Origin of the sequence: Phaeobacter sp. 11ANDIMAR09 (genome assembly GCF_001294455.1) — a bacterium.
Taxonomy (GTDB): Bacteria; Pseudomonadota; Alphaproteobacteria; order Rhodobacterales; family Rhodobacteraceae; genus Pseudophaeobacter.
Map to the genome: position 1 here is coordinate 1 of NZ_LIKT01000011.1, position 57281 is coordinate 57281.

At 58.7% G+C, this 57281-nt stretch carries 52 protein-coding genes (1 of these 52 running past the window's edge); 18 read left to right on the forward strand and 34 right to left on the reverse strand.

Translation table 11 applies throughout. The annotated features are described in order from the left end of the window. Positions 1-216 precede the first annotated feature (216 nt). Complete coding sequence (gene hemN, locus AN476_RS11075; protein WP_054461649.1) at positions 217-1572, forward strand: oxygen-independent coproporphyrinogen III oxidase; 1356 nt, start codon at positions 217-219, stop codon at positions 1570-1572. An 88-nt stretch (positions 1573-1660) separates the two neighbouring features. Here hemN and AN476_RS11080 read toward each other — a convergent pair whose 3' ends face one another. The 3 genes from AN476_RS11080 to AN476_RS11090 all read right to left on the reverse strand — a co-directional run bounded on the left by AN476_RS11080 (position 1661) and on the right by AN476_RS11090 (position 6165). Then, on the reverse strand, positions 1661-2620 hold the full coding sequence (locus AN476_RS11080) for an ABC transporter substrate-binding protein (protein ID WP_253279886.1): 960 nt from the start codon (positions 2618-2620) through the stop codon (positions 1661-1663). Positions 2621-2916: 296 nt separating this feature from the next. Further along, complete coding sequence (gene proS, locus AN476_RS11085) at positions 2917-4272, reverse strand: proline--tRNA ligase (protein WP_054461650.1); 1356 nt, start codon at positions 4270-4272, stop codon at positions 2917-2919. Positions 4273-4569: 297 nt separating this feature from the next. Beyond that, complete coding sequence (locus tag AN476_RS11090; RefSeq protein ID WP_054461651.1) at positions 4570-6165, reverse strand: ATP-binding protein; 1596 nt, start codon at positions 6163-6165, stop codon at positions 4570-4572. Positions 6166-6386: 221 nt separating this feature from the next. Between AN476_RS11090 and AN476_RS11095 the strand changes: the two genes are divergently transcribed. From AN476_RS11095 to AN476_RS11115, 5 genes are all read left to right on the forward strand, one after another. Beyond that, positions 6387-7751, forward strand: coding sequence for an FAD-dependent oxidoreductase (locus AN476_RS11095; protein WP_054461652.1), 1365 nt, complete (start codon positions 6387-6389; stop codon positions 7749-7751). After that, a complete protein-coding gene (locus AN476_RS11100) occupies positions 7751-8728 on the forward strand; it encodes an isopenicillin N synthase family oxygenase (RefSeq protein ID WP_054461653.1) in 978 nt (325 codons plus the stop codon). Before AN476_RS11095 ends, AN476_RS11100 begins: the two co-directional genes overlap by 1 nt. A gap of 165 nt (positions 8729-8893) precedes the next feature. Beyond that, positions 8894-9976 carry an AI-2E family transporter gene (locus AN476_RS11105; RefSeq protein ID WP_054461654.1) on the forward strand — a complete coding sequence of 361 codons (1083 nt, stop codon included), beginning with the start codon at positions 8894-8896 and terminating at the stop codon, positions 9974-9976. After that, positions 9977-10696, forward strand: coding sequence for a DnaA ATPase domain-containing protein (locus tag AN476_RS11110; protein ID WP_054461655.1), 720 nt, complete (start codon positions 9977-9979; stop codon positions 10694-10696). Positions 10697-10753: 57 nt separating this feature from the next. Then, complete coding sequence (locus AN476_RS11115; protein WP_054461656.1) at positions 10754-12298, forward strand: Ppx/GppA family phosphatase; 1545 nt, start codon at positions 10754-10756, stop codon at positions 12296-12298. 38 nt (positions 12299-12336) lie between these two features. On the opposite strand, the gene AN476_RS11120 is transcribed toward AN476_RS11115, so the two are convergent. The 4 genes from AN476_RS11120 to AN476_RS11135 all read right to left on the reverse strand — a co-directional run bounded on the left by AN476_RS11120 (position 12337) and on the right by AN476_RS11135 (position 15123). Beyond that, positions 12337-12711 carry a hypothetical protein gene (locus AN476_RS11120; protein WP_054461754.1) on the reverse strand — a complete coding sequence of 125 codons (375 nt, stop codon included), beginning with the start codon at positions 12709-12711 and terminating at the stop codon, positions 12337-12339. A 31-nt stretch (positions 12712-12742) separates the two neighbouring features. Beyond that, positions 12743-13738: an endonuclease/exonuclease/phosphatase family protein gene (locus AN476_RS11125; RefSeq protein WP_054461657.1), complete on the reverse strand. Its 996-nt coding sequence runs from the start codon at positions 13736-13738 to the stop codon at positions 12743-12745. Then, complete coding sequence (locus tag AN476_RS11130) at positions 13719-14417, reverse strand: molecular chaperone DjiA (protein WP_054461658.1); 699 nt, start codon at positions 14415-14417, stop codon at positions 13719-13721. Before AN476_RS11130 ends, AN476_RS11125 begins: the two co-directional genes overlap by 20 nt. 103 nt (positions 14418-14520) lie before the next feature. Further along, complete coding sequence (locus AN476_RS11135; protein WP_054461659.1) at positions 14521-15123, reverse strand: VOC family protein; 603 nt, start codon at positions 15121-15123, stop codon at positions 14521-14523. Between the two features lie 272 nt (positions 15124-15395). Between AN476_RS11135 and AN476_RS11140 the strand changes: the two genes are divergently transcribed. Beyond that, a complete protein-coding gene (locus AN476_RS11140; protein WP_054461660.1) occupies positions 15396-15875 on the forward strand; it encodes a hypothetical protein in 480 nt (159 codons plus the stop codon). An 86-nt stretch (positions 15876-15961) separates the two neighbouring features. On the opposite strand, the gene scpA is transcribed toward AN476_RS11140, so the two are convergent. After that, on the reverse strand, positions 15962-18091 hold the full coding sequence (gene scpA / locus AN476_RS11145) for a methylmalonyl-CoA mutase (RefSeq protein WP_054461661.1): 2130 nt from the start codon (positions 18089-18091) through the stop codon (positions 15962-15964). Continuing rightward, positions 18054-18989, reverse strand: a complete 936-nt coding sequence (locus AN476_RS11150) for a hypothetical protein (protein ID WP_054461662.1) — start codon at positions 18987-18989, stop codon at positions 18054-18056. The genes scpA and AN476_RS11150 overlap by 38 nt, the downstream gene beginning before the upstream one ends. Positions 18990-19169: 180 nt before the next feature. Here AN476_RS11150 and AN476_RS11155 point away from each other — a divergent pair, with 180 nt between their 5' ends. Next, positions 19170-19616 carry a DUF4174 domain-containing protein gene (locus AN476_RS11155; RefSeq protein WP_054461663.1) on the forward strand — a complete coding sequence of 149 codons (447 nt, stop codon included), beginning with the start codon at positions 19170-19172 and terminating at the stop codon, positions 19614-19616. A gap of 4 nt (positions 19617-19620) precedes the next feature. Here the strand turns inward: AN476_RS11155 and AN476_RS11160 are convergent, their stop codons facing one another. From AN476_RS11160 to AN476_RS11190, 8 genes are all read right to left on the reverse strand, one after another. Beyond that, on the reverse strand, positions 19621-20121 hold the full coding sequence (locus AN476_RS11160; RefSeq protein WP_054461664.1) for a hypothetical protein: 501 nt from the start codon (positions 20119-20121) through the stop codon (positions 19621-19623). Between the two features lie 186 nt (positions 20122-20307). Beyond that, on the reverse strand, positions 20308-22359 hold the full coding sequence (locus AN476_RS11165) for an acetyl/propionyl/methylcrotonyl-CoA carboxylase subunit alpha (protein ID WP_054461665.1): 2052 nt from the start codon (positions 22357-22359) through the stop codon (positions 20308-20310). A 137-nt stretch (positions 22360-22496) separates the two neighbouring features. Then, positions 22497-22700 (reverse strand): hypothetical protein, encoded by a 204-nt coding sequence (locus AN476_RS11170; protein ID WP_054461666.1) that lies wholly within the window; start codon positions 22698-22700, stop codon positions 22497-22499. A 328-nt stretch (positions 22701-23028) separates the two neighbouring features. Then, positions 23029-23385, reverse strand: coding sequence for a hypothetical protein (locus AN476_RS11175; protein ID WP_054461667.1), 357 nt, complete (start codon positions 23383-23385; stop codon positions 23029-23031). 69 nt (positions 23386-23454) lie between these two features. Continuing rightward, positions 23455-23595: a hypothetical protein gene (locus AN476_RS23080; RefSeq protein WP_172684823.1), complete on the reverse strand. Its 141-nt coding sequence runs from the start codon at positions 23593-23595 to the stop codon at positions 23455-23457. 214 nt (positions 23596-23809) lie between these two features. Then, complete coding sequence (locus AN476_RS11180) at positions 23810-24256, reverse strand: DUF6497 family protein (protein WP_371257346.1); 447 nt, start codon at positions 24254-24256, stop codon at positions 23810-23812. A gap of 119 nt (positions 24257-24375) precedes the next feature. Further along, positions 24376-24798 carry a hypothetical protein gene (locus AN476_RS11185; RefSeq protein WP_054461669.1) on the reverse strand — a complete coding sequence of 141 codons (423 nt, stop codon included), beginning with the start codon at positions 24796-24798 and terminating at the stop codon, positions 24376-24378. 156 nt (positions 24799-24954) lie between these two features. After that, complete coding sequence (locus AN476_RS11190) at positions 24955-26487, reverse strand: acyl-CoA carboxylase subunit beta (protein WP_054461670.1); 1533 nt, start codon at positions 26485-26487, stop codon at positions 24955-24957. 240 nt (positions 26488-26727) lie between these two features. Between AN476_RS11190 and AN476_RS11195 the strand changes: the two genes are divergently transcribed. From AN476_RS11195 to AN476_RS11205, 3 genes are all read left to right on the forward strand, one after another. Continuing rightward, complete coding sequence (locus AN476_RS11195) at positions 26728-28044, forward strand: M10 family metallopeptidase (RefSeq protein WP_054461671.1); 1317 nt, start codon at positions 26728-26730, stop codon at positions 28042-28044. 48 nt (positions 28045-28092) lie between these two features. Continuing rightward, complete coding sequence (locus tag AN476_RS11200) at positions 28093-29304, forward strand: multidrug effflux MFS transporter (RefSeq protein ID WP_054461672.1); 1212 nt, start codon at positions 28093-28095, stop codon at positions 29302-29304. 65 nt (positions 29305-29369) lie between these two features. Continuing rightward, on the forward strand, positions 29370-30758 hold the full coding sequence (locus tag AN476_RS11205; protein WP_054461673.1) for a short-chain fatty acyl-CoA regulator family protein: 1389 nt from the start codon (positions 29370-29372) through the stop codon (positions 30756-30758). A gap of 140 nt (positions 30759-30898) precedes the next feature. On the opposite strand, the gene AN476_RS11210 is transcribed toward AN476_RS11205, so the two are convergent. The 5 genes from AN476_RS11210 to AN476_RS11230 form a co-directional block, all read right to left on the reverse strand. Then, positions 30899-31138: a YdcH family protein gene (locus AN476_RS11210; RefSeq protein ID WP_054461674.1), complete on the reverse strand. Its 240-nt coding sequence runs from the start codon at positions 31136-31138 to the stop codon at positions 30899-30901. A gap of 217 nt (positions 31139-31355) precedes the next feature. Further along, the gene (gene betA / locus AN476_RS11215) at positions 31356-33011 is read right to left on the reverse strand and encodes a choline dehydrogenase (RefSeq protein ID WP_054461675.1); all 1656 of its coding nucleotides are present in this window, start codon (positions 33009-33011) and stop codon (positions 31356-31358) included. 117 nt (positions 33012-33128) lie between these two features. Then, entirely contained in the window at positions 33129-34586 is a 1458-nt protein-coding gene (betB, locus tag AN476_RS11220) for a betaine-aldehyde dehydrogenase (protein WP_054461676.1), read from the reverse strand. A gap of 29 nt (positions 34587-34615) precedes the next feature. Beyond that, entirely contained in the window at positions 34616-36124 is a 1509-nt protein-coding gene (betC, locus tag AN476_RS11225) for a choline-sulfatase (protein ID WP_054461677.1), read from the reverse strand. Positions 36125-36277: 153 nt separating this feature from the next. Continuing rightward, complete coding sequence (locus AN476_RS11230; RefSeq protein ID WP_054461678.1) at positions 36278-37486, reverse strand: choline transporter; 1209 nt, start codon at positions 37484-37486, stop codon at positions 36278-36280. 158 nt (positions 37487-37644) lie between these two features. Here AN476_RS11230 and betI point away from each other — a divergent pair, with 158 nt between their 5' ends. Then, entirely contained in the window at positions 37645-38220 is a 576-nt protein-coding gene (betI, locus tag AN476_RS11235) for a transcriptional regulator BetI (RefSeq protein WP_054461679.1), read from the forward strand. Positions 38221-38312: 92 nt separating this feature from the next. Here betI and AN476_RS11240 read toward each other — a convergent pair whose 3' ends face one another. The 3 genes from AN476_RS11240 to AN476_RS11250 form a co-directional block, all read right to left on the reverse strand. After that, the gene (locus tag AN476_RS11240) at positions 38313-39323 is read right to left on the reverse strand and encodes a DUF1036 domain-containing protein (RefSeq protein ID WP_054461680.1); all 1011 of its coding nucleotides are present in this window, start codon (positions 39321-39323) and stop codon (positions 38313-38315) included. Positions 39324-39403: 80 nt separating this feature from the next. Then, positions 39404-40264, reverse strand: coding sequence for a DMT family transporter (locus tag AN476_RS11245; RefSeq protein WP_157063747.1), 861 nt, complete (start codon positions 40262-40264; stop codon positions 39404-39406). 183 nt (positions 40265-40447) lie between these two features. Continuing rightward, a complete protein-coding gene (locus tag AN476_RS11250; RefSeq protein ID WP_054461682.1) occupies positions 40448-41068 on the reverse strand; it encodes a LysE/ArgO family amino acid transporter in 621 nt (206 codons plus the stop codon). A 135-nt stretch (positions 41069-41203) separates the two neighbouring features. On the opposite strand from AN476_RS11250, the gene AN476_RS11255 reads away from it, so the two are divergent. The 3 genes from AN476_RS11255 to AN476_RS11265 are packed head-to-tail and all read left to right on the forward strand — an operon-like array spanning position 41204 to position 43724. Next, positions 41204-42109: a LysR family transcriptional regulator ArgP gene (locus AN476_RS11255; RefSeq protein ID WP_054461683.1), complete on the forward strand. Its 906-nt coding sequence runs from the start codon at positions 41204-41206 to the stop codon at positions 42107-42109. 40 nt (positions 42110-42149) lie between these two features. Further along, on the forward strand, positions 42150-42842 hold the full coding sequence (locus AN476_RS11260; protein WP_054461684.1) for a nitroreductase family protein: 693 nt from the start codon (positions 42150-42152) through the stop codon (positions 42840-42842). Between the two features lie 33 nt (positions 42843-42875). Beyond that, positions 42876-43724 (forward strand): hypothetical protein, encoded by an 849-nt coding sequence (locus AN476_RS11265; RefSeq protein WP_054461685.1) that lies wholly within the window; start codon positions 42876-42878, stop codon positions 43722-43724. Between the two features lie 80 nt (positions 43725-43804). Here AN476_RS11265 and AN476_RS11270 read toward each other — a convergent pair whose 3' ends face one another. Next, the gene (locus AN476_RS11270; RefSeq protein ID WP_054461686.1) at positions 43805-44545 is read right to left on the reverse strand and encodes a YebC/PmpR family DNA-binding transcriptional regulator; all 741 of its coding nucleotides are present in this window, start codon (positions 44543-44545) and stop codon (positions 43805-43807) included. A 160-nt stretch (positions 44546-44705) separates the two neighbouring features. Between AN476_RS11270 and AN476_RS11275 the strand changes: the two genes are divergently transcribed. Then, on the forward strand, positions 44706-46481 hold the full coding sequence (locus tag AN476_RS11275) for an SLC13 family permease (RefSeq protein WP_054461687.1): 1776 nt from the start codon (positions 44706-44708) through the stop codon (positions 46479-46481). A 472-nt stretch (positions 46482-46953) separates the two neighbouring features. On the opposite strand, the gene AN476_RS11280 is transcribed toward AN476_RS11275, so the two are convergent. From AN476_RS11280 to mgtE, 4 genes are all read right to left on the reverse strand, one after another. Further along, positions 46954-48732, reverse strand: a complete 1779-nt coding sequence (locus tag AN476_RS11280) for an SLC13 family permease (protein ID WP_054461688.1) — start codon at positions 48730-48732, stop codon at positions 46954-46956. Between the two features lie 198 nt (positions 48733-48930). Continuing rightward, positions 48931-49749, reverse strand: coding sequence for a TIGR00282 family metallophosphoesterase (locus tag AN476_RS11285; RefSeq protein WP_054461689.1), 819 nt, complete (start codon positions 49747-49749; stop codon positions 48931-48933). A gap of 144 nt (positions 49750-49893) precedes the next feature. Further along, positions 49894-50451 carry a 5-formyltetrahydrofolate cyclo-ligase gene (locus AN476_RS11290; RefSeq protein WP_054461690.1) on the reverse strand — a complete coding sequence of 186 codons (558 nt, stop codon included), beginning with the start codon at positions 50449-50451 and terminating at the stop codon, positions 49894-49896. 26 nt (positions 50452-50477) lie between these two features. Further along, a complete protein-coding gene (gene mgtE, locus AN476_RS11295; protein WP_054461691.1) occupies positions 50478-51869 on the reverse strand; it encodes a magnesium transporter in 1392 nt (463 codons plus the stop codon). A 137-nt stretch (positions 51870-52006) separates the two neighbouring features. On the opposite strand from mgtE, the gene guaD reads away from it, so the two are divergent. Further along, on the forward strand, positions 52007-53293 hold the full coding sequence (gene guaD / locus AN476_RS11300) for a guanine deaminase (RefSeq protein ID WP_054461692.1): 1287 nt from the start codon (positions 52007-52009) through the stop codon (positions 53291-53293). Between the two features lie 36 nt (positions 53294-53329). On the opposite strand, the gene AN476_RS11305 is transcribed toward guaD, so the two are convergent. The 4 genes from AN476_RS11305 to AN476_RS11320 form a co-directional block, all read right to left on the reverse strand. Further along, entirely contained in the window at positions 53330-53782 is a 453-nt protein-coding gene (locus AN476_RS11305; protein ID WP_253279887.1) for a CAP domain-containing protein, read from the reverse strand. A 1-nt stretch (position 53783) separates the two neighbouring features. After that, complete coding sequence (locus AN476_RS11310) at positions 53784-55124, reverse strand: 8-oxoguanine deaminase (RefSeq protein WP_054461693.1); 1341 nt, start codon at positions 55122-55124, stop codon at positions 53784-53786. A gap of 250 nt (positions 55125-55374) precedes the next feature. Beyond that, positions 55375-56172: a histidinol-phosphatase gene (hisN, locus tag AN476_RS11315; protein WP_054461694.1), complete on the reverse strand. Its 798-nt coding sequence runs from the start codon at positions 56170-56172 to the stop codon at positions 55375-55377. A 245-nt stretch (positions 56173-56417) separates the two neighbouring features. After that, on the reverse strand, positions 56418-56786 hold the full coding sequence (locus tag AN476_RS11320; protein ID WP_054461695.1) for a helix-turn-helix domain-containing protein: 369 nt from the start codon (positions 56784-56786) through the stop codon (positions 56418-56420). Between the two features lie 351 nt (positions 56787-57137). Between AN476_RS11320 and AN476_RS11325 the strand changes: the two genes are divergently transcribed. Further along, on the forward strand, positions 57138-57281 hold the beginning of the coding sequence (locus AN476_RS11325; protein ID WP_054461696.1) for an NADPH:quinone oxidoreductase family protein. 813 nt of this gene lie beyond the right edge of the window; 144 of the gene's 957 nt are visible here — the first part of the coding sequence; it begins with the start codon at positions 57138-57140; its stop codon lies beyond the right edge, outside the window.

A 57281-nucleotide genomic window follows, 5' to 3' on the forward strand; every position in this document is an offset into this window, starting at 1 on the left:
AAGGCGATGTGCTGACCGGGTCAAACGGAAAAATGCGCCAAGGCGGGATTTTTTTCTGCACGGCAGTACAGTGGATTGTTCTTGCCAGGCTCCGTTATTTTTCAAAGCCTTAAATTGCCTATCTCAGGAAAAACCAGACCAAAAACCAGCTCCAGAATTTCCCCCAATTTGATCCTGCGCAAAGCGATACCCCGCGATAAGGGACAAATGGGAGTCATGAAACAGATTGATCGCCTCGCAGCGCTTGGGCTTTTTGACAGCCGCGTGCCCCGCTACACTTCTTACCCGACAGCCCCGGTATTCAGCCCATCTGTTGGGCTGGCCTCACAGGGGCGACAATTGGCAGATCTGGACCCGCAGGTCCCGGTCTCGGTCTATATTCACATCCCCTTTTGTGAACGCCTGTGCTGGTTCTGCGCCTGCCGCACCCAGGGCACCCAATCGCTAAGCCCAGTTGAAAGCTATATCGGCACCCTGGAGGCCGAGCTGGCCCTGCTGGCCAAAACCTTGCCTCAGGGGCTGCAAATGGGACGCCTGCATTGGGGCGGCGGCACGCCAACGATTCTGCCGCCTGCCCTGATCCACAGATTGGCCCACGCGGTCAAACGGGTCTTCCCGCAGACACCGGACTGGGAATTTTCTGTGGAAATCGATCCAACGCTGGTGGACCGGGACAAGATCGCCGCCCTGGCTGCGGAAGGCATGAACCGGGCCAGTATCGGGATTCAGGATTTTGACCCTCTGGTGCAGGAGGCCATCGGCCGCATGCAGCCCTATGAGGCAACTCTGGCCTGTGTCGAAGACCTCCGCGCCGCTGGCATCACCTCTCTCAACGCTGATCTGGTCTATGGGCTGCCGCATCAGACCCCGGCGCGTATGGCCGATACTCTGGAGAAGGTTCTGAGCCTCAAGCCTGACCGCATAGCCCTATTTGGCTATGCCCATGTGCCCTGGGTCGCCAAACGCCAACAACTGATTAACGAGGCCACTCTGCCGGATGATCCGGCGCGCTATGCGCTGGCCGTACAATCCGCCACGGCCTTTGCGGAGGCCGGATTTGACGCCATTGGCATCGACCATTTTGCCCTGCCTCAGGATCGCCTGTCGCAGGCCGCCCGCACCGGCCATCTACGGCGCAATTTCCAGGGCTATACCGATGACACCTACCCTGCCCTGATCGGCATTGGCGCCTCGTCGATCTCGCGCTTTCCTGGTGGCTATGTTCAAAACGCCGCCGCCACTCCTGCCTATGTCAAACAGATCGAGTCCGGGCAACTGGCGGGCTCCCGCGGCCACGAGATGACCGATGAAGATCTGATGCGCGCCCGCGCCATCGAGATGATCATGTGTGATTTCACTTTGGACCGAACCGCCTTGCGCCAGCAATTCGGAGAGCTGACAGCAGGTCTGGACGCCGATCTGGACCGAGTCATGGCACGTTTTGGCGAATTGGTCAGCCTGAGCGTCGACAGGTTGGAGATCCCGCGCGAGGCTCGCCCGCTGACCCGGATCATTGCCAGCCTGTTCGATGCCCATATGCCTGCGGATGCCAAGTTCAGCCGGGCCTCCTAAGGCACAAGACCGCTTCTTAAAACAGGTAAGGCCCGGGTCTACGCCCGGGCCTTTTGCACTGCGTCAGTCGCCTGCGAAGAAAAGCAGGTTAGGAGGTCGCATCATCCACGACAGGCTGCCAGACGAAGTCATTCATGCTCATCCATTCCTTGACCACTTCCTCCACAGGGCGGCCCTCGACGTCGATTGAGCCCATCATGGGTTGCTGATCTTCGATGTGCAGCGTGTAGGTGAACAGGATTTCAAAAGCCGCTGGCCATTTCTCGGCCAACTGCCCCCAGCCAGCCTTCATCACCCGCGCGCTTTCAAAACCGCAGTCATTGACTGCATTGGGGTTGGGCCCCCAGGAGGGATCAGTGAAACAGGCGGGCTCGGCGGCGGGCAGTTGCACAAATTTCAGATCATATTCCATCATCGCCCAATGTGGCTGCCAGAAGGTGGCCAGGATCGGGCTGTTGCTTTCAACCGCCTCGCGCAGGGCGTCCGTCAAAGCGGCTTCATCTGCAGCTGGCGTAGTGGCAAAGGGCAGCCCCAAGCCTTCAACGCGATCCGCGCCAGGGCTGCTCCAGACCTCGGGGTAGCCCAGCAGACGGCCCTGGTCGCCAGTCTCAGCTGTCGCAAAGACCCCGGCACAGTCGCGCAGGGCTTCCCAGTTGGGCAGGCCTGGGCAAAGATCAGCAACATGGGCCGGGTAGACCAGCCCTTCCTGCGCATAGAGCTCCAGATCACCCAAATCGGTGGTGCTGCCGCTGGCCATGTATTCGGCCACTTCTTCGGTCTGGCTGGTGGACCAGATTTCAACATTGGCATGAATTTCGCCTGCCGCCATCGCAGCCCAGACGTCCTGGTTTGTGGCGCCAACATATTCCACCTGATAGCCGGCGGCCTTCAACATTTCCCCGGCCACATAGGTGCTGACCTGATGCCCTGTCCAGTCATTCAACGCGAGGCGGATGGGCGTATCCACATCCCCCAATTCGGCGGCCCCGGCCATACCGGCAACAAAAGTAGAGGCGCCAAGGGCCGTCAGAAAAGTCGATTTCAACACTGTAGTTTCCTTCATTTACTGCCAGGGGCCATACTGAAAGGAAACCAAGCCCGCTTCGCCATCAACCGACGGTGAAACGCCTCCCTCCTAGCCCTGACTGGCTGAGTTACCTGAAAACTATGAGCAGTCAGCGGTTAATCAAATCCAAACTCAAAGGGGGCTTGAGCCGGGCTACAGAGGAAAGTTGGGATGAGTTTTATGTGCTTCTTACGAACTTGTCGCAAAAGTCAAAAAAAGGGACGGATCTTTCAATCCGCCCCTTCATCGAGACAAATGCCCTGGGACAGAGGCAATAATCAGAAACCGCGTGTGGTTCCATGCGGCGCATAGATTGCGGCCACTTTTTTGACCGCTTCTTCCGGGCTCAGTTCTTCGCTGTCGCCAGTGCGGCGGCAGGTCAGCTCGACCACGCCGTTTTTCAAGCCGCGCGGGCCAACGGTGATGCGCCAGGGCAGACCAATCAGATCCATAGTCGCAAACTTGCCGCCCGCGCGCTCTTTGCGGTCATCATAAAGCGGCTCCAGGCCCAGCGCGGTCAGCGCAGCATAAAGCTGGTTGCAAGCCGCATCGGCCTCGTCATCGCCCTGCTTGAGGTTGACGATCCCACAATGGAAGGGGGTGACGCCCTCGGGCCAGATGATGCCCTTGTCGTCGTGGCTGGCCTCGATGATGGCGCCCAACAGACGCGAGACACCAATGCCGTGCGAGCCCATATGGACTGGCGTTGGTTTGCCATCCGGCCCCTGCACGGTTGCGTTCAATGCGTCGGAATATTTGGTGCCAAAATAGAAGATCTGGCCTACCTCGATGCCGCGTGCAACCCGGCGGCGCACTTCGGGCACTTCATTGAACAATGCCTCATCATGGGTCTCATCGGTGCGGGCATATTTCGAGGTGAACTCCTCCAGCACGCCCTGGCACTGTTCGACGCTGTCATAATCGATCTCGCGGTCGCCAAAGGTGAGATCGGTCACCGCGCTATCATAGAAAACCTCGGATTCACCGGTCTCGGCCAGCACCAGGAACTCATGCGTGTAGTCACCACCAATGGGACCACCATCGGCCCGCATTGGAATGGCCTGCAACCCCATGCGCTCGTAGGTGCGCAGATAGGTCACCAGATGGCGGTTATAGGCGTGCAGCGCGTCCTCTTTGGTGAGGTCGAAGTTATAGCCGTCCTTCATGTAGAATTCACGCCCCCGCATCACGCCAAAGCGCGGGCGGATCTCGTCACGGAATTTCCACTGGATCTGATACATGGTCAGCGGCAGATCCTTATAGCTGCTGACATGGGCGCGGAAAATATCGGTGATCAGCTCTTCGGCCGTAGGGGTGAAAAGCATATCGCGGCCGTGGCGGTCCTCGACCCGGAGCATCTCCTGGCCATAGTCGTCATAACGACCGGACTCACGCCACAGATCGGCCGACTGGATGGTAGGCATCAGCATAGGCATATGACCCGCGCGCTGCTGCTCCTCATGCACGATGCCTTCCAGCTTCTTCAACACTTTGAAGCCGAGCGGCAACCAGGAGTAAATCCCAGCGGAGGATTGCTTGATCATGCCGGCGCGCAGCATGTAGCGGTGGCTGACGATCTGGGCCTCAGAGGGGTTCTCTTTCAGAACAGGCAGGAAGTAACGGGACAGGCGCATCGGAGATCCTAGGCTGAAGGGTTCGGGTAGGTCGAATTCCTGCCCGGTTTAGTGGCTGCAAGAGAGCTGAGCAAGGGGAGAGATCCCACCCCCTCTCCAACAAAGGCTGACATTTGCCCTGCGCGCCGCATCATCGGCACTGGCAGAATATGCCAAGACCGCTAAGTGCCTGACAACCCCGATCAGGGATTGTGGCAAGCACAGTGCTTCAGGAACAGTCCTTTGATCAATGGATCAAGAAAGCGAAGCGCCTGATGTCTTCAAACAACAGCCAGCCCCCCGCGCCCAGCGCCACACTCAGGCCCGCAACTGAGAGAGCAGATCAGCTTTTCGGAACGGCTTGGTCAAAAAACCGTTCATGCCAGCGGCAAAGCATTTCTTGGCATCACTGGGTTGAGCATTGGCGGTCAAGGCCACAATCCTGCATTCCGGGTTCTGGCTTTTCTTCTCGTACTCCCGGATCAATCGGGTGGCCTCTAACCCTCCGAGCACCGGCATCGCCAGATCCATGAGGATCAGATCCCAGCCCCCCTGTTTGTAGGTCTCAAGAGCCTGTTGGCCATCGGAGGCAAAATGCAGGGCTGCTCCAGTAGATCCCAGCATCTTTTTCACCACCAGCTGATTGGTTTTATTGTCTTCAGCCACCAGGATCCTCATCCGCTTCAGTGTCTCATAATCCTGTTGTGGTGCGGGCTTTGCCGGTGATGCCGCCTTTGCTTGACCATCTGACCTTGCCCCCCTGCGCAGAGGAACAACCTCGGAAGCCGTTGACCTGGGCAGGTTCAGATGCACCGTGAATGTTGAGCCCACATCAATCTGAGAGGAGACCTCCACCTGTCCCCCCATGCGCTCAACCAGTGCCTGGGTAATCGCCAACCCCAGCCCCGTGCCCTCGACCTCGCGGGTTGCGGTGCTGTCCACCTTAACGAAGGCAGAAAAAACAGACTCCAAACGGCTTTCGTCGATACCCGCTCCGGAATCGGCTACCGCCAGACGAATAGGAAAACCCGGATCATCTGGGTGATACGACAGGCTCAGCTCCACCTGCCCCCGTTCCGTGAACTTGATCGCATTGCCAACAAGGTTGAGCAATATCTGGCGCAGCTTGCCTGCGTCGCCCACAAAGCTATCCGGCACATCCTCCGGGATCTGCGTGTGCAACTCCACGCCTTTGAAAGCGGCATTCGCCCATAAGAGATCCCCAACCCCCTGCACCAGCCCGTGCAAAGAAAACGGGGCCAGGTGCAGATCTATCTTTTCAGCCTGGATGGTCGAGAAATCCAAAATGTCATTGATGATTTTCAACAGGTCTTCTGCCGAGCTGTGAACGGTTGCTGCAAACTGCTGCTGCTGTTCGTCCAGCTCGGTCTCTAGCATCAGTTCACACATTCCCAGAATCCCGTTCATCGGCGTTCTGATCTCGTGGCTCATATTGGCTAGAAACCGCTCCTTGGCACGGTTTGCCTCTTCTGCCTTGTCCCGCGCAATCTTGGCAAGTTCCAGAGCCATATCCAGCTCACGCGCCGAGGTAATATCCGCAATTGTTCCGACAAGATGGGTCAGCGTTCCCGCTGCATCAAAAACAGGCTTCATCGTTGTCCGCAGGTAGCGCGTGTTCTGCACTCTGGGGATGGTGATTTCATATGAGGTTTCTTCTGCGGCTTCGATCACGCCCAATTGCAGCGCCAAGGCCCGATCTCCAATCACCCCACCAAATAGCTCTTTTGGGGTTTTGCCAAGATAGGCTTCTCGCGACAGTCCCGAAATCTCCCGCGCAGCGGAATTGGTCATCACGTAACGCGGCAGGCCGTCTTTGCCGACCTCCATCACTATGATCGCCACATCTATGGCCTCATAGATCTCAAACTGGCTGTGCGTTCCGTCTAGAACCACTGGCTATTCCCATAAAACCTGAGCCACCAAACAACGGTAAACTTGCATTTCCCCATTGTGCATATTGTTTGGCACTTCACAAATCCTAGTTCCGTTTCCCGCTTCCCTGTCCAAAACCGCCAACCCTGTCGCAAAATAACTTGAATGATCATACAAGAATCTGCTTGTTAGCGGAAACGCTCCTGGTACAGGGGGCAAAAATCGTCTTTGGGGAGAAAGACATGACCAAGACCATTCAGGAACCCGCCCGCGACATTCCGGTCATCCATGAAACCGAAGTGCTGGTTGTGGGCTCTGGCCCCGGCGGGCTGGCGGCGGCTCTGGCGGCAGCCCGCGCGGGCGTTGCGGTGACGCTGCTGGATCGCTTTGGCTGTTTTGGCGGCAATATCACCACAGTGGGTGTCGAGGGCTTTGCTTGGTATCGCCACGAGAAAACCGTTGAGGCCGGTGGGATCGGCTGGGAGTTTGAAGAGCGCGCCAAGGCTATGGGTGCTGCGGTGCCGGAAAGCCAGTCCCTGTCCTATGAGCTGGACAGCGAGGGTTTCAAGCTGGTGGCAGACCGATTGGTCGAAGAGGCGGGCATCCATCCGATGCTGCACCGGGTTTTTGTGGCCCCAATCCGCGAGGGCAACCGGATCACTGGTATCATCGTCGAGAGTAAGGCCGGGCGCGAAGCCATTCTGGCCAAACGGGTGATTGACGCCACAGGGGACGCCGATATTGCGCAGATGATGGGGGCCCCAACGATCAAAACACCGGTGGAGGAGATGCAGGCCGCCAGCGTCATGTTCCACATCGCAGGCGTCGACAAACAGAAGTTCATGGAGGGGATCAAGGCAGACCCACAGACCTATGCGGACTGGTCGACTGGCGAATGGCAGGTTGAAACCTCTGGCAAGGAAGACGCGATGTATTCGCCCTTTCTGGCCAAACCCTTTGGCCAGGCGATCCGCGACGGGGTGATCCCGGCACATCTCAACACCATCGGCGGCACCTGGGGCGCTGTGCATGACAGTGGCGAGATGACCTACATGAACCTGGTGCATCTGGCCGGCATCGACGGCACCGACCCCGACAGCATGACGCGCGGTGAAATCGAGGGGCGTGCTCAGGCGATGCAGGCGATCAAGGCGCTGAACGCCTATACGCCCGGCTGCGAGGCGGCGCGGCTGCGCAATTTTGGCATGACCATCGGCATCCGCGACACCCGCAAGATCGACGCCTTTCACAACATCACCGAGGATGAGACCCGCAATCAGGGCCGCTTTGAGGATAGCATCGGCATCTATCCCGAATTCATCGACGGCTATGGCATCCTGATCCTGCCCACCACCGGGCGCTACATGCAGATCCCCTATCGCTGCATGTTGCCCAAGGGCGTCGAAGGCCTGCTGGTCACCGGCCGTGCGATCGGCGGCGACAAGGTCGCCCATGCCGCCACCCGCAACATGGCCTGTTGCGCCGTCGCCGGACAGGGCGCAGGCATCGCGGCGGCGCTCTCGATCAAATCTGCCTGCGCGTTGGATGCGGTCGACATTTCTGCAGTGCAAAGCGAGCTGAAACGCCAGGGCGTGAGGATCCACTGATGCAGAGCATTCCCACCATTGACCTCTCGCCCCTGCGCGACCCGGAGCATGCCGATCACGCCAGCACCATTGCGGCCATTCTGGATGCCTGCACCGATATCGGTTTTCTGTCGATCACCGGCACCGGAATCGCGCCGCAAACCGTTGATCAAGTGCGCCAAACCTGCCGCGAGATTTTTTCCATTGAGGAAAGCTCCAAATGGCAACAGGCCATCACGCGCGACAATTATCGCGGCTATATCCCGATGGGCTTTTTCACCCCCAATGACGGCTCCGGCACAGCTGACAAATACGAAGGCTACAAACTGCATCACGAAGTCACCAGCGAAGATCCGATCCGCCAGGACTGTGCACTCTATGGTCCCAACCTTTGGCCGGTCGAAGTCCCCCAGGCAGGAAAGGTCATTTTGCGGTACTGGCAAGAGCTGGACGGCGTGGCGGATCTCTTGCTTGCCGCCCTGGAACGCGGGCTGGGCCTCACCCCCGACAGCCTGCGCCAGGCGTTTCGCAAGCCGCTGACCAATATGTCTTTGCTGCACTACCCACCGCAGGCCCCGGACGAGCCGGGCTTTGGCATTCATCCGCACAAAGACACCGATGCGCTGACCATCATCGCCCCAGATCCGGTTGGCGGGCTGGAGGTGCAGACTCGCGATGGCAACTGGATCACCCCGAACTGCCCGCCCGGCGGCTTTGTGGTCAACATTGGTGATATGCTCGAGCTCTGGTCCGGTGGGCGCCTGGTGTCCACCCCGCACCGGGTGGTGAACAAAAGCGGCAAGGAGCGCTACTCCTTCCCTTATTTTGCCGTGCCCCGCCATGACGTGGTGGTACAGCCGCTGCTGCCCGCCCTGCCCGGTTTTGAGCGCCCCTCGGTGCATTGTGGCCATTGGTCCGCAGAGATCTGGCGCACCAATTGGCCAGATGAAGAGGCCCGCGACGAGACCCCAGAATTGGGCACCCTACACCCGAGCTAAACCACCACGCCCCCCCAGCGCCAAGCGGGATCAGTGCCCGAATTTCTGTGCAAAAAACGGCTGAGATCCCGAACAGGGGTCGCAGAGCTCTTGCATGGCGCGGAACCTTGGGCGATGACTGAGCCAAGATCGCAGGGATTGATCCTCAGAAAAGGCAGCGCAGTCATGGCCCTTCCGGCAAAAAAGCAGTTCAAGTACTGGGGCATAGCAGCCCTGGTCTTTTCCGTTGTGATGTGGTCGCTGGGGGATGTCTTGCTGCCCTTTGTCTTGGGGGCCGCCATTGCCTATCTGATTGATCCCATCGCTGACCGGCTGGAGACCATGGGGCTAAGCCGCACCGCCGCAACCGGGCTGATTGTGGTGCTTGCTGTTCTGGTGTTCCTGCTGGGGCTGTTGATTGTGCTTCCAACCCTGATCAACCAGTTGATAGATCTCACAGAAACCCTGCCCAAAGCCTTTCGCGATCTGCGGGCCTTTGCGCAGACCCATTTCCCCTCGATCTTTACCGAAGGCAGCCGGGCGCAACAAACCATTGCCTCGATCGCCGGCACCCTTCAGGGCAAAGGGATCGAACTGATCGAAGGCATTGCGGGATCTGCAGCTTCTCTCCTCAATGTTCTGGTATTGCTCGTTATTGTTCCCGTGGTGTCTGTCTATTTCCTGCTGGATTGGGATCGGATGATCGCCCGCGTAGATGAGCTGTTGCCGCGGGACCATGCGCCGGTCATCCGCCGCCTGATGGCACAGATTGATGCGGTTCTGGCCTCGTTTATCCGCGGCATGGGAACCGTCTGCCTGATCTTGGGCAGCTACTATGCGGTCTCTTTGATGATTGTCGGCCTCAACTTTGGCCTGGCCGTGGGCTTTATCGCCGGCTTGGTCACCTTTATCCCCTACCTTGGCGCACTGATCGGCGGCGCTCTGGCCATTGGCCTGGCGCTGTTTCAATTCTGGGGCGACTGGTGGTCCATCGGCATGGTTGGCGCCATCTTTGCCATCGGCCAGATGATCGAGGGCAACTATCTAACGCCCAAGCTGGTGGGCAACTCCGTCGGATTGCACCCCGTTTGGCTGCTGCTGGCGCTGTCGATCTTTGGGGCCCTGTTTGGCTTTGTCGGCATGTTGATTGCGGTTCCCCTTGCGGCCGCCCTCGGAGTGGTTGCGCGTTTCCTCGTAGAACAGTATCTCGACAGCCGATTGTACCGGGGGTTTGAACACCCGGCATCGCAGCAACAAGACGAGCACTAAATGGCCCAGCAACTTAGCTTTGATCTGCCCGCCAAAACGGCCCTGGGGCGGGATGATTTCTTTGTCGCCCCTTCCAATGCCATGGCAGTGGCTCTGCTGGATCCAGCCTTCCACTGGCCCAGCGGCAAGTTGGTGCTGACAGGTCCGGCTGGAGCCGGCAAAACCCATTTGGCCCATGTCTGGGCCAGCCAGTCCGGTGCCCGGATCATCCAGGCCAGCAGCCTTACAGAGGATATGGTTCCAGACCTGGCACAGGGCCCTATCGTGGTCGAAGATGTACCCGCAATCGCGGGCAATGCTGAGGGCCAGAACGCCCTGTTTCATTTGCACAATCTGGTGCTCTCCAATGGTCACGCGCTGATGCTGACAGGGCGGGCAGCCCCCAATCTCTGGCAGCTTTCACTGCCGGATCTGCAAAGCCGGGTGCAGGCCGCAACCCACGCCGAGCTCCAAGCGCCAGATGATGCCCTGCTCGCCGTGGTGCTGGCAAAACTTTTTAACGACCGGCAGGTCACCCCCAAACCTGATGTGATCCCCTATCTTGTGGCGCATATGGACCGCTCCTTTGCGGCTGCGGCCTGCATCGTTGATCAGCTCGACAATCTGGCCCTATCCGAGGGGCGCACCCTGTCGCGCCCTCTGGCGGTCAGACTAATGTCACAAGATCTCCCAACTGATCTGCCAGAAGAAACCAAAAATGTCGCAACTGCTGGCGATTGACCCAGCCGCAGGCATGACCCATCGTGACCCCAGAAACACCGAACGCATGAGGCGCCCATGACCGCAGCCAAAGACAGCCCGGCCCCGGATTGGGGGCCCTTTGGTCGCCCCGTGTTTGACGACCCCAGCGCGCGCGCCCTGTCGCGGGTGGGTGTTGTAGATGTCGGGTCGAACTCGGTTCGGATGGTGATCTTTGACGGCGCGGCGCGCAGCCCAGCCTATTTCTACAACGAAAAGATCATGTGCGCCCTGGGCGCGGGTCTGTCCGAAACCGGCACCCTCAACCCCAAAGGCCGGGAACGGGCACTGTCAGCCCTGCGCCGGTTCCAGCACCTGGCCGAGGGCATGGGCCTGCCGGGCCTGTCGGTGGTGGCCACGGCTGCGGTGCGCGACGCTTCTGATGGGGCAGATTTCTGCGCAGAGGTCCTGCGTGAAACCGGATTGAAGATCTGGGTCATTGATGGGCGCGAAGAAGCACGGCTGTCGGCGCAGGGCGTCCTGCTGGGCTGGCCCGGCTCCTATGGTCTGGTCTGCGATATTGGCGGCTCCTCGATGGAGCTGGCCGAAATCCACGAGGGCGAAGTTGGCAAACGCGTGACCTCCTCGCTTGGTCCCTTAAAGCTGCGCGATATCAAAGGCGGGCGCCGCGGACGCAAGGCACATATTACATCGGTGATGAAAGACCTAAGCGCCAAGATGGGGCAACAGACGGACCGTCTGTTTCTGGTCGGCGGCAGCTGGCGGGCCATTGCTCGGGTGGACATGATGCGCCGGGGCTATCCGCTACGGGTTCTGCATGAATACCGCATGACCGCCAAAGATGTTCGCGAGACGCTGAAATACATCGATGCCACCGATATCGAAGAGCTAAGGCTGGCCTGCGGCATCTCCAGTGCCCGGATGTCACTTGTGCCCTATGCCATCGATGTGTTGTCGCGCCTGGTCAAAACCTTCAAGCCCAAAGACATCGCCGTCTCCAGTTATGGCATTCGCGAAGGCCTGCTCTATGAGCAGATGCCGCAGCGGCTGCGTGATCGGGATCCGCTGATCGAATCCTGCCGCTTTGCTGAAGCCAAAGACGCCCGCCTGCCCGGCTTTGGCAAGACGCTTTATGATTTTGTCATTCCCCTGTTCAAATCCGGCCCTGAGACCAAAAAACGCCTGATCAAGGCCGCCTGCCTGCTGCATGACGTCAGCTGGCGTGCTCATCCTGACTACCGTGCCGAGGTCTGTTTTGACAACGCAACCCGCGCCAATCTGGGCGGGCTCAAACATTCGGAGCGCATTTTCCTGGGCCTTGCCCTGCTGCATCGCTACCGCAACAAGCGGCAAGGCACCGCCTTTGAGTATCTCTATGACCTCTTGGATGAAAAGGGCCAGAAAGAAGCCGAAATCCTGGGCAAGGCCATGCGTTTTGGCGCCATGCTGATGGTCAGCGAACAGGGCGACATCGGGCGGCTGAAATGGCAGCCGCGCAAACGTCACCTCTGCCTGGAATTGCCCCACGCCTCTGAAGATCTGTTTGGCGAAGTGGCCGAGGGGCGGCTGAACTCCCTCGCCGATGCGCTAGAGGCCGAAGTCAGCGTAAAAATCCGCAAATAGCCAGGATGAGGTCCGCATGCCAGGCATCACTGCCCCGATCAGAGATCAGTTGATCCGTCCTCTGTTTCTGGCGCAGTCTCGCTCTCGGGCGCATCAGGTTTTCGGCGGATGATGATATCACCATTGGGCAGGATCTCAGGCGCCTCATAGCGGCTCCAGTCCTCGACCTTCTCGGCGATATCAGCCAGCGCTGGCCCCATCTCGGCAAGGAAGCTCTGCATTGAGGGACCGATCTTCTCCATCAGCCCTTCCAGCTCTTGCAACGACGGCGCCATCTCTTCGCGCAGCCCCTTCCAAAACAGCTCGGCCCCGCGCTCCATCAGACTGGAGCCCCCCTCCTCGCTGTCCTGGGCGGCAAGAGGGGCAGCAATCAATGTACAGGCAACAAGGGCGGGCGCAAAAATATGTTTCATGAGGGTCATATACTCTTTCTGCGTAAGGATTTTAAGTCAGCTGGAGATCCAGCGAGACAGGAAAATGATCCGAAGCCGCAAGCAACGCCTCTCTAAGGGGGATGTCATCATAGCATTCGGCATCTTCGAACGGGTGCCAGATCCGCCAGGACGGCGCATGGGCCTCTAGCCCCTGCGAGATCATGATATAGTCGAGAAGGGCCCGAAAATAGCGTTTGGTTTCCGGATTGTAAAAGCGGGAAGTCGAGGGCAGCACCGGCTCTCGCGGCTTCAGCAAGTTCTGCGCGTGAGGGTCTCGCAGCTCGGTGCCCATGACGATCTCGACCGAGGATTTGCCAAACAGGCGCTCATATTCGTCCAGCCCCGGGCCATCGTTAAGATCACCCATGACAATGATATTGTCGCCGCTCTCCACATGCTCCTTGATCCGCCGATGCAGCCAGATCGCCTGGGCCAGTTGCTTACGTCGGTTAGCGATGGAGACCTGAGCCACTTCCTCGGCCGTTTTCGCCCCATGCGGCGCCTTGGATTTCAGATGTGCCCCGATCAAACGCAGCACGGTTCCCCCCTTAGTGGTTGCATGCAGCTCGAGCGGTGGTTTGGAAAAGCGCACGAGGTCCATACGGTCGTCAACATCCAGATCAATTTGAAAGCTGTCGTCAAACCGTGGGGCGCGTTGGCTGGACTTTGGATCCGCTTCGACGTTCATCACCGCAGGATCATAGAGCAGTGCAATCTCCTGATGGGTGTCCGTGGCAAATCCGGAAACAGCGGTATCTGTGCGCAGGCCAGCCTCGGCGGCGAACCGTTCCAGGGCTCGGGTGCAGCGCTGCTTGCGCCCGGTATTTGGCGCCTCGACCACCATCACCGCATCCGCATCCAGCCGCTGCAGCACTTGAGCAATGGCCTGGCCTTGGGTGTATCGGTCGATGCCATAGCGCCCCGAGGGCTTGTCATCGAGCATCAGATTATCCGCATCATCAAACAGATGCGCGAACCATTCGATATTATAGGTGACCAGGCGCATGCTTTGTACATCCGTTGATCTGATCCCAGGCGCGGTTGATATCAATCATGCGTTTTTCCGCCAGCCGCACCGCCTCTTCCGGCACGCCGCGCCCGATCATGGCATCCGGATGGGTGTCCCGCACCAGCTGGCGCCAATGTTTGCGAATTTTCTCATGTGGCATATCGGGCGACACGCCCAGCACCGTATAGGGGTCTTTGGGCGCATCCGGGACAAACCGCGCCCTTAGCGCCTGAAACTGCTCTGGGGTTTGACCAAAGATCCGGCTCACATCTTCCAGAAACTCGTTTTCGCCGGGATGATAAAACCCATCCGCCATGGCAATATGAAACAGCCCCTCCATCAAATCGCAAAGCGTGGTGGAATCTGTGGCAAACATGCGTTGGATCCGCGCCGCATAGTCCTGATAGCCGGCAATATCTGTTCGAGCCATGTCAAAGACCCGCGCCGCGCCGGCCTCATCGTTCTGGGCAATCTGAAACACCTCGCGAAAGGCGGTGACTTCATCGCGGGTCACCTGCCCGTCGGCCTTGGCCATTTTGGCCCCCAGGGCAATCACCGCAATGGCAAAGGCAACCGAGCGCTCAGGTGGGGCGCGCAGGCGATCAAAGACATCTGAAAGGCTTTCCCCCTGCCCCAGGGCAGCGAGCGCATCGGATATTCTGGACCAAAGAGACATCTCAAAATCCTAGCCGTTAAAACTTCACGTGTCATGGTCCCGCCGATCAGCGGGCCCAGATGATTGCGGCAAGCGGCAGATCCCTGCCGATCATGCCTTTGACCTAGCCTAGGCTGCGGCGCCCGTGCGGCGTGTCAAATTCAGCGGCAAACCCAGCTGGCCCCTGTTCGAAAAGCAGTCGCGCATCGCTCATTGGCACCAGCTGCTGCAGCGCCTCTGCCTGCGGGTGCGAAATCACCAATTGACGCAGCGCGCAGCCCTGTTGCAGCAGCCGGGGCGCGGGATGGGGCGAATGCCATTCAATCAACGCTGGAAACAGATTGTCGTAAGGCAGGATGCCATCTGCAGGCACCGCCATATCCCATTTCAGATCCCCCCGGGTCAGCGGCACCAGCCCGCCTGCCTGAACGGGCAGCCGGGCCAAATGCCCCGGCAGATCCGTACACCGGCAAATCCAATTGCTGATCCGCGGCCCACCGGAAAAGCGGTCCAGATCAAACCAGCGGGGCTGGCGCTGCGGCTCCGCTGCGGGGTCAATGGCAATGGCCTCAAGGTAAAGCCCATCTGCCAAAGCCAAAAGACGGTTATGTGTCGCAAAGACCGCGTGCTGCCCCCCCGGCTGCATAGGCACCCCCAAGGCCTCTTCGACGTGAGCACAGGCCTCTTCCAGCGTCTCTCCCGCCACAGCCAGATGATCCAGTTCCATCGCTTTCTCCCGTTTGCGGCCACCCTAGAGGGTACTTGGCGACATTCAAGGCAAAAGCCCAAGCAGCTGTACCCAGCCACTCAGCCAATCCCATCTTCATCTTTGGGAAACCATGACGGCCGAAACCTGGCGAAATCAGGCGGATTTCATGGGCAATATCAGCAGCATTTTAACCACCCAGACAAACGCTAGGAAGTTGTTAACGACCCTCGAATTTAACGGTTCCCGAAACAAAAACCGCCGATTGCAGCCAACCCCAGGAGGCCGATCTGATGCTGATCCAAGGCGCCATAGCCCAAGGACTGACGTCGAACCTGTACAAACAGTCGACAAAACTAAACGAGGAACAGACCGCAAAGGTTGCCGAATTGTTGTCACATGTTGGCACCGGAAACCTCAAAGACAGCACAGCGCAAACCGTTGTGGCCGAGGCCAAAGAGCTCAGGCTCATTTCCAACTCGGATCTTGCCTCCGCTCTAGCAGATGCCGGTTTCGACACCTCGGAACTCACCAAGCAAACAGGCCAAGGCCTGATGGGGCGTCCCGAAGGTCCGCCCCCACCGCCGCCTCCACCGCAGGAAAGCAAGGGCATCGCCACCGTCGACGACGCGATTGTCGAACTCATCGCCCAGGCGGTTGAAGAGTATGATGTGAGCCAGGAAGAGCAAACCACTTTGGGAGAGGCAGTTTTGGCCACTCTGGAGGAGGCCGGCTATGACAGCTCGCAGCCGTTGATCGATTTTTACTCCTGAGCGAGGAAGATCGCAAATTGGGTGATCCTAACAAAAGGGGGCGCAGAAATCTCTGCGCCCCCTTTGTTGATTGACTTGCATGCCGCTTAACTGCGGGCTTCGCGGATCAGTTTCAGGATATCCTGCGCTGCCTCGGGAATATTGGTGCCAGGACCAAAGATCGCCTTGACGCCATTGTCATAGAGGAACTGATAGTCCTGCTGCGGGATCACCCCGCCGCAAATCACCAGGATATCCTCGGCCCCCTGCTCCTTCAGCTCTTTGACCAGTTGTGGCGCGAGGGTCTTGTGACCCGCCGCCTGGGATGAGATGCCGATGACATGCACATCATTATCAATGGCGTCCTGAGCGGCCTCGGCCGGTGTCTGGAACAGCGGGCCCACGTCTACATCAAAGCCGATATCAGCAAAGGCCGTTGCAATCACCTTGGCGCCACGATCGTGACCGTCCTGGCCCATCTTGACCACTAGTATACGCGGACGACGCCCCTCGGCCTCGGCAAAGTCATCAATCGATTTCTGGATCGCGGCAAAGCCTTCGTCGCCTTCATAGGCCGCGCCATAGACGCCCGCCAGGGTTTTCACTTCGGCGCGGTGACGTCCGAATTCCTTTTCCATTGCCATGCTGATCTCTCCAACAGACGCCCGCATACGGGCCGCTTCGACAGCTGCCTCCAGCAGGTTTCCACCCTCCTTGGCACGCTTGGTCAATTCATCCAAAGCCGCTTGACAGGCCGCCTCATCGCGCTCTGCGCGCATTTTCTCTAGCCGGGCAATCTGGCTTTCGCGCACCGCAACATTGTCCACATCGAGAATATCGATCGGGTCTTCTTTTTCCTTGCGGTACTTGTTGACGCCAACGATCACTTCTTCGCCACGGTCGATCATCGCCTGGCGACGGGCCGCGCTTTCCTCAATGCGCAGCTTCGGCATGCCGGAGGCCACAGCCTTGGTCATGCCGCCCATCTCCTCGACTTCCGCCATCAGCTCCCAGGCCTTGTCGATCAGCTCGTTTGTCAGGCTTTCAACGTAATAGGAGCCCGCCAGAGGATCGACCACCTTGGTCACGCCGGTTTCTTCCTGCAGCACCAACTGAGTATTGCGGGCAATCCGGGCGGAGAAATCGGTAGGCAAAGCAATGGCCTCGTCCAGCGCATTGGTATGCAGCGACTGCGTGCCGCCCAAAACCGCTGACATCGCCTCATAGGCGGTGCGGATCACGTTGTTATAGGGGTCTTGCTCTTGCAGCGACACGCCCGAAGTCTGGCAGTGGGTCCGCAGCATCTTGGACCGGTCGGATTTGGCATCAAACTCGGTCATCACCCGGTGCCACAGGGTGCGCGCGGCGCGCAGTTTGGCGATCTCCATGAAGAAATTGGTGCCGATGGCAAAGAAGAAGCTGAGACGGCCGGCGAATTTATCGACGTCCATGCCCGCATCCAGTGCTGCGCGTACATATTCGCGCCCATCCGCGATGGTATAGGCCAGTTCCTGCACCAGGTTCGCGCCAGCTTCCTGCATGTGGTAGCCGGAAATCGAGATCGAGTTGAACTTGGGCATCTCGTTTGATGTGTATTCAATGATATCCGAGATGATCTTCATTGAGGGTTCTGGCGGATAGACATAGGTGTTGCGCACCATGAATTCCTTCAGAATGTCGTTCTGAATGGTCCCTGCCAGCAGGGACTTGTCATGGCCCTGCTCTTCGCCTGCGACGATGAAATTCGCCAGAATCGGGATCACCGCGCCATTCATGGTCATCGAGACCGAAACCTTGTCGAGCGGGATGCCGTCAAACAACACCTTCATATCCTCTACAGAGTCGATGGCCACGCCAGCCTTGCCGACATCGCCAACCACACGCTCGTGGTCACTGTCATAGCCGCGGTGGGTAGCGAGATCGAAAGCAACGGATACCCCCTGCTGACCAGCAGCCAGGTTGCGACGGTAAAAGGCGTTGCTCTCTTCGGCGGTGGAGAAACCGGCATACTGACGGATGGTCCAGGGACGGCCCGCATACATGGTGGCTTTGACCCCACGGGTAAAGGGACCAAAGCCCGGCAGCGTACCCATATGCGGCAGCTCTGCGGTGTCTTCCGCAGTGTAAAGTGGCTTGACATCAATGCCTTCGAGGGTGTTCCAGGTCAGGTCCTCGAGCGGGCGGCCACGGAGCTCTTTTTCAGCCAGAGCCCGCCAATCGTCTGTCTTGCTTGTCATCGGGTCTTCCTCTTGTCAGTTCTGTTTGGGGCAGGTTCAGTCCCGCCGCCGGGTGTTCTGGATCCTGTACCAGCTGCGCCTGCCCATCGGCACCGGCAGCCAGCCACATCAGATCATCAGCATAGTTTTCGCGCAGCATGGCGCATTGGGCCTCATCAAAGGGACGCCAGCGCCCCTCTCCCTCAGGCAGATCCTGGGCTGCGTTTTCCAGCAAATGAGCCCGCAAATCTTCCAGCCGCAAGGAGGCGTTCAGACGCACCCGCGCATGGGTTCGCGGCGCCTCGCAGTCGCATAGCTGTTCCAGCTGCGCTTCAGGGCGCCCGCCGAAGGTTTCAAAGGGCAGCACCTTGACTTCGACCCCCGGCATGGCACAGGCGATGTCAGAAATCACGTCGCGCCAGCTGCGGCTACTCTCTGCCAAGTTTTGCAATTGCAGATACGGTGGCACGCGATGACCACGGACAACTGCATAGGTCAGCGCCGAGGTCCAATAGGTCTCGAGGCTGCGAATATTCAGCGCCACGGTTGTTACCTGGCCATCAAAGGCCTCGGCGTAGCGCGCCATCCGTTCGCCCACACCGCTGTACAGCGCCCCCAGACGCAGGTTGGTACGGGTGCTGCCAATGAGGTTTTCGTCGCTGACGATGAGCTGCTTGATGCCCCGTTCGCGGCTTTGGGTCAGGTTCATCCTGATCCGCCCCTGCGCGCGTTTTGCCAGAGCACGGGAATTACCGACGGCCGGGGTCGGCAGCACGCCATGCAGCAACCCCTTGCGGGTTCGGCGCGGTCCCCAAAATCCGACCCCTTTGGTTTCCAGCTCTGCCGCATTCTGGCGCAGATATTCCTGAAAAGAGGTGGTGGCACAGCGGTGTGCCCCGAGATGAAGACAGGTTTGCATCGCATTTCCAATTCTTTGGACAGGAGGCACGTTTCGCACCTCTGAAAAGGGAGTCGGCCAGATCATTGCCCACAGACCCTCTCAAAGCGATTAACAGGAGTGTATTTATTTCGGCGCATCGGGCGATTGCCCATCGCATTTACGCGCCATGCGCATATATTGAGGCCAACAGGAGTGATCATGAAACCATCCCTAGCCGTTGTTTTGTCGAGTTTTCTTTCGCTTGCCCTTGTGCTTCCAACCCAGGCGGCAGAGCCCGAAGCCTCTGCGCTGTTCCAATCGGGAGAAGAGGCGGATCTGGCCAGCTTTCTATGGCACAAGCGCCCGATCGTGGTCTTTGCCGACAGCCCGGAAGATCCCAGATTCAAAGAGCAGATGGCGCGATTGACCAGCGAGGCCGACGCGCTGCTGGAACGTGATGTCGTGGTGTTGACCGACACCAGGCCCAAACCAGCCTCGGCACTGCGCAAAGAACTGCGTCCGCGGGGCTTCATGCTGGTTTTACTGGGCAAGGACGGCGGGGTTAAGCTACGTAAACCCCACCCCTGGACGGTGCGCGAACTGTCCCGCAGCATCGACAAATTCCAGGACCGCTTGCAAGAGGTCGAAGACCGGCGCGGAGACTGACGCCTTAGCCGTTGCTGCGCACGTAGATCACCGCCTTGGCCTGCGCGTCCACAATCATGACACCGTGGCCTTCGGGAATAAAGGCCATGCGCGAGGTCGGGTTCATGATGGCCTGGTGGTAGATGGATTTGACCAACTCGCTCATGCAGTTGACCCCGGCCAGACCAGAGTTGAGCACGCTGATCCCATGCGGCAGATCCCGCGACATGATCGACTCGACCAATGCATTGGGGGATTTGTCGCCCACTTTGAAGACCACCGGCTGCCCCTCGGCCAGCATTTTTAGACCCGTGTCTACCGAGCGTGCAGGCGGCAGCAGCGAAGAAATCCGCGGGTTTTCGGTGTGAAACACCGCCGCGGTGCAGGTGCCGTTGCTTTCGAAGAAATAGGTGTCGCCCAGCATCACCCATTCGGACAGCTGAACGCGCAGCTCCTCTTCCTTGTCCAGCGCACAGCCGGACAGGAGAAACAGGGTCGAGATCAAAGTGAGTGCCAGTCGAAACATGAGCTATCCTGCGCGAAACCAATGGGGTTGGTCTCGCACAGAGATCTGAAGATTTGGTGCACGCGGCATGACTGCGCAGCACAGAGGCAGGCTCAGAGCACCCCAAGGGGCGCAACTGACAACCCGGTGTCCCGGTCAGAGCCCTGCGCCCTGTCCGAGACAACCGGCTTATGCCTGCCGCAGTGATCACCCCTCAAATTCCATGATCACTTCGTCAACCGCCAGGCTATCGCCAGCGCTTGCGTTGATCTTGGCAATCACGCCTTTCTTTTCGGCGCGCAGGATGTTTTCCATCTTCATCGCTTCAACGGAACACAGCGCCTGACCTTCCTGCACCTCGTCGCCGACCTCGACATCGATCTTCACGATCAGGCCCGGCATAGGGCACAGCAGCAGTTTGGAGGTATCCGGCGCCACTTTCTCGGGCATCAGCTCAGCCAGCTCGGCCTGTCGCGGCGTGCGCACATGGACCTTGAGGTCTGCACCGCGGGAGCGAATGCGGAAGCCACCCGAGATCTTGCCAACTTTCAGCACCAGCGGGGTGCCATCTACATCCAAAGTGGCCAGCTGGTTGCCAGGGGTCCAATCGCTGGCGATCCGCATCTGCGCTCCGTCATCAAAGGTGATGGTCGAGCCCAATTGATCGGCATCAATCGAAACCGCGAAGCTCTGACCCTGCAGCGAAACAACCCAATCGGTGCCAACGCGGCGCTCGTGATTGTCCATACGGCCCGACACCCGGGTGCGGCGGATTTCGGCAACCCGGTGCATCGCAGCCGCCGAGGCCGCAACACGGCGCAGCGCCGCTTCGGGAAGATCAACACCGACAAATCCCTCAGGGTATTGCTCTTCGATAAAGGCCGTGGTCATGGCCCCTTCGATAAAGATCGGATGATCCATCACCGCCGACAGGAAGGGCAGGTTGTGGCCGATACCTTCGACCTCAAAACCGTCCAGCGCGTTGCGCATCGCTTCAATCGCCTGATCACGGGTTGGCGCCCAGGTGCAGAGCTTGGCAATCATCGGGTCATAATACATCGAGATTTCGCCGCCCTCATAGACGCCGGTATCATTGCGTACCGCGATCCCCTCGCCCGCGGGAGCCTCGCCTTGCCATTTGCCGTTGTCCAGCAGTGGACCACCCGACAACTCGGCTGGGGGGCGATAGCGGGTCAGACGGCCAATCGACGGCAAGAAGCCCCGATAGGGATCTTCGGCATAGAGACGGTTTTCAATCGCCCAGCCGTTCAGCTGAATATCGTCTTGCGAGATGGTCAGCGGCTCACCGTTTGCCACCCGGATCATTTGCTCGACCAGATCGACGCCCGTGATCAGCTCGGTAACGGGGTGTTCCACCTGCAGCCGGGTGTTCATTTCCAGGAAGTAGAAATTCTTGTCACCATCAACGATGAATTCCACGGTGCCAGCCGAAGCATAATCCACCGCCTGCGCCAGAGCGACAGCCTGTTCACCCATCGCTTTACGGGTGGCCTCATCCAGGAAAGGACTCGGCGCCTCTTCGACAACTTTCTGCTGACGACGCTGGATCGAGCATTCGCGCTCGCCCAGGTAAATGCCATTGCCGTGGGCGTCGCAAAGCACCTGAATTTCAATGTGACGTGGCTGGGTCACAAATTTCTCGATAAAGATCCGGTCATCGCCAAAGGAATTCGCCGCTTCGTTTTTGGAAGATTGGAAGCCCTCGCGCGCCTCTTCGTCATTCCAAGCAATCCGCATACCCTTGCCGCCGCCGCCAGCAGAGGCTTTCAGCATGACCGGATAGCCGATCTCCTGCGAGATCTTCACCGCTTCATCTGCGTCCTCGATCAGCCCCATGTGGCCAGGCACAGTAGAAACACCGGCTTCCTTGGCGATCTTTTTAGAGGTAATCTTGTCGCCCATCTTTTCAATGGCGCCCACTGGGGGGCCAACAAAGGCAACGCCTTCAGCCGCGAGGGCCTCGGCAAATTTCGAGTTTTCCGACAGGAAACCATAGCCGGGATGAACCGCCTGAGCACCAGTGGCCCGGATCGCGTCCATCACCTTGTCGATCACAATATAGGACTGGTTCGCCGGGGGCGGGCCGATATGAACCGCCTCATCGGCCATTTGCACGTGCAGGGCCTGTTTATCTGCGTCCGAATAGATGGCGACAGTCTTGATGCCCATCTTGCGGGCGGTCTTGATAACACGGCAGGCGATTTCGCCCCGGTTCGCGATCAGGATCTTTTCAAACATTGGCAGTCCCTTGTTCTTTGGTATGTCGAAACGCAAAACGCCACAGCTGAGCTCTCGACTCAGCTGTGGCGCCAGCATGGATATCTGTTGTCGCCCGGCGGGGCAGACAGATCAGTGAAACGGGTGCAGTCGTCGCCCTAGCAGCTGCCTGGGTTTTCCTTGCAATAGATGAGATTGGCTGCAGTGCCGACCGCAGCACCGGTGAGCAGATGCCCCCCGAGCAGGGCTGAACCAACCGCCCCGGCGCCGGCGCCAAAGGCGACCTGCTCCCCGGTGGTGTCGCCACAGGCTGACAGGGCTGTGCACAGCGCCAATGCTGATGAAAAGAAAATGGCCCGCATGATGTTACTCCTTCTCGTGGGGAGAGCTGCTCTCCCCTCCAGGAAGCAGTTGGCCCGCATCCAGACAACAGGCAAGTCTTGGCGCCAAGAGAATGAGCAGCCGCACGCCCAAAGCTGCGCCGGTTTCGGCGGGGTTTCGCCTTGAACTCAGGACAATCAGCGTCACGCGCCTGTTTGAGCGGATTTTGGCCCACGCCCGTCTGCGCCCTCACGGGGGGCGCCGTCATAGTCTGTGCTGCGCTCGGGGCAAGGTCAGCCAGATGACCAGCGGCAACAGGGGCAAGAGCCCCTTTCCCCCAGTCAGCTGCAGATTGCCTTGCCCCGACCCTCACAGAACCTTCCCCTCAAATGCATCCGGGAAGGAGCGCTGTGCCAGCTCAACATCAAGAACCAAAAGCGCCTCGTATGAGGCCGGATCAAAGGGATCTTCTGCAGGCAAAACCTCGCGACCAAACAACCAGCTCAATCGGCCAGCGTCCAGATTGCCACGTTCAAAGGGTTGATCGCCAAAGTGCTGCAACAGGGCCTGCATAAAAGCGGCATCCGCACGGCGGTCCGCCGGTTTGCGGTCGCGAAACCGCTCACGTCTGGTCAGTGCAGTCACCCCTTTGGGGTTGGGGCGGCGAACGATAAATTGGAAATCGGTTCCCGGCAGACGGCCAGGGAAGCCTCGGTGCTTTAGCATGATGGTGCCTCCGATCCGGCACCCCGAGGGACGGCTGGGGCCGGCCACAGGGCCGGACCCCATGTGTCGTTACTTGTATTTGCCGGTGTAGACAGGCTCGGCCGAGATGGGCTCGGGCTCGACCACAACGAACTCTTCTTCGCGGTTGCCACAGGCGGCAACCAGCGCCAGCAGACCTGCCAGCGTGACAAACTTGATGCTCTTGGACATTTCTGTCTCCTGAATGTGTTTCTGAGACCGCCAGAACATTCTGCCCCGTCCAGCCTCAACCTCAATTTACGAATGATTTTGCAATCATTCGCGCCAAGGATAGCCCGGTTGCGGGCTGAATCACATCGAAAACGACCCCAGGTGGAGCGCTGTGGCTGCAAAGCCGCAAAACACTGCCGATGAGAAGAACCTGCCGCAAGATATTGTAGAGGCATCAAAAAGCCTCCCAAATACAGCGGCCACCCTCTGGGCGATAGGCCTCAAAGAACTGGGTTGCCTCTGGGTCCGGGGTGCCAAATTCCACCGGACGGTCGGAAAAAGAGATCACAACCATGCGCGGCGCTAACTCATGCTGGCGCAGATAATCCAAGGCCAGCGAGTCACACAGGTGCTCCATATCCGCAGCACTGCGGGCAAAATCCATGCCCTCCGAACCACCGTCTGCCCCCGTTCCCGGACGCGAGATGCCCGGCGCAACAAAGCGAAAACGCGCCCATAGCGCTCCGGGGCTGTCATCCATCAACACCTCAGACAGCAGCACCTGCTGCCCCGAGGGCACCGTCACCGGAACAAAGGCTCCCGCCAAATCCGCTCCGTCAGCCCAGACGGCTTCGCCCACCAGAAACCCGCAAGCCGCGGCGGCATATAACGCGCTCTTCACTCCAGGGGAAAACCAATCAACCAATCCGCAACCCCGCCCCCCAATGACTTGGGCTCCTCCGGGCGGGGTTGCTGGCGCTGCGCAAGTGGCGCGCGCTGTCTGGTGTTGGTTGGAGCGGATCATTGTCCAGTCTCAGCCTCTTTGTCAAACCCTGATACAGAATTGTGCGAAATTACTTCTGATTGCATTCTCAGAGATCCCTTCGCGCTCAGGCGGGCGTGGCGCAGCCAACGCCTGCGCTTTTCCCCATCCTCCAGCACGGCCCGGATTTCGCTGGCCAGATTTCCCGGCACCCGCCCGGCAACACGCCCCCCTGCAGTGACTCGCAACGCTTCGCCATGCACTTCGACTGTCACCACCGGTGAAAAGCCACGCACCCGTTGCACCGCGCGCCAGATATCCTGCCGGACCTGCTGCGCCAGCCGCAACGGATCCGCCAGCGGCAGGGCACTACTGACAGCCACATCAAAACGCGGCGGCAGCTGACGTGCGACAGTTAAAGCCCCCCTGCCCTGCAGGATATGCCAATTGCCCCGCTTCATACCGCACCATTCTGCGTCTGCCTGGCCCACGGAGCCGAGAAGCCCGTGAAAACCAGACCCTTCCAGAGCTCAGTCATGACCCAGCGCCTTCCTTTTCATCTTTCCACAAATATTCTCGGGGGTGCGGGGGCAGACAGCCCCCGCCGCAACAGTGGCTTACAGCGGTATGTTGTCGTGTTTTTTCCAAGGGTTCTTCAGCGACTTACCACGCAATGAGGCAAAGGCACGGCTGACCCGGCGGCGAGTGGATTTGGGCTGGATGACCTCATCAATAAAGCCGCGCTCTGCCGCCACAAAGGGATTGGCAAAACGGTCTTCATAGTCGGCCGTGTGGGCCGCGATCTTGTCGGCATCCCCCAGATCGGCGCGGTGGATGATCTCTGTCGCGCCCTTGGCGCCCATCACCGCGATTTCCGCTGTGGGCCAGGCATAGTTGAAATCACCGCGCAGGTGTTTGGAGGCCATCACGTCATAGGCGCCACCATAGGCTTTACGGGTGATCACGGTCACCTTTGGCACCGTGGCTTCGCCATAGGCAAAGAGCAGCTTGGCCCCGTGCTTGATCACGCCGCCATATTCCTGAGATGTCCCTGGCAGGAAACCGGGCACATCGACCAGGGTCAGGATCGGGATTTCAAAACAGTCGCAGAACCGCACAAAGCGCGCCGCCTTGCGTGAACTATCGATGTCCAAACAGCCCGCCAGAACCATCGGCTGGTTGGCCACAACACCCACGGTCTGCCCCTCAAGTCGGATAAAGCCGGTGATGATGTTCTTGGCGTAGTCTTCCTGGATCTCGTAGAAATCACCCTCATCCGCCACTTTGGTGATCAGCTCTTTCATATCGTAGGGCGAGTTGGGGTTCGCCGGGATCAAGGTGTCCAGACTGTCCTCAATGCGGCCAGGCTCATCAAAGAAGGGGCGCACGGGTGGCTTTTCGCGGTTATTGAGCGGCAGGAAGTCCACCAGACGGCGCACTTCTGCCAAGGCCTCAACATCGTTTTCAAAGGCAGCATCAGCCACCGAGGATTTCTTGGTATGGGTGGAGGCGCCGCCCAGCTCCTCGGCGGTGACCACCTCATTGGTGACGGTCTTGACCACATCGGGACCTGTCACAAACATGTAGGAGGTGTCTTTTACCATAAAGATGAAATCGGTCATTGCGGGCGAATAAACCGCGCCACCGGCGCAGGGCCCCATGATCACCGAGATCTGCGGCACGACGCCGCTGGCCATGATATTGCGCTGAAACACCTCGGCATAGCCCGCCAGTGAGTCGACACCCTCTTGAATACGCGCCCCGCCAGAATCGTTCAGACCGATGATTGGCGCGCCGTTCTGAATGGCCATATCCTGGATCTTGCAGATCTTTTGCGCATGGGTTGCCGAGAGCGAGCCACCAAAGACAGTAAAATCCTGGCTGAACAGATAGACCATACGGCCATTGATCGTGCCCCAGCCGGTGATCACACCGTCGCCCGCAGGCTTTTGTTCTTCCATGCCAAAATCGGTACAGCGATGCGACACGAACATGTCGAACTCTTCAAAACTGCCCTCATCCAGCAGCAACTCGATGCGCTCGCGTGCGGTCAGCTTGCCCCGCTTGTGTTGCGCATCGATGCGACGCTGACCGCCGCCCAGTCGCGCGGCATTGCGACGGTCTTCCAGTTCGGACAGAATATCTTTCATGGCTCGGATCCCCATATAGAATTTGCGACAGACTATAGCCCAAACAAGCCAGACCAAAGGTAAAATTGGCAAATTTGCAAACCTTTTGCATACGACTGGTGAAAACTTGAATAATTGCTAACTTTTCTCATTGTTTCCAGAATAGATCCAATCCAACATATTTTCGCCGCAATGCGTTCACTCTCTGTTCAGAGCGCGGATACCAATATCGGCCCGAGTCAATCAAATTCGGGCAGTGCAATGTTAAGTCGTGATGACATCCTCAAGACCATGCAGTACGAGCGTTTCCATATCAGTGAACCGCTGAACACCACCGGGAAGACCCCGCTCAAGATCACCTATCAATATGCCGGAGGCAGCGCGCCAGGAGATCTGCCGTCCTCGGCGGAATATGACGGGTGGCGGCGCATGAAGGAGGCCGAAAAGGCCCGTTTCGAAGAGGCTTTGGCCCATTTTGAAAGCTATCTCAATGTAGACTTCGTGCAGGTCAAACGCGCCAGCGATCCCGATCTGAACGTAGGCGCCATTTCCTTGCCTGGGGCCACCATCGGCAGCGGCGGCTACAGCATTCACTACCAGGGAGATCGGATTACGGAATGGGACGGATTTGTTGCTTTTGACGCGACACTGGACCTGTCACAGGACCGCTACACCGATCTGTTGCTGCATGAGCTGGGCCATGCCATGGGCTTGCAACATCCCTTCGAAGCCGACACCCCGATCCCGGACCAATATGAAAACAATCTCTATTCCCTGATGTCCTATAGCGCCAACCCCCATAATGGGTCACATAGTGATGCGCTCATGTTGTTTGACGTGCTTGCCTTACAGGACATCTGGGGGGCCGCCGTTAGCACTCCAGACGACAGCCGCTACACAGGTTGCCGCACCAAGACCGTCGATACAATCTGGGACAGTGGTGGCATCGACGCGCTGGATGCAACCGGACGCACAAACGCTGTGACGCTAGACCTGCGCCAGGGTGCTTTTTCCTCTTTTGATGCGGAAAAGGATGTGGTTGTGACCTTTGGCACCCAGATCGAAAACGCCTATGGGGCCAAGGCCAATGATCGGGTGATCGGCAATGATCTGGACAACCTGCTGCGTGGCCATGGCGGCCGGGATCTTTTGGCGGGCAAAGCCGGAGACGACCGCCTGGAAGGGGGATCTGGCGGCGACACCCTCTGGGGGGATCATGGCGACGATCTGATGCTGGGCGGTCGCGGCGGCGATCGCATGCGCGGCGGCGCGGGCGATGACCGGCTGAGCGGCAACCGTGGCCAGGACAGGCTGGACGGTCAGAGCGGCGATGACTTCCTGATCGGCGGCCGCGGCAAAGATGTATTCATCTTCAAAAACCAAGGCGGCGCAGATACGGTCGGCGACTTCAAACCCGGCAAAGATATGCTCAACATCATTGGCCACGGCGATAGAGAAGATCTGCTCAGCAGGGCGCATGACACCGACAAGGGCCTGCTGTTCGACTTTGGCGCTGACGACAGCCTGCTCCTAGTGAATGTGACGTTGAGTGGTCTTGGCGATGACTTTCTTGTGTAGGTGGCGCAGCCAATAGACATTCTCACTGCGCTGAACTAAGCCCAAGAGATGCAAAACTCCCAAAACGCGGCTCAGCGCGGATTGAGCAAACCCCATATCACCACCCTGATCCTGCTGGCAGGCCTGTCTGCGTTGGGGATGAACCTGCATTTGCCAGCCCTGCCCAGCATGTCGGAGTATTTCCAGGTCGACTACCGGGTGATGCAACTCTCCGTTGCACTGTATCTGGGCGGCAATGCGGTGGTGCAGATTTTTGTCGGGCCAATATCTGACCAGATGGGGCGCCGCCCGGTGCTGCTGGTTAGCATGGTGCTGTTCTTGCTGGCCACACTGGGCTGCATCTTTTCCCCAACAGCCGAAGTGTTTTTGTTTTTCCGCGTGGCGCAGACCGTCGTCGCAGCCACCATGGTACTGAGCCGCGCCGCCGTGCGGGATATGTATGACACCAATGATGCCGCCAGCATGATCGGCTATGTCACCATGGGCATGGCCGTGGTGCCGATGATCGGCCCGGCCATCGGGGGATTTCTGGATCAATGGTTTGGTTGGACGGCCGTATTCTGGCTGCTGTTTGCTATGGGGGCTATGACCCTTGCCATCACCTATTTCGACTTTGGCGAAACCGCCCACAAAAGCGGCAAGACACTGCGCGCTCAGTTTGGGGAGTATCCCGAGCTGTTGCGCTCGCCACGGTTTTGGGGCTATTCGCTCGCCTCTGGTCTGGCCTCTGGCTCCTTCTTTGCCTATCTGGGCGGAGCGCCCTTTCTCGGCACCGAGATCTACGGCCTGACCAGTGCGGAACTGGGGGTCTACTTCTCGGCGCCTGCCATTGGCTATTTTGCCGGCAATTTCCTTTCTGGCCGCTACTCCACTCGGGTCGGGATCAACCGGATGGTGCTCTGGGGGTGTATGATCAACGGTATGGGCGTGCTGGTCTCGCTTCTCATTGCCCTGGCCGGGGCGGATACTGTTTTCACCTTCTTTGGGCTGATGTGTTTTGTTGGCCTTGGCAATGGCATGGCCATTCCCAATGCCACCACAGGCGCGATCTCTGTGCGCCCGCATCTGGCCGGCACCGCATCGGGCCTCAGCGGGGCCATCATGATTGGTGCTGGCGCCCTGCTCAGCGCCTATGCCGGGTCCCTGCTGAAACCGGATTCAACCGCTGTGCCCCTTTTGTTGCTGATGTTTATCACTGCCGTCGCAGGGCTTTTGTCGATCTTCTATGTGATCCGTCGCGAAAGGCAATTGGGAAGCTGACTTGCTGTCAGTGCAACTTTGCAATTATACTTCTTTAGGATGGTAGATTTGCAAAGGTGCCGCCAATGGCCACACAGAAACTCTATGCAGGCGCCAAACTGCGCGAGATGCGCACCCGGCTTGAGCTGACGCAAAAAGATTTTGCGTCCAAGCTGGGGGTTTCCCTGCCCTATCTGAACCAGATGGAAAACAACAACCGACCGGTATCCACCACGGTTGTATTGGCCCTGGCGCAGGAGTTCGGCCTGGATGTGACCGAGCTGTCGACCGGCGATAGTGAGCGTCTGGTCAGTGACATGCGCGAAGCCATGGCCGATCCGGTCTTTGCTGACGAGGCCCCGCCACTGGCGGATCTGCGCCTCACCGCCTCCAATGCCCCTGCCCTGGCGCGCGCCTTTCTCAGCCTGCATCGCGCCTACCGCCAAACCCACGAGCGGCTTGCCTCGCTGGATGAGGCCCTGGGGCGCGAAGATTCCCGCATCCAGGCCAGCCCCTGGGAAGAGGTGCGCGATTTCTTCCACTATTGCGACAATTACATCGACGCGATGGATCGGGCTGCCGAGCGTTTTGCAGGCTCCGCGGATGTGCGACTAGCCGCAACCAATGCGCTGGAGAATGCCGGCATCACCATCTCCGTGACTGATATGGACGGGCTGCGCGGCTATGATCCCGAGAGCCGCAGCCTGCGGCTCTCCAACCGGTCCAGCCCGCCGACACAGGTGTTTCAACTGCTCTTGCAGGTGGCCCTGCTCAGCCAGGAGAGCCTGTTGGAGGCAACGCTGGATTTTGCCCGCTTCCAAAGCGACGAGGCCCGCGCCATCGCCAAGATCGGTCTCGCCAATTACTTTGCCGGCGCGGCGCTGATGCCCTATGGCCGCTTTCTGGCTGCCGCCCAGGAAGACCGCCACGATCTGGAACGCCTTGCTACCCGGTTCGGTGCCTCGATCGAGCAGGTCGCACATCGCCTGTCGACCCTGCAACGCCCCGGCGCCAAGGGCATTCCCTTTTTCTTTGTTCGGGTTGACCAGGCCGGGACTATCACCAAACGACACTCGGCCACACGGTTGCAATTCGCCCGCTTTGGCGGCGCCTGCCCGCTGTGGAACGTACATCGCGCCTTTGAAACGCCGGGACGTTTCCTGCGGCAGCTGGCCGAAACCCCGGACGGGGTGCGCTATATCTCGCTGGCGCGGGACGTTTCAAAATCCGGCGGCTCCTTTGGCTCACCTGTACGGCGCTACGCCATTGCCCTGGGCTGCGAGGTCCGCCACGCCCCGGCTCTGGTCTATGCGGACAATCTGGAGTTGAGCAATACTTCAGCCTATGAGCCCATCGGCATCTCCTGCCGCATCTGTGAACGCAAGACCTGCCACCAGCGCTCAGTTCCACCGCTGGAGCGCCGCCTCAGCATCAATAATGACCAGCGCGGCGTGCTGCCCTATGAAGTCAGCTAGGCTCCGTTCCAACGCTAGAACGTCAGGCCGGATAGGCTCAGACAAAAAAGGGAGCGCCTCGCGCTCCCGGTTACTCGTGACCATACATGCTAAACCGCCCTGCTAGCATGTGCTAACAGGGCAGCTTTATCGTCGAAGCCTCAGGCCTTGGCCAGAATGCTCCAGATCTCATCCTTCAGTGCACCGCGTTTTTTGCGCAGCTCAACCTCGGTCAGCTCTTCCAGAGGCTCCACATTGGTTTCGGCGCGATGTACCGCGCGGTTCACCTCGTGATACTCATCCGCCAATTTGGCAAAATGCGCGTCTGACTGTTTCAACTGGCTCATGGCATCCACTTTGTCGGGGAATTCTTGGGCCAGCTCATGGGGGGTATTGGACATCTGTTCGCTCCTTATATTTGGGTCAGGAGCAGGCTATTGCGCGCGCAATAGCTCCACCTTGACGCGGATCAAACAAACATCTGAAAAAGGTGTGTCAGTCCGGATTTTTAGGGGAAATCGGATTTCCCCCTCCGGGCTTCTAGCGCGGCACAAAAAAGGTCGCCGCTCCCGAATGGCAGGAGCGGCGACCTTGCAATTAACACAGGTGAGCAGCCGTTTATCGCTGGCTCTCCTGCCAGTTCTTGTTGAACCATGGCTCAGCATTTGACGCCGCAAGACGGCGACCCAGAATATGGTCTGAAGCCTTTTCCCCTGTCATGATCGAGGGGCCGTTGAGATTGCCATTGGTAATGCGCGGGAAGATCGAACTGTCGGCAACCCGCAGGCCATCCACGCCAATGACCCGGCACTCAGGATCGACAACTGCCATCGGATCATCTGCTGCACCCATCTTGCAGGTGCCGCAGGGGTGGTAGGCGCTTTCCGCGTGCTCCCGGATAAAACCGTCCAGCTCCTCATCGCTCTGCAGCGCATCGCCAGGCTGGATCTCATGTTTGACAAAGGGCTTCATTGCCTCCTGGCCAAAGACCTCCCGCGTCAGGCGGATACATTTGCGGAAATCAATCCAGTCCTGTTCCGTCGACATGTAGTTGAAAAAGATCTTGGGCGCGTCCTTGGGATCGGCACTGGCCAGGGTGATCTCGCCGCGCGACTCCGACCGCATCGGCCCAACATGCGCCTGAAAGCCATGGCCTTCGGCTGCGGCCTGACCATCGTAGCGCACGGCAATGGGCAGGAAGTGGTACTGGATATCCGGATAATCAATGCCCTTGTCAGAGCGGATGAAAGCGGCACTTTCAAACTGGTTCGACGCTCCAAGCCCTGTCTTGCGAAACAACCACTGCGCCCCAACCCAGGCCTTGCCAAAGAGGTTCCAGTATTTGAACAGGGTGATGGGCTGCTTGCAGGCGTATTGAAAATAGAATTCCAGATGATCCTGCAGATTCTGACCCACGCCAGGACGATCCGCGACAACCTCAATGCCGTGTTCCGCCAGATGTTCAGCCGGGCCGACGCCAGACAGCATCAGCAATTTCGGCGAGTTGATCGAGCTGGCTGCCAGGATTACCTCAACCTCTGCGTCAATCACCTCAATCTTGCCACCACGCTCAACCTCGACACCGGTTGCGCGACCATCCTGGATCACCACTTTGCGGGCCAGGGCGCGGATCATATCGCAATTGTCGCGTTTCAATGCCGGACGCAGATAGGCATTGGCCGCCGACCAGCGCCGCCCCTTGTAGACGGTCATCTCCATCGGGCCAAAGCCCTCTTGCTGCTCGCCGTTGTAGTCTTCGGTCACCGGATAGCCCGCCTGTTCGCCCGCGGATACAAAGGCGTCATGCAACGGGTTATCGCGCGGGCCTCGGGTGACATGCAGGGGACCATCTTTGCCGCGCCAATCGGCGTCGCCCCCCTGACCGCGATTGTCCCAGGTCTCCATGCGTTTGAAATAGGGCAGCACATCGGCATAGGACCAGCCTGCAGCGCCGCTTTCGGCCCAGTGGTTGTAGTCGCCGGCATGACCACGCACATAGACCATTCCGTTGATCGAAGACGAGCCTCCAATGACCTTGCCGCGTGGGGTCACCAGCTCGCGATTGTCCAGATGCGGCTCGGGCTGGGATTTATACCCCCAGTCATACAGCGACATATTCATCGGATAAGACAGCGCGCCGGGCATCTGGATAAGCGGCCCCACATCGGTGCCGCCATGCTCGATGATCAGCACCGACTTGCCTGCCTCTGACAGACGATAGGCTATGGCACAGCCCGCCGAGCCGGCCCCTACGATCACATAATCCGCTTTCATATTTCGTCTCCGAATACGGCCCGGGCCGCGTCTTTCCCCCATGGGGGTCTTTCTTCAAAGACCCCATTGCCCTTTGGGGCAACGGGGCGGGTGGGTGGGCGTTGGCCCAAAGGGCAATCAGAAGGCCGCTTCAACATCACCCATACGCACATAGACAGATTTCACCTGGCTGAAGTGCTTGATCGCCTCTTTCGAGTTCTCACGCCCCACCCCCGAGGCCTTGACCCCACCAAAGGGCGCTTCAACCGGGGCATCATTGTATGAATTAATAAAGCAGCTGCCTGCTTCCAGATTGCCAATCACCCGATGCGCACGGGTGAAGTCCTTGGTGAAAACCCCGGCAGACAGACCAAACTCGGTATCATTGGCGCGCGCTACCACCTCTTCTTCGGTGTCAAAATCCAGCACTGACATAACAGGGCCAAAGATCTCTTCGCGCGCAATCGTCATATCATCCGTCACATCGGCAAAGACAGTCGGCTCAATAAAGAACCCATCCATATCTGCACGCTTGCCGCCACAGATCAGCCGCGCGCCTTCCGCTTTGCCCTTTTCCACATAGCCCATGACGATATCCATCTGGTTTTGCGTGACCATGGGGCCAAAGCTGGTGGCCTCATCCATCGGATCACCCAACACAGCATTGCCTACCCGCTCGGCCAGACGTGCCAGGAATTTCTCCTTGATGCCTTTTTGCACAAAAACGCGGGTGCCGTTGGAACAGACCTGCCCCGAGGAATAGAAGTTGCCATTGATGGCACCGCCGACCGCATTGTCGATATCCGCGTCATCAAAGACGATCATGGGCGATTTGCCACCCAGCTCCATGGTGACATGTTTCATGTCGGCCGCTGCCGCAGCATAGACCTTCTTGCCGGTGGGAACCGATCCAGTCAGCGAGACCTTGTCGACGCGCGGATCAGTGACCAAAGCGCCGCCCACTTCGCCCATGCCCTGCACCACATTGTAAACACCTGCAGGCAGACCGGCCTCAAACAGGATCTCCGCCACTTTCAACGCGCACAAAGGCGTGGTTTCAGAGGGTTTGAACACCATCGAGTTGCCACAAGCCAGGGCGGGCGCACCTTTCCAGCAGGCGATCTGGGTGGGGTAGTTCCAGGCACCGATACCGACACAGACCCCCAGGGCCTCGCGGATGGTATAGACCCAATCTTCGCCCATGGGGATATGCTCACCGGTCAGGCTACCGGCCAGGCCACCAAAATACTCCAGCGCATCGGCACCTGATGTGGCATCCGCCACCAGGGTTTCCTGCATTGGTTTGCCGGTGTCATAGGTCTCCAGCACCGACAGATCATAGTTGCGCTCACGCATGATATCAGCGGCGCGGCGCAACACGCGTCCACGCTCGGTGCCGCTCATCTTGGCCCAGATTTTCTGGCCGGCCTTGGCGCTTTCCAAAGCGGCATCAACAATTGCCGGGGTCGCCGCATAGACGGTGGCAATCTGTTCGCCACTATAGGCGTAGATCACCGGGATCGGGGTGCCACCCGTGTCTTCTACATATTCACCATTGATGAAATGGCTGGCTTTGGGCTGCGCGGGATGGGTCATTGGATGTTCTTTCAAGTTCAGAAATTAGGTTACTCGCCACGGGGAAAACGTTTGTTTTCCTCCAGATTGTCGAGGTTCATGTGATTGCGCATGTAGCGCTCGGAGGCCTTTTGCAATGGCTGGTAGTCCCAGGGGTAGTAGCCGCCCTGACGCAGCGCCTCGTAGACCACCCAACGACGCGCCTGACTGGCCCGCACATCGGCGTCAAAGCGCGCCAGATCCCAGCGTGCCTCGGACTTGGCCTTGAGCGTCTGAAGCGTGCCCGCATGAGCCGGATCCTCTGCCAGATTGGTCAGCTCCAACGGATCCGCCTCCAGATCAAACAGCTGGTCAGGATCAAGGCTGCAGCGGTTGTATTTCCATTTGCCGTAGCGCAGCGAGACCAGTGGCGCATAAGAGGCCTCGGCGGCATATTCCATCGCCACCGGGCTGGTGCGTTCCACGCCCTTGGCCAACGGCACCAGGTTTTCACCGTCGGTCCAGGGAGCGATTTCTTCCATCGGCAAGCCCGCCAACGCACCCAGGGTCGGGTTCACATCCAGGGTGGAAACCGGAGTTTCGATCAGACCCGCAGGCAAATCCGGGGCAGAGATCATCAGCGGCACACGGGCAGAGCCGTCATAAAAGCTCATCTTGAACCAGAGGCCGCGCTCGCCCAGCATGTCACCGTGGTCAGAGACAAAGAGAATAATCGCCTCCTGCCTTGTGTCTTCCAGCACCTGCAGGATCTCGCCGATCTTGTCATCCAGATAGGAGATATTGGCAAAATAGGCGCGGCGCGAACGCTTGATGTTGTCCTCAGTGATGTCAAAGCTGCGCCAGTCATTGGCGTCGAAAATCCGCTGCACGTGTGGATCGTGGTCCTCATAGGCCAGTGCTGAGGTTTCGGGCAGCAGGTGATCGCAATCCTCGTAGAGATCCCAATATTTCTTGCGCGCCACATAGGGGTCATGCGGATGGGTGAAGCTGACGGTCAGCGCCCAGGGGCGCGCGTCCAGCCCGCGCGACAGTTCATAGAGCTTGGCGGTGGCGTTATAGGCCACCTCATCGTCGTATTCCATCTGGTTGGAAGTTTCGGCCACCCCTGCCCCGGTGACGGAGCCCATATTGTGATACCACCAATCGATGCGCTCGCCTGGTTTGCGATAATCCGGCGTCCAGCCAAAATCGGCCGGGTAGATATCGGTGGTCAAGCGGTCCTCAAACCCGTGCAATTGATCGGGGCCGACAAAATGCATCTTGCCCGACAGGCAGGTGTAATAGCCCGCGCGACGCAGATGATGCGCATAGGTCGGAATGTCACTGCTGAACTCAGCCGCGTTGTCATAGACGCCGGTGCGCGAGGGCAACTGTCCGGACATGAACGCGGCACGCCCCGGCGCGCAGAGCGGCGAGGCGGTATAGGCATTGGCAAAGCGGGTCGAGCGCTCTGCCAGTTTCTTAAGGTTGGGGGCGTGCAACCAATCCGCCGGACCATCCGGAAACAGCGTACCGTTCAACTGATCAACCATCAGGATCAGGATATTCGGCTTGGTCATTGGTGGGGCTCCCCTAGAATTTCGAGCCTCTCGGCCCACTTGAATGTGCTGCCAGCCTACTGGCCTTTTGGGTCTTTTGCAGGTCGGCCTGCGACCTCCTTTTGCTGCAATTCCGCCCCCATCAAACGGTCGATGGGGGCGGATCTGTTTGATTTAGTGGACCGCTTTGATCCGCTCGAAGTCGAGGGTGTTTTCCTCAGGCGAGGCGGTGATGCTCATCACCTCTTTGCGCTTGGCCACAACGATATAGGCCAGGCAAGCAATATAGATGCCTATCACCACGGTGCCGATCCATTGGATCTGCAGCCACTGGCTCTGGAAGGCCAAGGTCAGACCAAAGAGCACCACAGCATTGCCCAAAACATAGGGAATGGTGCCAAAACGCTGCGCCGAGAGGTTCAGGTTATCAGTGTACAGGCGGATCAGTGAGTCAAAGGAGTTGATCACAAAGATGATCCCGACAACCACCATCGACACATTGATCAGCAGTGTCAGCTCGATGCTATTCAGGTGATAGTAGTAAAGAACCGAGAACCAGATCCCCAGCGGAATCGAGGGGAAGATCAGCAGCGAGGCCAGAACCTGCCAGGTCTTGAGCCCACCAACAAAGCGCGAGGTGAACTGACCAATCATGATCGACCAGGCGAACCACCAGAAGAGGTAGAATTCGTGATAGTCGGTCAAGGGCAGCACAAATTTGTGGATATTGGCAAAATATCCACCAATGTTGGAGGCGGTATCAGCAAAGGCGCCCAGCCCCATACCTGCATAGGCCCACATGCCTAGGATCAGTGCCAGAAAAAGCGCGGTAGACCCAATCGACAAAACACGCACGTATTTGATGTCAGTCGAGGAGAAGGCCGCAACCAGGATCACCAGGAAGGTGATGACATAGAAGGCCGGGATCACGGTCTCGCCGTCGCCCATGAAGGTGGCATAGTAAGGCAGATAGACCAGGAACAGCGCGCCAGTGAAGGCACAGGTGCCAATGATAACGATATTGTTGATCAGCTTAACAATGCCAATTTCAAAGAACTTCACCTTCGGCTCAATCACACAGAAATAGAAGGTGGTGAGGAAGTAGAAGCCCCAGATCAGAAAGCCCCAAAAGCCGAACTCCAACGCCAGCGGGTTGGTAAAGCCATACGCAGGCTCGGTTGCGACATCCGCATAAAGCGGGAAGTCCCAGGCCAGCGGGAACATGATCAGGCCCACATCGAGGCCCGAAGTGAACAGAATTGCGATGAAGGTGAACAGATGTACCGGCGTCACGCCGACATTGCTCACGTTCCACCATTTGATGGTGCAGAAGATGACCAATGCAAAGGCCATCAAAATTCCTGCCGAGATGATGAGTGTCATATGTCCCTCCCATGACGGGCTTTTGTCGCCCTAGAACATGGAAGCGGTTTTTAACACGGAAAACCAAATCCCCAAACATATTTTTAAATCTCTATACAAGTTTTCATTTGAAGATAACAGCAGTTGAAACCTGAGCCCAAGTAACGCAAAACTTTGGCATGGGAAGAAAACGTATTAGAGACATTCGCAACGAAGAGCTCATTGAGGCCACCATTGTCGCCGTGCACAAACGCGGTTACTCTGTTGTTACAATGGCAGAAATCGCGCAGGAAGCCGGAGCCTCAGCAGCCTCGATCAACTATTACTTCGGCTCCAAGGAAGGCCTGATGGAGGCCACGATGCGGCACCTGCTGCGGAAGTTACGCACCGCGATGATCGACGGCTACAGCGCCGCCCAGACGCCTAAAGAACGGCTTTATGCGGTAATGGATGCCAATTTTTCAGACACTTTGTTCACCATTCCGCAGTGTAGTATCTGGATGCAGTTCTGGGCAAACGCCCCCTACTCGCCCCGTTTGGCGCGTTTGCATAGAATCAACCGCACCCGGGTGCGCAGCCATGTGAGGGCCGAATTGGCCAATCTCTTGCCCGCTGAGCGGGTTGAGACGGCGCGCAGTGCCCTGCAATGCTATATGGATGGAGTATGGCTGGAGGCCGCGCAGTCCGAACACTGTGTCGACGCCAAGGCAGCCCGTCGCGCAGCACATCGGGTTGTGGATCTGACCCTCTCTTAGGGCAGCTTGGCAAGACAGACCGTTCCTCTATGCCTGCGGTCAGCATCCGGCAATTGGGCGGCAGGCGGACAACACCGGGCAAACCGCCTGGCTCACTCCTGCCTGATGTAGCGCAGCTCTGTTCTTCTGGGCAGGTAGACCAGCTGCAGCTGGCTCTCGGTCACCTCCCTGATTTCATAGCACATCCCGGTCCCACCCTCACGGTCCCAAGCATAAAGATAAAGCTGAGCGCCCTCAAACTCGCCACAATAGGGCATCACCGACAAATACTCTTGCGAGGTGGGCGCGCCGCCATATCTGTTTTGCCGCTCAGCACCGCGAATGGTAAACTGATCCTTGCTGTCGTTTTCGGCGGACCAGCTCCCCTGCAGCCGTCCCAGCACCGCATCCGCTTCGCTCGGCGCCTTGGGAGCAGCCGAACGCAGAACCAACTCGACCGATAGCTCAAACTGACCAGCCCAGTCCCCTTCCAGCTGCACCGGTGTCCCCTGCCTCATCCGTCGCAGGGCGGCCAGGACATCGGGTGGCGTTCTGTTGTCTTCGATCACGGTAAACACCCGCCCGCCGCCGACAAGCCTACAGAACTGAACACCCCCCCGGAACATTTGACTGCATTCCTGAAACACTGCGGCACCGGAGAAAGGCCTGCCCCAGGTTCCCGGCGCCGAGCCGCTCTTGGCATCCCCTTTAGGGTCAACAGGCGTAGAGTGAACACTCAGGTTCTGACGAAAGTGCAGGCTGCCCTGCCCCGTGTCGATCTTTGCAAAATAGGTTTTGTTATAGCGGCGCAATTCGCAATCATGGTCGCCGCCGATCGTGAAGATGCCCGGCTGGGTGCAAAAGGACAGCCGGTCATGCTGAAAGCCGCGCCCCGAACTCCGGGCATGATAGTAGTAAAACCGGTACTGTAGATCGCCCTGGATGGCCTCGACACAGGCCGTAGGCGCCAGGGCCCACCAGCCCTCGGAGACCCAACGGCCATCCTGTTTGTAGCCAACAGCAACATCATGCGGCACCTCTGTATCATTGCAGATCTCCAGCCCCGCCCAAACCGGGCTGGCACCTCCGCAAAGCAGCACCAACGCAATGGGATAGACTAGCATTCGCCTCGCCATGGGGAGAGAGTTCCTGAAATGCAAATAAAAGTCCTTAGTAGCTTGGCTTTGTAACCATTTTGCGACCCCTAGACCTTTGTTGCTGCATCTGGCGGGGTGATGGCCCGCCTTTTCAGCATCGCTTCACGCCAGGTGATAAAACTGATTGCGGCCAGGATCAGGCCACCGCCCAGAACGACCCAGATGTCCACAGGCTCGGAAAACACCAAGGCGCCTAATAGCGTCGCCCAAATCAGTTGAAGAAAGGTAACCGGCTGCGTCACTGTCACCGGGGCAGCGGCAAAGGCCAATGTCATGGTGAAATGCCCCGCAGTGGCAAAGCAGGCCACCGCAAAGAGAATAGCCAGTTCCTGCAAAGTCGGCGTGACCCAGACCGCCAGTGCAAAAGGCGCGAGCCCCAGGGTCACCCAGATCGACAGCATCGCCACAACAATCACCGGGCTGGTGCCATCGACAGTAAATTTGGCCAACAAGTAAGAGGCGCCAAAAGCAAGAGCTGTAAACAGCATCGCTATATGCCCTGGCGAAATCTCGCGAAATCCAGGACGTAGGATGATCACCGCGCCGATCAACGCCACCAACACCGCAGCAATTCGCCGGACTGCCAGTTTTTCACCCAGAAACAAGGCCGCCCCCAGGGTCACATAGACCGGCGACAGATAGTTCATTGCGGTCACCTCGGCCAATGGGATTTGCGTCATGGCAAAGAACCATAGGATAACCCCACCGGAATGCACCACTCCCCGGCCCGCAAACAGCATCCAAAGCTTTGGTGTCAATCTTGCCCGACGCAGGGCGCCAAACATTGGGATGAGAAACACAAGCCCCAGCAGATAGCGCAAAAAAGCTGATTCCGCCGGCGGAATGCGATGGCCGAGGTATTTCACCAAAGCGGTCACCGCGACAAAGCAGAGCCCCGTTGCAAACATCCAGAAAACACCAACCATGGGGTGCTTGCTGCTCTCTTCAAGTTCAACCTGTGTGTTCATTGGGGAACAGAACACCCATTCGACGCCCCACACAACCCTACACAAGTAAATCACCTCATTTGAGACAGTGCACCTGCGGTGTTCCGTTGCGGCCATCCCGCAGGCCTGCCTTCAGAGCGCAACTCACATCAAGATGAGTTTGAGTGCGATGGCCCACATCGTCAGACCAATGATGACATCCAGCACCTGCCAGGCACGTGGCCGTGCAAAGATGGGGGCCAATAGGCTGGCCCCATAGCCCAGGGAAAAGAAAAAGGTGAAGCTGGCGAGGATCGCGCCCAGACCAAAAACCAGAGGATCGGCATATTGCGCTGAAATCGACCCCAGCAAAACCACGGTATCCAAATAGACATGCGGGTTCAGCCAGGTGAGCGCCAGAACCGTTGTCAGCACTGGTAGCAGCGGTCTTTCACCGCCGTCCTGCCCTGCCTGAAGCGTCTCGCCACCGCGCCAGGCAGCCATCAGGCTGCGCGCGCCATACCACAGCAGAAATGCCGCCCCGCCAAAGCGCATCACTGACTCGAACCAGGGAAAGACCTGCGCCAACGAGCCAAAGCCAAGCACCCCTGCTGCAATCAACAAGGCATCCGAAACCGCACAGCACAGGCAGACCCAGAACAGATGCTGACGGCGCAGCCCCTGACGCAGCACAAAGGCATTCTGCGCTCCAATCGCAAGGATCAGGCTAAAGCCAAGGCCAAACCCGGCAAACAGGCTGGGGGGAAGGGATGTGAGGATGGGCATCTATTGGGCGCCTTCTGCAGTTCGGCCCGGTGGGCCTTGGGGATCAGGGGGATCAAATGCTTGGTCCCGGCTTTGACTAGACCGGAGCAATGCCGTAGACAAATTAAAGATCATAACTCGAAGTAAGAATTTCTAATGAGGTTCGACCCAAATCATCTCTCGGCTTTGGCCTCCGTTCTGCGCCTGGGCTCCTTTGAGGCTGCCGCCCACAGTCTTTTTGTCACCCCTTCGGCGGTGTCACAGCGGATCAAGGCGCTGGAGGAGCGGGTTGGCACCGTTCTGGTCAAACGCGGCCTGCCCTGCACCGGGACCGAGGCGGGGTTGCGCCTGGCAAAACATGCCGAAGATGTGGCTGTGCTCGAGGGGCTGGTCTCTCAGGAATTGGCGCTGGACCACAACAGTCAGGACGCGCCGCCGCATTTGCGCATTGCGGTCAATGCCGACAGCCTAGCGACCTGGTTCATCACCGCCATGGCGGCAACGCCGGGCTTTTTGTTTGATCTGGTCATCGACGACCAGGATCACAGCGCCGAATGGCTAAAACGCGGCGAGGTCTCCGCCGCGATCACCAGCCACAGCGCCCCGGTTGCAGGCTGCAACGCCCAGCCTTTGGGGGCGATGTGTTACGAGGCCAGCGCCAGTCCCACCTTCATGACAAGATGGTTTCGTGAGGGGCTCAATCCCACGCGGCTTGCCCAGGCCCCCTGCCTGGTCTTTAATGCCAAGGATGGGCTCCAACAGCGCTGGATCAGGCAGCATTTTGATCAGGACATCACGCCACCGGCCCATTTCATCCCTTCGACCCAGGGCTTTGCCGATGCCGCCAAGGCGGGGTTGGGATGGGGGATGAATCCAGTCAATCTGATTGAACCAGCCCTGCGGTCCGGAGCCCTGGTGCCCCTATTGCCCAACAGTGCTCTCCAGGTGAACCTCACCTGGCAGGTCAGCCGGGTCATGGCTTCGGCGCTGGCGCCTTTGACGAAGGCGGTGCTAAGCTCGGCCAAACAACATCTGATCCAAGCCCCCCGCACCGGGGAATAGATCGGGGAATAGATCCTTTTTTGCTTCAGGAGCACCCGCAATGTTTGCCAAATCCGCCCTCGCCTATGCGCCACAGCCGCTGCCTGATCGCAGCGACTATAGCGACACGGAAATGCAAACCAGAGCGGCTGACTATCTGGAACATATGCAGCGGCGCCACACGGTGCGCGACTTTACCGACCAGCCGGTCCCGCGCGAGGTGATCGAGCTCTGCATCAAAACGGCCGGTTCTGCCCCTTCTGGGGCCAATCACCAACCCTGGCATTATGTCGCCATCAAAAACCCTGCCCTAAAGCAACAAATCCGCGATGAGGCCGAAGAGGAAGAGCGCAGGTTCTATGCAGGGGGAGCCGGGGATGAATGGATCAAGGCGCTGGAACCCATCGGAACAGATGCGGACAAGCCGCATCTGACCACCGCACCCTGGCTCATCGTGGTCTTTGCCCAGCGCTGGGGCACTTTTGAGGACGGCAGCCGCTATAAAAACTACTATGTGCCCGAAAGCGTAAACATCGCCACCGGCTTTCTATTGGCCGCCTTACACAATGCCGGGCTGTGCAGCCTGACCCATACCCCCAACCCTATGAAATTCCTCAATGAGGCCCTTGGGCGTCCGACCTCTGAAAAGCCGACAATGATTATCGCCGTGGGACATCCCAGCCCGGCAGCGACGGTACCGGCTGTGGCCAAGTTGAAAAAACCTCTGGCAGAGATTTCCACGGTGTTTGAATGACCCCTGCCCCCGCCGCCTTTGGGGTCGCAGTCGATGTCGGCTGAGCCGCGCAGCTTTGGCGCCAGCCTGCTCTGGCACATCCTGCTGCCACGCGGGCTGGTGCTCCTTCTGTGGTGGAGCGCCAATCAGCAGATCCAGATGCCGCCCCCCCTGGTCTGGGGAGCAATCGCAGTGGATCTGCTCCTGATGATCTGGACCAGCCGCGCCCATTTGCGCGCCGCCGATGCGCATGTGCGCAGCTCCGGGGCGATGGCGCCGATCTGGGGCGGCTATCTGCTCTTGCTGCTTGCGATCCTGGCCTCGCTGTCGCTTTGGTGGCAGGCCCTGTTGATCGCCAACCGCCCGCCCGAGGGGCTCAGCTACGCGGAACAACGCGCCCAGGAACATGCGGGTCGCTACAGCCTGACCCTGGCTGAGGAAGGTCGCGTGCTGATCTTTGAGGGTGAGGTCACGCTGGGGCTGACCAAGGCGCTGAGGGCAACACTGCAGCGCCACACCGAGATAGAGAACATTCACCTGACCAGCCCTGGAGGTCATATCTACGAGGCGCGCGGTGCCGCCAAGCTCATCCGGGAGCAGGGGCTGTCCACCCTGGCCCCCGGCCTCTGTGCCTCTGCCTGCACTTTGATGTTTATCGCGGGTTCTGCACGCAGCCTGGGGCCCAAAGGGCAACTTGGCTTTCATAGCTACTCGCTTGAAACCTTTGGTGGTCTACCTCAGATCAACCTGAAAGCGGAGCAGGACAAGGATAGGAAGTTCCTTATCTCTCAAGGCATCAGCCCTGACTTTGCCCGTCAGATACACACCACCCCGGCAAATGACCTTTGGCGGCCTATCCCGGAACGGTTAAAGGCAGCAGGTGTGTTGCGCATTGCGCCCTGACGCAGAACGAAAAAAGCCCCCGAAAGAACGGAGGCTTTTACAGCAGTCCAGACGATGCGCTGCTTAATCAATAGGGCAGATCAAAGCTGCTCCATCACCTCATCCGAGGCCTCAAAGTTGGTGGTAACGCGCTGCACATCATCGTCATCTTCCAAAGCATCCACCAGCTTCATCAGCTTTTGCATGCCCTCCAGGTCCAGCTCAGTGGTCGTGGTCGGCTTCCAGACCAGCTTGGTGCTTTCAGATTCGCCCAGCTCTGCTTCCAGCGCGTTTGATACCTCGTTAAGGTCGCTGTCTTCGCAATAGATGGTATGGCCATCCTCGGAAGATTCCACATCCTCAGCGCCCGCCTCAATCGCGGCCATCATCACGGTATCGGCGTCGCCGACTTCAGCCTTATAGGTCACTTCGCCCTTGCGATCGAACATAAAGCCAACCGAGCCGGTTTCGCCCAGGTTGCCGCCGTTCTTGGAGAAGGTCGAACGCACGGTAGAAGCGGTGCGATTCTTGTTGTCCGTCATGGTCTCGACGATCACCGCGACACCACTGGGGCCATAGCCCTCATAGCGGATTTCATCATAGTTTTCAGCGTCGCCACCGATTGCCTTTTTGATGGCACGCTCAATAACGTCCTTGGGCACTGATTGGCTTTTGGCCTCTTTTACGGCCAGGCGCAGACGCGGGTTCTTGTCGACGTCAGGGTCGCCCATTTTGGCGGCCACGGTGATCTCCTTGGCCAGCTTGGAAAACAGTTTTGACCGCACAGCGTCCTGACGGCCTTTGCGATGCTGGATGTTTGCCCATTTTGAGTGGCCTGCCATGGTAGATCCTTTGTCTCGTGCGTGCTTGAGTTGGCGCTCATATAGCCTGTGGCGGGGAGGGCTTTCAAGCACTGCTGACATGCAAGCGCCTCTGAAAGCGCCAACAGGACTTAAACCCCTGCCACCTTGCCCCTCTCGCCACATGGGATAGAGTGGCGCCATGACATTTGAACAGACCGCATTGTTTGCGCTTTTTGCCGCCGTTTTTGCCCTGATGCTTTGGGGGCGGTTTCGCTATGATATCGTTGCCTTCTCGGCCCTTATGATTGCCGTGGTACTGGGCTTAGTTCCCACCAAAGAGGCCTTCTCTGGCTTTGGCCATCCCGCCACGCTGGTGGTGGCACTGGTGCTGATTGTCTCTGCCGGGTTGGTGCGCTCTGGCGCAGTCTTTTTGATCACCCGCACCCTAGTGGACAGCAGCCGGTCACTGGGCAGCCATATCGGTTTGATGGGCGGCATCGGTGCGTTGCTTTCGGCCTTTATGAACAATGTCGCAGCCCTGGCGCTGTTGATGCCGGTGGATATCCAGACCGCCCGCAAGGCCGGTCGCGCCCCGGGTCTAAGCCTGATGCCTCTGTCCTTTGCCACCATCCTAGGCGGCATGGCGACCCTGATCGGCACCCCGCCAAATATCATTATTGCCTCGATCCGGCAGGAGACCCTGGGGGAACCCTTTGCCATGTTTGACTTTGCCCCCGTGGGCGGCATTGCTGCCCTGGCGGGTCTCATCTTTGTGGCCCTGATCGGCTGGCGATTGATCCCAAAACGCGCCCAGGAAACAGGCGGCTCCGAGGCGCAGCTTGCTGATTACATTGCGGAACTCACGGTTCCCGAAGGGTCCAAACTGATCGGTGAGCGGCTGGGCACCCTGGATAAAGAAGCCGAACAGGCCGACATCGCCATTCTGGGGCTGATCCGTGAGGGAAAGCGCCGCTATGGACGCTCTGCCGGAGCGGTTCTGCAAGCAGGCGATACCCTGGTGATCGAGGCGACCCCCGAGGCGCTGGATGAATTTCGCGCCTCCTTGTCGCTGAATTTCTCAGACGCGGCGCGCCAGGAGAAGCTCACCGCCGCCGGTGAAGGCCTGGAAGTGATCGAGGTGGTGGTGCCAGAGACAGCCCGCATCAATGGCCGTTCGGCCCAATCTCTGGGGCTGGCCTGGCGTCAAAGCACCGTGCTTCTGGGCCTGTCGCGCCAGGGGCGGCGCCTGACCAACCACATCCGCCAGACCGAGATCGAGGCCGGCGACATCCTGCTGCTGCTCTGCCCGCGCGAACGCGGTGCAGATGTCACTGACTGGCTGGGCTGTCTGCCCCTGGCAGAGCGCGGCCTCGCCGTCACCGCCAATGACAAGACCTGGGCCGCCATCGGCATGTTCGGACTTGCAGTGCTCGCCGCTTCTCTTGGCCTGGTCTACCTGCCGGTTGCGCTAGGGCTGGTGGTGATTGGCTATGTATTGATCAAGGTGCTGCCGGTGGCAGAACTCTATGATCACGTGGAATGGCCAGTGGTGGTGCTCTTGGGGTCGATGATCCCGCTCGGAGCCGCTCTGGATGCCTCGGGGGGCACCGCCTTGATCGCCAATGGGCTGATCGACCTCACGGAGGGGATGCCCTCTTGGATGGTGCTGACCGTTTTAATGGTGGTCACCATGACTCTGTCGGATGTGTTGAACAATACCGCCACGGCCATTGTTGCCGCCCCTGTTGGTATTCAAATGGCCAATTCGCTGGGCGTGTCCCCTGACCCGTTCCTGATGGCTGTTGCGGTGGCGGCATCGGCGGCCTTCCTCACGCCCATCGGGCACAAGAACAACACCCTGGTTCTGGGGCCTGGAGGCTACCGCTTTGGCGACTATTGGCGCATGGGCCTGCCACTGGAAATCCTGGTGATCGCCGTCTCGATCCCCTCTATTTTGCTGTTCTGGCCGCTGTAATTCCGGTTCGCCCTATCCGAGCAATTCAGCCCCTGTTCACCCCGAGCGCGCAACCACGAGAGATACCTCAAAGACAATCGCTCTGCCCAACCGTTACAACAAATCAAACCTGCCGTTTTCACTTGGCTTGAAATATCCCGGGGGTGAGCGCCTCAGGCGCGAGGGGGCAGCGCCCCCCCTTTAACCATCCCGTCTGCCCAGGGGACACTCCAGCAAACACCAGGGCCAAAACCCAGGCTTGCGGCCCGACTCTAGGTCAAGGCCTGCGACAACAGAGCAATCCCCGAAGCTGCCGCAAACAAGAACACCAAAAATCCACGTCTAAAACTCATAAATTTACCCTCGCCTAAAAATACCTCTGTGAAGGATATAGGGCGAAGATTACAAATTTCACTGCAAGTGGCTGATCATCGGCAAAAATTTGCGCGCCTTCATCCCTGTCTCGCGCGGCCATCACAATAGGCAGCTGGCTTCACAGCGGCCAGAAAAAGGGGATGAGTGCCGAGGCCAAAAGCCCGATGCTGAGGTTCAGTGGGATGCCAACACGTAAGAAATCGGTGAACTTATAGCCGCCCGGACCATAGACCAGCATATTGGTCTGATAGCCAATCGGGGTGGCAAAGGAGGCAGAAGCCGCCACCATCACCGCCACCACCAGGGGGCGCGGATCAACTCCAATGGCCTGCGCCAGCCCCACGGCGATCGGAGTCACCACCACGGCCACGGCGTTGTTTGACACCAGCTCGGTCAACACCGAGGTCAGCAAATAGATCGCCCAGACCAAAACAAAGGGCGGCAGGCCGCTCAAGGATGGCGCAATGGCTTTGGCGATGAGACTGACGGCGCCAGAGCTTTCCAAAGCGGCCCCGATTGCCAGCATAGAAAAGATCAGGGCCAACAGACGCCCATCCACAAAGGAAAAGGCCTCATCTGCGTCGATACAGCGGGTGACCAATACCAACGCCACCACCACGATTGACAGCAACAAGATGGGAGCCACCCCAAAGGCCGCCAGTCCAACAATAGCCAGCAGCCCGACGATGGCCAGCGGCGCATGGCTGCGCCGATAGGCTCGCTGGGTCGGCTGAGAAACATCCGCCATTTCCATATCTGCTGCCAACCGCTGGATATCCCCCGGAGCGCCCTCCAGCAACAGGGTGTCCCCGACGCGCACCACCAGATCATCCAGCTGCACCCCGATATTCTGGTTGCGCCGGTGCACCGCCAGAACATAGACACCATAGCGCCGCCGCAATCGCATAGCCCCCAGCGAGCGGCCGACCAGGCGACAGCCCGGCGTCACCAGAACCTCTACGGTCTTGGTCTCCACCGCCGACACCTGGTCGACCCGTTTCAGCTCCTTGTTGGCCTGCAGACTCAGCAATTCAGTCATTTCGGTGCGCAGAACCACCCGGTCCCCCACCTGCAGCTCAACCCCTTTGAGGTTGCGCCGCAGCGAGAGATCGCCGCGTACCAAGTCAATCAGGCGGACCCCGGGGCGTTTGAACAATTGCACCCCGGTGACTTCCCGTCCAATCAGGTTGCTGTCAGGCGGGATCACCGCTTCGGTAAAGAATTTCATCTTGGAGCGATCACTGAGCAGCATCGCCATGCTGTCGCGATCCGGCAGCAGGCGCGGCGAGACATAGCGCAGATAGATCATTCCCCAGATCACCAGAATGATCCCCAGCGGAGTCACCTCAAAAATGGAAAACGGCTCAAGCCCCTGCGCCCGGGCGACCCCGTCCACCAGCAGGTTGGTGGAGGTACCAATCAAGGTCAGTGTGCCCCCAAGAATGGCGGCATAGCTGAGTGGGATCAGCATCTTGGAGGCTGAGACCCCGAGGGTTCGGCTGATCTGGACAAAGACCGGAATCATCACCACCACGACTGGTGTATTGGAGACCACCGCAGAGGCCGCAATGACAAAGAGCATCAACAGCGCAATGGCGCGTTTGGGGCTTACCTCGGCCTGTTTGCGCGCCCTGGCAGTAAAGGCATCCAGAGCCCCGGTACGCACCAGGGCGCCCATAATGATAAACATCGCTGCAATCGTCCAGGGCGCCGGGTTGGACAGCACCGCAATGGCGCGGTCATAGGGCAAAACCCCGGTGACCAGCATCAAAGACACGCCGGCCATGGCCACCACCTCGGTCGGGTAGATCTCGCGCAGGAAAGCGATGAACATCACCCCCACGATGGCCAAAGACAGAAAGGCGCTGCCATTCTGGGAAAAACTGCTTAGATCCATTCTGTCGACTGTCTCCAATTTTCCAGGCCAAACAGGCCCCCTCGGACCTGCGCGTGCCAGAGACAAGTTTCCCTCATCGTAAATGACGGAGCAATGTTTTCCTGCCGCGACAGAAGTGCCGCCACGACAAAAAGGAATTTATGCAACAACCTTTGGTGTTTGCGTAAAGAACGTCCTGCAAAACAGGCTGTTAAAAGATCAGGTTTCGGGACCGGATTGCTGCAACAACCCGCCATTGCGCACCATATGGATCTCTTTGGCCTCTCCAGTCCGGTCATCCGTTACCACCAAAGCGCCCGACAGGGTGGCTTCGCCCTCCGCTGGAGTAAAGCGGCTTTTGGGCATGCCGGTCAGAAACCGGCGCAGCGGTTCGGATTTTTCCATACCGATCACCGAGTTGTAATCGCCGCACATGCCCGCATCGGTGAGATAGCCGGTGCCATTTGAGAGGATCTGCGCATCCCCCGTTGGCACATGGGTATGGGTGCCCACCACCAGGGAGGCACGGCCATTGCAGAAATGTCCCATGGCCATTTTCTCAGAGGTAGCCTCGCAGTGCATGTCTACAATAACGGCCTGGGCCAGCCCGCCACGAGGGTGCGATTTCAACACCGCTTCAACAGCGCCAAAAGGATCATCAAAGGCGCGTTTCATAAAGACCTGGCCCAGGGCCTGGGTCACCAACACTTTGCGGCCATTGGTGGCATCAAACAGGCGATACCCCCGCCCCGGTGCGCCTTTGGCAAAGTTCAAAGGCCGGATGATCCGTGGCTCTTTTTCGATGAACTGCAACATGTCCTTTTGATCAAAGGCATGATCTCCCAGAGTCAGGCAATCCGCCCCTGCATCCAGCAGGAGCTTGGCATGCGCGCCGCTGAGCCCCATGCCATTGGATGCGTTTTCCCCATTGACCACGACAAAGTCGAGTCGCCATTCCTGACGCAGCCGCGGCAGGTTTTCGGTGATAGCGCGGCGCCCGGCGCGGCCCATCACATCGCCTAGAAACAAAATTCGCATTCCGCTGTCCTAGGCTGGACAGCCACTCAGGACAAGAGCCGCGCGCCCTTCTTGCTGCAATTTTTGGCGGTCACGCTGCATTGAGCGGCCCAGGCCCCTGCCTTTTGCCCTGTCGCAACAACACTTGGCATGAAACAGACGGCGTCAGATTTGCAAAACCCGGCTTTCCGTCACGATCATATCCAGGGGTTGATCGGTCGCCTCCAGCGGCAGGTCCTCGGCGCATTGCGCCTCGAAGGCAAATCCGATGGCCAAGGTCGGACGTTTGGCGCGCAGCAGCTCGAGCGTGCGATCATAGAAACCGCCACCGTAGCCCAGTCGCCCCCCCTGAATGTCAAAGGCCACCAGAGGTACAATCAGGATTTCGGGATCAAAATAGTCATCCACTTCAGGTACCGCCGCGCCAAATGGGCCTTCGCGCATGGGGCCATCCGGTTGCCAGCGGCTGAACTTCAGCGGCATATCCCTGCCCTGAATGACCGGCACCCCCACCGGCCCATGGGCAGCGGCCTCTGCCATGGCAGGTAGCGGGTCGATCTCGGTGCGAATGGGGACAAAACCTGACATCGGCACCCCCCGGTAGCCTGCCAGAACTTCAGAGAGATGTCCGGCAACACCTGGGATTTTGCGATCAAAAGCAGCTTTGCGCCGGGCAAAAGCAGCCTTGCGGGCTGCGGCTTTTATCTCGGTCAGATCGCTCATCATTTTCTCCTACGGCAAAATCAGGCTTACAAAAGCGCCCAGGCGGCCAGGCCCAGGAAAGCAAAAAACCCAACCACATCGGTGACCGTCGTCACAAAGGCACCAGAGGCCAGGGCCGGGTCTACGCCTATCTTCTCGAGTAGAACAGGGATCACCGTTCCGGCGAGCCCAGCGACGACAAGATTGATCACCATTGCGGCAGCGATCACCGCCCCCAAGCTCGGCGAGCCAAACCAGATCACCCCCACAATGCCCATCACAATGGCAAAGATCACCCCGTTGACCAATCCCACCAGTACCTCGCGCCGGATCACCCGCCAGACGTTGGACCCGGTCAAATCGCGGGTCGCCATGGCCCGCACGGCCACCGTCAACGACTGGGTTCCCGCATTGCCCCCCATTGAGGCCACGATCGGCATCAAAACAGCCAGGGCCACAAACTGGGCGATGGTGGCCTCAAACTGGGCAATCACCAAGGAGGCCAGAACCGCGGTCACCAGGTTTACTGCCAGCCAGGGAAAGCGCCGTTTGGTGGTTTCTATCACCCGGTCCGCAAGCGAGCTTTCTTCGCCAACCCCTGCCAGACGAAGGATATCTTCTTCGTGTTCTTCATCCAAAACCACCATAGCATCGTCAATGGTGATCACCCCGGCTAGTCGGCCGTCACCATCCACCACCGGCGCGGAAATCAAATGATACTGATTAAAGGCATAGGCCACGTCTTCTTCATCCTGATCGGCAGGAATAACCTGAAAACTCTCCTCCATCAGATCCACCAGCGGCACCTCGCGTTTGGTGCCCATGATCCTGCCCAGAGTGACATTCCCGATGGGGCGAAAACGCGGATCCACCAAAACCATGTGGTAAAACTGCTCCGGCAGGTCCTCGGATTCGCGCATATAGTCGATGGCCTGGCCCACGTTCCAATGCTCCGGTGCCATCACCACCTCGCGCTGCATCAGACGGCCAGCGGAGTTCTCGGGATAGCTCAGCGATTGCTCGACCGCGACCCGGTCGGAATCCTCCAGCGCATCCAGAATCGCTTCCTGCTGAGGCTCTTCCAGATCCTCTACCAGATCCACCACATCATCGGTTTCCAGCTCGCGCACCGCATCGGCCAGAACCGATGGGTTCAGCGTGGCGATCACCTCTTCCCGGATGCTTTCATCCAGTTCCGACAGGATTTCGCCGTCAAACTCACGCCCATACAGGCGGATCAGCCGGGTCCGGTCGTAGCTGTTGATCTGCTCTAGAAGATCCGCAATATCCGCCGCGTGGAGCTTTTCCAGCAGATTGCCCAGGATTTGCTGTTCCCCGCGGTCCACCGCAAACAGGATACGGGCAACAAGCCGTCTGTCGAGATCATAGCCTTCATCCTGGGCCTGATCATCTTGGAAGCTGTCGTTGCCTGTATTCATGTGCTGCCCTTTGCGAAGATTGGTTGCAAATTACTAGAAGCAGTTACCAGAAAACAATGACAATGGGATAATTTACCGGCACTGTCAGCGCGCGTATCCTGCGCGCTGCGATTTGGCAAGAAAAGGACGGCCCAATAATGCAGAGCGACTTCATCCTGCGCGGACATGTGCTGTCCTATTCCGCTTCTCCCTTTGTGACAGGGACCCCCGAGGAGGCGGTAACGGTTTCCGCCGCTGTGGCTTTGACCCAAGGGCGCATTCTCGACTGCGGCACATTTGAGGCGATGCAGGCCCTATTGCCCCAGGCCGAGATCATCGACCACGGCGCCAAGCTGATCCTAGCGGGCTTTGTCGATGCCCATGTGCATTACCCGCAGACCGCCATCATTGCCAGCTGGGGCAAGCGGCTGATCGACTGGCTGAACAGCTATACCTTCCCCGAAGAAATGCGCTTTGGCGACGCCGCCTATGCCCAGGAGATTTCCGAACGTTACCTGGACCTGACCCTGGCCAATGGCACCACCACGGTCTGCAGCTTTGCCACCATCCATCCCGAAAGCGTCGATGCCTTTTTCACCGCCGCCCAGACCCGTGGGCAACGCGTGATTACCGGCAAGACCTGCATGGATCGCAATGCCCCCGACGGGCTACGCGACACCGCGCAGTCCGCTTATGACGACAGCAAAGCGCTTATTGAACGCTGGCACGGGGTCGATCGACTGGAATATGCCATCACCCCCCGGTTTTCCCCCACCTCCACCCCGGAGCAGCTCGCGGCCATGGGCGCACTCTGGAGCGAACATCCCGAGTGCCTGATGCAGACCCACCTCAGCGAACAGCTGGATGAGATAGACTGGGTCAAATCGCTTTTCCCGCAGGCGCGCGACTATCTGGACACCTATGAAGAGTTTGGCCTGCTTGGTGCCCGTGGCCTCTATGGCCATGCGATCCATCTGGAAGAGCGCGAGCGCCACCGTCTGCGCGAATATGGTGCCGCCCTGGTACATTGCCCGACCTCCAACACCTTTATCGGCTCTGGGCTCTTTGACATGGCCGGGCTGATGGCAGAGGGACAGCGCATTGGTCTGGCCACCGACACCGGCGGCGGTTCCAGCTTCTCCATGCTACGCACCATGGCTGCCGCCTATGAGATCGGCCAGCTGCGCGGCCGTCCACTGCATGCGGCTGAGCTGATCTGGCTGGCCACCCAAGGCTCAGCCACGGCCCTGCGCATGGAGGATAAAATCGGCAATATCGCCCCTGGCATGGAGGCCGACCTGGTGGTTCTGGACCTGTCCTCGACCCCCGCAATCGCCCAGCGCAGCGCCCGCGCATCGGATCTGTGGGAGGCTGTCTTCTCAACCCTGATGATGGGGGATGATCGCGCCATTGCCGAGGTCTGGATCAACGGCGCGCGCCAGTAACGGCGCGCCGGTTCTGCGAACCGATCCTGCCTGCGCTCAGCAGCCAGGGCGCGCCAAGACCATCACCCAAATATTGCCCTGCGCGCGCACCAAAGCAAACTCTCTGACCTCCCGGTGCAGCATATTCTTGCGATGTCCCGGAGATTGCCTCCAACTGTTCATCACAGTGGGCAGGCTCGGCTGCCCCTTGGCGATGTTTTCAGAGACCACGCACCAGGAATACCCCTGCTTGCGGACCCGGTCGCCGACACGGCTGCCATTGCTGCCTTGATGTGAGAAGAACCCCCGACGCAGCATGTCTTTTGCATGCGCCCACGCCGCCTTTTCCAGCCTGGGTGACCAGCCAAGCGGTGGTAGGCCATGCTGCGCCCGCAGGCCATTCAGGCCCATCACTGCCTCCTGACGATTAACATCCTTTGCAAGCGCGCCCCCCGAGCAGAGGCTCACGCAGAGCGCCAAGCAGATCACAGATTGAAGACCCAATTTCATATCAGCCCGCCAAAATTAAAGCCTGAGCCATCCGGTGGTGCTGCTCCAGCAGGCCTGGCAAATCCAGCGTTGTCACCTCACCACTGCGCACCACCTGACGGCCCTCAACAAACAGATGTTTCACCTTGGAAGGGCCGGCCAAAAGTAGCGCCGCCGGATCCCAACTGCCGCTCGAGGAAACACCAGACACATCCCAGATTGCAATATCCGCCCGCTTACCCAGCGCCAACCGCCCACAATCCGGCCGTCCCAACACATCTGCGCCGCCCCGGGTGGCAATCTGCAAAGCCTCATAGGGACTCATGGCGTCTGCCCCCTGCGACACCCGCTGCAACAGCATGGTTTGACGGGCCTCCCCCATCAGATCGGCCATATCGTTGCTGGCAGAGCCATCCACCCCCAGACCAACCGAAACCCCGGCATCGCGCATCTGGCGCACCGGTGCAATGCCCGATCCCAGGCGACAATTGGAACAGGGGCAATGGGCCACCCCGGTGCGACTGCGCGCAAACAGATCGATCTCGACCGGGTTCAGCTTTACACAATGGGCATGCCAAACATCCGGTCCGGTCCAGCCCAGCTCCTCGGCATATTGACCAGGGCGACAGCCAAAATGAGCCTCAGAATAGGCAATATCCTCTTCATTTTCCGCCAGATGCGTATGCAACATCACCCCCTTGTCTCGGGCCAGAATTGCCGTATCTCGCATCAATTCCCGGCTCACCGAAAAGGGCGAACAGGGCGCCAGCCCAACCCGACACATCGACCCCTCGGCGGCATCATGAAAACCATCAACCACCCGTATCATATCCTCCAGGATGGCCTCTTCCGCCTCTACCAGATGATCCGGGGGCAATCCCCCCTGGCTCTCCCCAATGCTCATGGCACCCCGGGTCGGGTGAAACCGCAGCCCCACCTGCGCCGCTGCATGGATCGTATCCTCCAACCGGGCGCCATTGGGATAAAGATACAGATGGTCGGAGCTCAACGTGCAGCCTGACAGAGCCAGTTCCACCAGCCCCAGTTGTGCCGAAACAAACATCTCCTCCGGGCCAAAGCGGCTCCAGATCGGGTAAAGCCGCTGCAACCAGCCAAACAGCAGCGCATCCTGCGCCCCCGGCACCGCCCGCGTTAGGTTTTGATACAGGTGATGATGGGTGTTGACCAATCCCGGCGTCACCACGCAGCCCTCGCCGCTTAGGATCTCACCACTGCTCACCAATCCCTGCCCCACAGCAGCGATTTCGCCTTCACGGATCAATACATCCGCATTGTGAAACACCTGATCTTGGTCATCCATCGTCAGGATGGTATTGGCATTTTGAATGAGGGTTTCGCCCATCATGCACACTCCATTTAGGCCCGACTCGGTTCATGGAGGTGCAAACAGGCCGACAGAGAACGGGCAAAGGACTCGGCCTGACCTGCAGCCTATCTCAGAGCGAACACCTCTCTCAAGCCTGAATCTGCCCGCCATTCAACGCCCTGTTTTCACTTTTCAATAAATATTCCGGGGGCACGGGGGCAGAGCCCCCGTCTGGCGCCGCCAGCCAGTCCTGCCTCTCCCTCTTGCCGGTCTGGCTCGCAGCCCCCTATCCCATTTGCCAATTCAGCCGTTGCAAGGCTGCAGCGTGCAGCTCCGGCGTTGCCGCCGCCAGCGCCCGCCCCCCCTCATGGACAGGGCCCCCCTGCCAATCGGTCACCAGGCCGCCGGCCGCCTCAATCACTGCAATGGGCGCCTGAATATCATAGGCATTGAGCCCGGCCTCGATCACCAAATCAATCTGTCCAGCGGCCAGGAGTGCATAGGCATAGCAGTCCATCCCGTAGCGGGTCAGCTTGACCTCTTCAGCCACCCGGCCAAAGGCCGCGCCCTCGTCCGGGGTCCCGACTTCAGGGAAGGTCGTGAACAAAATGGCCTCCTCCAGCCCCCGCCCAGCGCGCGTCTTCAGCTGCTGCGGCCCCAGGGGACCGGTCATTTCTGCCCGTTCAGCATCGCCGGAAAAGCGTTCGCCAATATAGGGCTGGTCGATCACCCCCAGGATTGGCCCGTCAGCTTCTGACAAAGCGATCAAAACGCCCCAGGTCGGGGTGCCACTGATAAAGCCACGGGTTCCGTCAATCGGATCCAGCACCCAGGTGCGCCCCGAGGTGCCAGGCTGTGGCGGGAATTCTTCCCCCAGGATAGCATCCTCAGGCCGCAGCTCCGCCAACAGGGCACGCATCGCGTCTTCTGCGGCGCGATCCGCGACGGTGACCGGGTCAAACCCCTCACTGAGCTTGTTTTCTGCGCCCAGGTCTTGACTGCGAAAATACGGCAGGATCACCTTGCCCGCCGCATCTGCCAATTGATGCGCGACCTGCATGTCGCTCAATACTCTCTGTGTCATCTGTCCATCCAAAGTCCAAACACCTGCAACAGCGCCTGCATTTGTCAGCAAAAGGAAACAACTGTACAAAAGCCGGTCACAGAAAAACCGGTGCCACTCTCGCGGCGCCGGTTCAAGCAAAATGTAAGGTGGATGAGATCAATGCCTCAAAAGCGGCAATGTCTCAAAACCAATATCTTAGCGTCCCCAGCCTCTGCCTCTGCCCAACAGGTGGTTGGGGACAGGCAGAGACTGGATCTTAGGTTTTAGGCGACGTCGCTGAGAACACGAGCCAGTTCAAACAGGCGCCGACGCTGGTTTTCCGGAATAGCGTAGTAGGAGCGCACCAGATCCAGGGCCTCTTTGTCGCCCATCAGATCATCCGGCACAGCGGATTTTTCGCCAGATTTGGCATCCTCATCCAGACCTTCAAAGAAAAAGCTGACCGGCACGTCCATCGCGTCGGAAATATCCCAGAGCCGTGAGGCGCTGACCCGGTTTGCACCGGTCTCGTATTTCTGAATCTGCTGGAATTTGATACCAACCTGTTCAGCCAGCTGCTGCTGGGTCTTTCCAATCAGCCACCGACGGTGCCGAATACGCTTGCCGACATGAACATCTACAGGATGAGCCATTCGCTATCTCCTAGTTAATCAATAAATCCCTGCCCGGACACAGCTTCACATCTCTGTTCGCGCAGCACTATAGTTCGTTACCACTGCGACCAATGAGATACTCAACCATCACGATCAGAGCTCAACCTCGTCCCCAACAGTAAGACCTTCGCAGTTGAATTCAAGCCTGACACCTCGCTCTGGCGCCCGCAATGAGGCAAATGTATGATTTTACCTATCATTTTGATGGTGTCATATATGCTTTAGGATACCTATTTTTGCCTCCCCATAAATAGCGAGGTGAAAAAACTGGCAGTTATTCATTCGCTCAGGCGCGAATCACCTGCACATCGGAAGAAAGACGGACAAAAAATGCTGGCCTATCGTATCAAGAGTTTTGACACCCCCGCTGTTCTCGAGAACATCGACAGTCCCGCCCCGGCAGCCCATGAGGTCAAGGTCAGGATCCGGGCCTGTGGGCTCAACTTTGCAGATTTGCTTTTGCAGAAAGGGACA

What these genes read in the sequence shown, in the direction of transcription:
- AN476_RS11155 (WP_054461663.1), top strand. Translation starts at nt 19,170, where the DNA reads ATGAAACCATCCCTAGCCGTTGTTTTGTCGAGTTTTCTTTCGCTTGCC.
- AN476_RS11100 (WP_054461653.1), top strand. Translation starts at nt 7,751, where the DNA reads ATGCAGAGCATTCCCACCATTGACCTCTCGCCCCTGCGCGACCCGGAG.
- AN476_RS11280 (WP_054461688.1), bottom strand. Translation starts at nt 48,732, where the DNA reads ATGGATCTAAGCAGTTTTTCCCAGAATGGCAGCGCCTTTCTGTCTTTG.
- AN476_RS11170 (WP_054461666.1), bottom strand. Translation starts at nt 22,700, where the DNA reads ATGCGGGCCATTTTCTTTTCATCAGCATTGGCGCTGTGCACAGCCCTG.
- AN476_RS11205 (WP_054461673.1), top strand. Translation starts at nt 29,370, where the DNA reads ATGGCCACACAGAAACTCTATGCAGGCGCCAAACTGCGCGAGATGCGC.
- AN476_RS11110 (WP_054461655.1), top strand. Translation starts at nt 9,977, where the DNA reads ATGGCCCAGCAACTTAGCTTTGATCTGCCCGCCAAAACGGCCCTGGGG.
- AN476_RS11150 (WP_054461662.1), bottom strand. Translation starts at nt 18,989, where the DNA reads ATGCAAACCTGTCTTCATCTCGGGGCACACCGCTGTGCCACCACCTCT.
- hisN (WP_054461694.1), bottom strand. Translation starts at nt 56,172, where the DNA reads ATGACACAGAGAGTATTGAGCGACATGCAGGTCGCGCATCAATTGGCA.
- AN476_RS11285 (WP_054461689.1), bottom strand. Translation starts at nt 49,749, where the DNA reads ATGCGAATTTTGTTTCTAGGCGATGTGATGGGCCGCGCCGGGCGCCGC.
- AN476_RS11250 (WP_054461682.1), bottom strand. Translation starts at nt 41,068, where the DNA reads ATGCCCATCCTCACATCCCTTCCCCCCAGCCTGTTTGCCGGGTTTGGC.
- AN476_RS11265 (WP_054461685.1), top strand. Translation starts at nt 42,876, where the DNA reads ATGTCGGCTGAGCCGCGCAGCTTTGGCGCCAGCCTGCTCTGGCACATC.
- AN476_RS11255 (WP_054461683.1), top strand. Translation starts at nt 41,204, where the DNA reads ATGAGGTTCGACCCAAATCATCTCTCGGCTTTGGCCTCCGTTCTGCGC.
- AN476_RS11245 (WP_157063747.1), bottom strand. Translation starts at nt 40,264, where the DNA reads ATGTTTGCAACGGGGCTCTGCTTTGTCGCGGTGACCGCTTTGGTGAAA.
- AN476_RS11130 (WP_054461658.1), bottom strand. Translation starts at nt 14,417, where the DNA reads ATGTCTCTTTGGTCCAGAATATCCGATGCGCTCGCTGCCCTGGGGCAG.
- AN476_RS11240 (WP_054461680.1), bottom strand. Translation starts at nt 39,323, where the DNA reads ATGCTAGTCTATCCCATTGCGTTGGTGCTGCTTTGCGGAGGTGCCAGC.
- AN476_RS11175 (WP_054461667.1), bottom strand. Translation starts at nt 23,385, where the DNA reads ATGCTAAAGCACCGAGGCTTCCCTGGCCGTCTGCCGGGAACCGATTTC.
- AN476_RS11270 (WP_054461686.1), bottom strand. Translation starts at nt 44,545, where the DNA reads ATGGCAGGCCACTCAAAATGGGCAAACATCCAGCATCGCAAAGGCCGT.
- AN476_RS11125 (WP_054461657.1), bottom strand. Translation starts at nt 13,738, where the DNA reads ATGCGCCTGGTCACCTATAATATCGAATGGTTCGCGCATCTGTTTGAT.
- AN476_RS11230 (WP_054461678.1), bottom strand. Translation starts at nt 37,486, where the DNA reads ATGACACTCATCATCTCGGCAGGAATTTTGATGGCCTTTGCATTGGTC.
- AN476_RS11095 (WP_054461652.1), top strand. Translation starts at nt 6,387, where the DNA reads ATGACCAAGACCATTCAGGAACCCGCCCGCGACATTCCGGTCATCCAT.
- guaD (WP_054461692.1), top strand. Translation starts at nt 52,007, where the DNA reads ATGCAGAGCGACTTCATCCTGCGCGGACATGTGCTGTCCTATTCCGCT.
- betB (WP_054461676.1), bottom strand. Translation starts at nt 34,586, where the DNA reads ATGACCCATCCCGCGCAGCCCAAAGCCAGCCATTTCATCAATGGTGAA.
- AN476_RS23080 (WP_172684823.1), bottom strand. Translation starts at nt 23,595, where the DNA reads ATGTCCAAGAGCATCAAGTTTGTCACGCTGGCAGGTCTGCTGGCGCTG.
- betI (WP_054461679.1), top strand. Translation starts at nt 37,645, where the DNA reads ATGGGAAGAAAACGTATTAGAGACATTCGCAACGAAGAGCTCATTGAG.
- AN476_RS11165 (WP_054461665.1), bottom strand. Translation starts at nt 22,359, where the DNA reads ATGTTTGAAAAGATCCTGATCGCGAACCGGGGCGAAATCGCCTGCCGT.
- betC (WP_054461677.1), bottom strand. Translation starts at nt 36,124, where the DNA reads ATGACCAAGCCGAATATCCTGATCCTGATGGTTGATCAGTTGAACGGT.
- AN476_RS11310 (WP_054461693.1), bottom strand. Translation starts at nt 55,124, where the DNA reads ATGGGCGAAACCCTCATTCAAAATGCCAATACCATCCTGACGATGGAT.
- AN476_RS11305 (WP_253279887.1), bottom strand. Translation starts at nt 53,782, where the DNA reads ATGAAATTGGGTCTTCAATCTGTGATCTGCTTGGCGCTCTGCGTGAGC.
- AN476_RS11210 (WP_054461674.1), bottom strand. Translation starts at nt 31,138, where the DNA reads ATGTCCAATACCCCCCATGAGCTGGCCCAAGAATTCCCCGACAAAGTG.
- mgtE (WP_054461691.1), bottom strand. Translation starts at nt 51,869, where the DNA reads ATGAATACAGGCAACGACAGCTTCCAAGATGATCAGGCCCAGGATGAA.
- proS (WP_054461650.1), bottom strand. Translation starts at nt 4,272, where the DNA reads ATGCGCCTGTCCCGTTACTTCCTGCCTGTTCTGAAAGAGAACCCCTCT.
- betA (WP_054461675.1), bottom strand. Translation starts at nt 33,011, where the DNA reads ATGAAAGCGGATTATGTGATCGTAGGGGCCGGCTCGGCGGGCTGTGCC.
- AN476_RS11200 (WP_054461672.1), top strand. Translation starts at nt 28,093, where the DNA reads ATGCAAAACTCCCAAAACGCGGCTCAGCGCGGATTGAGCAAACCCCAT.
- AN476_RS11195 (WP_054461671.1), top strand. Translation starts at nt 26,728, where the DNA reads ATGTTAAGTCGTGATGACATCCTCAAGACCATGCAGTACGAGCGTTTC.
- AN476_RS11185 (WP_054461669.1), bottom strand. Translation starts at nt 24,798, where the DNA reads ATGAAGCGGGGCAATTGGCATATCCTGCAGGGCAGGGGGGCTTTAACT.
- AN476_RS11260 (WP_054461684.1), top strand. Translation starts at nt 42,150, where the DNA reads ATGTTTGCCAAATCCGCCCTCGCCTATGCGCCACAGCCGCTGCCTGAT.
- AN476_RS11135 (WP_054461659.1), bottom strand. Translation starts at nt 15,123, where the DNA reads ATGGAACTGGATCATCTGGCTGTGGCGGGAGAGACGCTGGAAGAGGCC.
- AN476_RS11105 (WP_054461654.1), top strand. Translation starts at nt 8,894, where the DNA reads ATGGCCCTTCCGGCAAAAAAGCAGTTCAAGTACTGGGGCATAGCAGCC.
- AN476_RS11160 (WP_054461664.1), bottom strand. Translation starts at nt 20,121, where the DNA reads ATGTTTCGACTGGCACTCACTTTGATCTCGACCCTGTTTCTCCTGTCC.
- AN476_RS11290 (WP_054461690.1), bottom strand. Translation starts at nt 50,451, where the DNA reads ATGAGCGATCTGACCGAGATAAAAGCCGCAGCCCGCAAGGCTGCTTTT.
- AN476_RS11115 (WP_054461656.1), top strand. Translation starts at nt 10,754, where the DNA reads ATGACCGCAGCCAAAGACAGCCCGGCCCCGGATTGGGGGCCCTTTGGT.
- hemN (WP_054461649.1), top strand. Translation starts at nt 217, where the DNA reads ATGAAACAGATTGATCGCCTCGCAGCGCTTGGGCTTTTTGACAGCCGC.
- AN476_RS11320 (WP_054461695.1), bottom strand. Translation starts at nt 56,786, where the DNA reads ATGGCTCATCCTGTAGATGTTCATGTCGGCAAGCGTATTCGGCACCGT.
- AN476_RS11120 (WP_054461754.1), bottom strand. Translation starts at nt 12,711, where the DNA reads ATGAAACATATTTTTGCGCCCGCCCTTGTTGCCTGTACATTGATTGCT.
- AN476_RS11140 (WP_054461660.1), top strand. Translation starts at nt 15,396, where the DNA reads ATGCTGATCCAAGGCGCCATAGCCCAAGGACTGACGTCGAACCTGTAC.
- scpA (WP_054461661.1), bottom strand. Translation starts at nt 18,091, where the DNA reads ATGACAAGCAAGACAGACGATTGGCGGGCTCTGGCTGAAAAAGAGCTC.
- AN476_RS11275 (WP_054461687.1), top strand. Translation starts at nt 44,706, where the DNA reads ATGACATTTGAACAGACCGCATTGTTTGCGCTTTTTGCCGCCGTTTTT.
- AN476_RS11190 (WP_054461670.1), bottom strand. Translation starts at nt 26,487, where the DNA reads ATGAAAGATATTCTGTCCGAACTGGAAGACCGTCGCAATGCCGCGCGA.